Origin of the sequence: Fibrobacter sp. UWCM (assembly GCF_900129735.1) — a bacterium.
In the GTDB taxonomy this organism is placed as follows: Bacteria; Fibrobacterota; Fibrobacteria; order Fibrobacterales; family Fibrobacteraceae; genus Fibrobacter.
Genome location: NZ_FQWR01000009.1, coordinates 57,672 through 114,360, shown reverse-complemented (window position 1 = coordinate 114,360; position 56,689 = coordinate 57,672). Strand labels below are relative to the sequence as shown.

The following is a 56,689-nucleotide window of genomic DNA, read 5'->3' as shown; positions in this document are numbered from 1 at the left end:
TGAACCTGCTCGAACGCGGAGTCCGGACGCTCAAGCAGGTGGGGAGCCTTCCCAAGAGGCATTACATGAGGCGTCGCCCTTACGACCGCTTTAACGAACCGACCCTGGTTCCGTCCGAAGAAGAACGCCTGAGAACGAATGGTTCTTACCCGTCGGGGCATACCGTTCGCGCGTGGTCCATGGCGCTGCTACTTTGTGAAGTGAATCCGTCTGCTCAGGATGCCTTGTTGAAATACGCATACGAATGGGGCCAGAGCCGCGTGATTGCCGGGTTCCACTGGCAGAGCGACGTGGATGCCTCCAAGGTTCTTGTTTCGGGAGCCTATCCGAGCCTGCACACAAACGAAACCTTCATGGCCGACATGCGCAAGGCCCAGGCGGAATTCAAGAAACTTTCTGCCGCAAAGAACGGCAAGAAGGTGAAGTGACAGTACTGCGTGGCTTGCTGAAGATTTATTTTGTATAATTAAAGAATATGCGGATATTCTGGGTGATATTGTTCCTTGCCTTGAATGCCCTCGCGGAAACTGCCGTGGGGGATACCGCGAACGTTGTTGAAAACACAGATTCCGCGAACGTTGTTGCAAGTGCCGATACTGCGAGTGCTGTTGCGGACACTGCAGACCCCGATACGGCCGTTCTGGAACGCCACAGTGTTCCGCTCCCGCGCCTTTCCGCCTATACGGGTTACGGCCTGCTGGTGGGTCTCGCGTTTGGCCTCTACAACCCGACCGAGGAATGCGACTGCCTGGGCGTTTGGCAGGGTCAGTTCGAGTATTTCTACAACGACTGGATAAGTGCGGGTGGCGATGTGCGCTTCTTTGGCGGTGACCTGGATGCCGACAAGTCCGTGCTGTACCAGCGCTACCGTATCAATACGCGATTCCATTTCCCGCAGGGGCGCTGGAGCTGGTACGTGAGTCCGGTTGTCGGTTTTGAATCCACGGACCTCGAGGAAATTCGCGAGGAATGGCACCAGCGCGACATGGAAGGCTGGATTCCCGGCGTTTCCACGAAGAACGAACAGGAAGTGGAAGACTGCGAGAAGATGTTTTCGCTGGACGGTTTTTCCATCGGTGTAGACCTGGGCGGTGGCATCGAGTTCTGGAACACGCTTGGCGCTACGGCGAGCATCCTATACGAATACAATTTCGGCGGAGCCCAGCTGCTCACGATTGCTCCGGGTATAGCCTACAATCTCCAGGCAGTTTGGCCCTGGTCAAAAAAGCACCTCTCCGCCGCATGGGTCTCTATCGAAACTGGCTTCCAGCGCTTCTTCAACAGGTCCGTTGATTCCTGGGCTATGTCCGGTTACTTGGGTGCCGTTATCGGCTTTTAATTCTATATTTGGTTCGTCTAAAATTTTCTCAAAGGAAATAAAATGGCTAAGAAAGAATCCAAGAAAAAGGTTGTCCTCGCTTACAGCGGTGGACTCGATACCAGCATCATCATCCCCTGGCTCAAGGAAAACTACGATTGCGAAGTGATCGCTTTCGCCGCCGACCTCGGTCAGAACGACTTCCCGGACGCTAAGGCCCTTGAAGACAAGGCTTTGAAGACTGGCGCATCCAAGTGCTACGTTCTCGATCTCAAGAAGGAATTCCTCGAAGACTACGTTTGGCCGACCGTTCGCGCCGGTGCCAAGTACGAAGGAACCTACCTCCTGGGTACCTCTTTCGCCCGTCCGCTTATCGCCAAGTACCAGGTGAAGATTGCTGAAAAGGAAGGCGCCTACGCTGTTGCTCACGGTGCTACCGGTAAGGGTAACGACCAGGTCCGTTTCGAACTGACCTACGCCGCCTTGAACCCGAAGCTCGAAGTCATTGCTCCGTGGAAGGACCCGAAGTGGACGTTCCACAGCCGCGAAGACGCTATCGACTACGCTGCTGCTCACAAGATTCCGCTGAACGGCATCAGCAAGAAGAAGATTTATTCCGAAGACGGTAACCTGTGGCACCTCTCTCACGAAGGTGGCGTCCTGGAATTCCCGGAACAGGAACACAAGTACGAATTCCTCAAGCACACCAACACGTATGAAAAGGCCCCGAACAAGGCAGACCACGTGACGATTACTTTCGATAAGGGTAATCCGGTGGCTATCGACGGCAAGAAGATGGGCGCTGTCGAACTCCTCGAATACCTGAACAAGATTGGCGGCAAGAATGCTTGCGGTCTCCTGGACATCGTCGAAAACCGCCTCGTTGGCTTGAAGAGCCGCGGCGTGTACGAAACTCCGGGTGGCACGCTCCTGTACAAGGCTCACGAATGCCTTGAACAGCTCGTGCTCGACAAGGAAACTTTGTTCGAAGCCCAGAAGATGTCTATGACGTATGCGAACCTCGTGTACAATGGCCAGTGGTTCACTCCGCTCCGCCAGGCTATGGACGCCTTCTTCGCCGAAGTGAACAAGGTTGTTACCGGTGACGTGACCCTCAAGCTTTACAAGGGCAACATCATTCCGGCCGGCATCAAGAGCCCCTACAGCCTCTACGACATGGGCCTCGGCGGATTCACCGACGTCGATATGTACGACCAGAAGGACGCAACGGGCTTCATCCGCTGCTACGGTCTGCCGCTCAAGACGCGCGCCCTGTTGCTCGGCAACAAGACGAACGTGGACTTCGGCAAGCCGGTTGTGCTCCCGAAGAAGTAATGAGACCGCTCGCGCTAAACTAGGGTGTTAAATCGCTCCGGTTTGCGCTCGCTCCCACCTAAAGGTGGCCATGTACACTAAGCGCTAAAGCGCAAGTGTCCAAAGGTCGCCTACGGCTCACGGGAGACCGCTCGCAGAATTCATAAAAAATCCTCGGTTCAACCGAGGATTTTTTCATTCCATACCCGACACCAAATTATCAATCATCAATCATCAAAATTCCATCAGGTAGCCCACCCGCCAGCTGAAGTCGGGCGCGTCGTGGTCCTTGAACCGGTAAGCGGGGAAGGATATCTGAGTGAACACTCCGAACAAGTTAATGCGCAGGTCTGCGGTAATGTCGAGCAGTTCCTTATAGTTGTAGGGGTACAGGTACATCGCGTTATTTGCGCGGTTCACGGCGCGGTGCATCTCGTTGGGGGCTTCCGCAAATTCATACCCGCCGCCAACGCCCAAGAAGAGGTTGAATGGGAAATCTCGCAGGAACGTCCACCCGATGTTGCCGCGAATGCCGCACCAGAAGTCGTTTGCCCCCTTGTGGAACCCGAATCCGGCGACATGCAATGTGGCTGCCTTGTAGCGAACGGAGCCCTCGAGCATTACCGGAGTGAGCCTGCCTGCCGATACGCCCGCGCCAAAGTGCCAGGGGGTGGCTTCGCCGGCTTGCCCCGCGCTTGCGACACTCTGGTCCGCCGCACCCGCAGTTGCGGCGACGCAAAGAACGAGCCCTGCGGTGGCGATAAACCTCAAAAAAGCCTTCAGCATGCGCTAAATTATAGAAAGTACCTTCCCCAAAAAATACAAATATGCTATTTTTAAGGCGTCAAACCGGCCTTGCGGGAATACCACGGGCCATAACGAGGAAAAGATATGAAAATCAAATCGCTTCTTTTGGCCTGTGCCACTGCTTGCACTATTGCCGCCCCTGCAATGGCGGAAGGCGGCATGTTCGAAGGCGCCCTTCCCGAAAACTGGACTGCCGATGTGGTCGCCGCTGTCAAGTGGAACTACTACAACTTCTCTAACTGGCAGCAGGACGGAACATCCAACTACACCTGGCTCATCACTTACGATGCCGACGTGCAGGGCAAGTGGAAGGTCGCCAACTGGCGTAACCTGGTGAACCTCGCCTTGGGCAAGACTTGGACTGACGGTCTCGGTCAGCGCAAGTCCGCCGACAAGATATTCTGGGAATCCATGCTCGACTTCAATATGACCGAAGTCCTGAAGCCCTACATTGGCAACCGCTTCGAAACGCAGTTCCTTTCGGGCTACTCCTACAGTGAAGACGAAGAAGGCAACGAAATTAAGAAGGCCATCTCCTGCTTCATGGACCCGGCATACGAAACGCAGGTCGCCGGTCTTGCCTACGTCCCGAACGACATGTTCAGCCAGCGTATCGGTTTTGCTAACCGTATGACGATTTCTAACGGCTACGGCTTTGCAGATGACAAGGATACCGAAGACAAGGTTGAAAAGTTCAAGGACGAACCGGGTCTCGAATCCATCACGGAATTCAAGTACGCGTTATCTTCCATCGCTAGCTTCAAGACCCGCCTGTGGGCTTTCGTGAACTTCAAGGGTGTCGACGAAATCGACGGCAAGTGGGAAAACCTCCTCGCTGTGACGATCGTGCCGTACATCGAACTGCAGGTCGGCTACGATATGGCCTACGACAAGGATCTCGACGAAGACGCACAGTACAAGACGATGGTGCTCTTCGGCATCACTTGGCGCTGGTTTTAAGTAGTTAGGAGACCGCTCGTTCGACGTCTCTGGCGTAGAACCTCCAGTTTCTCACTCGCTCTCGCCTCCATCGCCGATTAATATCGGCGACTACGGCTCGCGAGAGACCGCTCGCTCTTTCAATTGCCCTCGGTTAATACCCGAGGTTTTTTTTGTAAATAAACTAATTTTATACGGACCAAAATGCCATAAAGCGTGAGTTTGGTCTGTAAGCCCCGCGATAAACTTCTCGTTTCCCTCAACAAACTTCTCGCCACTTGCGACAAACTTCTCGCCCCCCCGCATCCATCATCCATCATCAATCATCAATTCGCTCATCCACGCGTCGCGCTTCTTGCGCAGCTTCTCGAGCGACTTGTCGTCGGCCTCGCTTGCGTCGCGGGCGGCAATCAGGTCGCGGTACCCCTCGATAAGCGACTTCGCCTTCTTGCAGTGCGGGACCAGCTTTTCCAGTTCAGAGAGAATCGCCTCGTCGGAATACAGCCGCGATACGCCCTCGAGGCAGCACTTCACGAACTTCTCCATGTCGCCATCGGCGCGCGCCTTTTCCGCCTCTGCAAATTCCAACGGGCGGATGGCGTCCACCCAAGCGGATTCCGCAGCGTAAATCTCGTTGTCTTCGGCGATGGCGTTCTTGCCCCAGGCGTTTTTCATGTGCCTCTCGATAAACTTGAGGTAGGTTGCCGTATCGACATTGAACCCGCGGGCCTTCGCGAATTCGGCGAGGTTCTCGAGGTTTGTGCGTGTGGGGGTGTTGAGCAGGCATTCCTTGAGGACAGCCATCTGGTCGCGGTCGCTCAGGTTCCGGAAAGATTCCGCCTTGATGGAGTTTGCCTTGAGCCTCAGGTACACGACCCGGAGCAGGAGAATCATGATGATGATGACAAAAAGTAGCGACCAGTTCATGCCCGCAAATATAGAACAGTACCTCGCAAATTTGGAAAAACGGGGCGTTTGGACCTGGGGAGGTGGTCTAAACGCTATGTTTTAGGTCACAAAAATGCGAAAAATGCCCATATTTATGATATTTTTTAATTCCAGACGGGAATAAAAGCGCAATTTTGGTTTATATTTAGGTATGTATTGTTTACCTATTGTGCAAATAGGTGGAGATTGGATATTATGAAAAGAAAATTGGTAGCAGGATTGGCACTCTCCGCGGTGTCTTTTGGTTTGGTTAGCTTTACGCCGGTGCATGCCGACGTGGCTGGTGCCGCGAACCTCGACATTGTGGTGCGTGACTTCCCGGTGACGCATCCGGACTTCGAGAACTTTTCGGAAGAGTTCATCAGCACGGGTGACAATAACTATTGTGCGAACCATGGCGCTACGGGCGGTACGTGCGGTGAACTGATTTTTAATACGAGTGTGTCGAAGGGCGCTATTGGTTACGATGCCGCCTGGTACACGACTTATGCTCCGTTCCATGCGACCTGCGGTAACGGTCGTTCCAAGGCGGGTGACTGGATTGGCCAGGACGGTAGGCCCCACCTGCCGAACACGATGCTCCCGTCGTACCTCCAGCTGACGACCACGGCCGATACGCTTAAGTACGGTGAATGCAACAACAAGACTGCTCGCGGTTATACCCAGCGCGGTTACGAGAAGTACGTTGACGGCATGGTCAGCGGAACGAAGTGTAACGGCAACGTCTGGGCGAACGCCGTGTACTACACTCCGGGCATGGTCCAGCCGTTCCTGAAGTTTGCCCCTGCGGCTGCCGGTGCCGAAATCGACATGCTCGATGGCGTGGAAATTTTGAAGGCGAAGGATGCTTGTGACAACTTCTTCTTTGAACATTGGTATTCCGACAACAACGAATTCGCCAAGCGTTCCAACACGGTGCTAACGCTCCCGCCTGCGAACGTTGCCGGTTCTTCCAAGAACATCTACGCGATGGACTACAACTACGGTAACGGTGGTTACTTCCCGCTCGATATCGTGGATACCAACACCCAGACCCGTTTGGACATGGCGACAAAGGCTAACGGCGGATGCACCACGGACCAGTGCGACCAGTACGGTCCGCAGACGCTCTCCATCTTCTGCCCGCCTTACGACTACCAGTACGCCTCTACCCAGGCCGATATGATGAATTCGAAGACTGCCGGCCTCTGTGCCACGTGGCTCATGGCGGGTGGCCCGCGTAGCCCGATTGCTGCCTTGACCGCTGCCAACAGCGATGCGGTGCTTGGCCCTCGTCACCTCCGCAACTACGGCTTTACCATGATGGGTTACGCCAAGTTCAAGTACAACTCCAAGAACCAGGTGAACGCCGCTGGCCTTCCGGACCCGGAAATCTTTGAGTTTACTGGTGACGACGACATGTGGATCTTCGTGGACGGCGTGCTCGTGGTGGACCTTGGTGGTACTCACCTTGCCGCTCCGGGCCGCGTGGACATTTCCGTGCTTGCCGCTAACGGCCACGGCTGCCATGCCGACCCTGTGCTTGCGGCGAGCGGCTACATGGATCCTCCTCTTATGAACCAGACTGCTGCTGGCCAGAACTGCTTCTTGAACCCGGACGGCTCTTGGGCCGACAACACCTGGCACCACCTGCACTTCTTCTATGCTGACCGCCAGTCCGATGGTTCCAACATGTATATGCGCACCTCCCTTGCCGAAATTGCTCCGACCAAGTACGGCCAGCCGACTGTTACCGGTGCCGAAGTTACGGTTACCGACGGTGTCGCTACGACGAGCCTTATCTTGAATACCGAACTTTCTGACGAAACGCTCGCCATGATGGTTGCCGGCGGCCAGAGTGGGACCATTCCTGCACTCGTGGTTGTCCGCTGCACCAACTACAGCATCGAGGCTGCAACGTGTCTTGCTCACGATACACTTGGCATGTTTGTCGAAAGCGCTAACTTCACGATGGACAAGGGCGCCGATGGCGTTATCTATGACCTCCAGGGCAAGCTCAAGGACAAGGCCGGAAACGAATACTCTCTCCAGGCCGGTGACGAGATTGCTTTCAACTACCCGAACAACGACCCGCTGAGCGAAGCCAACAACTACTGGACGACCATGATGTACAACGGTACGTTCGCCATGTTCGGTACTCCGCTCTTTGTCTCGTCCAAGGCGGGCAAGACTGTGGAAACGTATCCGCCGGAGTGGGCTTCTGCAAAGTTGCTTGTGAACCCGACGACGGTTATCGAGATGAAGGATACTTCGCTCGTGCGTCCGGAATTCGACAACAAGGAACTTACCGACAAGGCCGGTGGCGATGACCTGCCGAAGAACTCTACGGCAGAACTCCTGATTACGCCGCTTCCGCCTGGATTCATTGACGGTGGCGACCAGAACGGCTGGCTCGAGGATCACTGGACCGAAATTACTGCGGCTCCGGTGGGTGCCGATGGCCATGCCAACGGTGGCGTGTCTAGCCCGGGTGCGACTGTGGTGAGCGATAAGGGCGGTGCCGCTTCGGGCCGTTGCTACGCCGATGCGAACGGCACGGAAAGCTGCTCCAGCATTTCGTTCCGTACGTCTCAGCCGTTCCAGGTGAACGTGCGCGTGTTCGACCACCTTGGCCACTTCATTAGCCAGTACACCGAAGGCGTTACCGACCCTGCCCTGTTCAAGGCTATGGTGAGTGCGCAGACTGTGCCGAACGCGACGTCCAATACTTGTACCGACGGTACCGACTATGCCAATGTAACTGGTGTGGGCGAAATGATGGTGACCATCAAGATGTACCCGGTTTCCCAGCAGGGTCGTAAGATTGGTACGGGTCCGTACATCTACCAGGTGTCCATTATTAAGGAACACTATGTGTACTGCGCCTACATGGGCGGTGGCGGCTTCCAGTACGTGGATGCTCCGTACCAGCGTGCTTCGTTCACGACTACGCGCGGGTACCGCCGTACGACGAAGTAAGGCGACAAGCAAGCTTAAACAAGGAACCCGGCTTTGCGCCGGGTTCTTTTTATGTTTGCGAGTGTTGTTTGCTGAAGTTCTTTGTTTATAGATACTTGGCTGCGGGCGTGGCTATGCAATCGTCATGCCTCCGTTGCATTGTGTTGCGCTCGTCATGCCGCAGTCGCGCATTACAGCTATGTGTTTCCGGCTAAAATAGGACTAAATCGTGGAATGCAGGTGCTTTAGTCCTATCTCGGGAAGGATTCTGATGGCTGATGTAGGACTATTTCATTGTAAAAAGGTGTTTTAGTCCTATCTCGCAATGCGTTAAAGGGACAAAAGCGCGTTTCGGACAAATGAACGACAGAGAAAATGAGGCTTTGATAGGACTAAATAGAAAAAATGCACGATTTAGTCCTATCCGCAGATTGATGCACTTGTTTTTCGTAGGACTAAACGCGCAAAAACATAGCGTTTAGTCCTATTTTCAGGCGGAATGGCGAATTAAACTTATAAGAGCAAATGCTTCTGCGTCGGTGATGCGCACTTGCAGTTTTGTTCCGGCGGGAATGTCGCCGGCGAGGGCTACCGGGCGGTAGGCCTCGTTCCGCGCGATGGAGGTGCCTGCGCGGTGCCCGGGTTTCTCTACCACCACGTCGCAGGTCTTGCCGACCCACAGGGCGTTGTTCTCGCGGGCGATTTTCTGGAACGCTTCCGCCAGGCGGGCGGAACGCTCGTGCTTGACGCTATCCGGAATGCGGAGGCCTGCATCTGCCTCCATTCGTGCGGCGGCCGTACCCGGCCGGGCGACAAAGCGGGTGATGTTGCATACCGTCGGGCGAGTTTCTTCGAGCAGTCGCAATGTTTCGCGAAAGTCGCTTTCCGTTTCGCCGGGAAAGCCTACAATCAGGTCGGTACTGAGGGTGGCGAGCGGGAACCGTTTATTGAACTCGCTTGCGAGTCGCCGGAACTCGCTTGCAGTGTGCCTCCGGTTCATCGCCTTCAGGATTCTGTCGCTCCCGCTCTGTACGGGAACGTGCATGAACTTGTAGACGCGATTGTCCTGGAAGCATTCGAGCAGGGCGCCTGCGTAACCGCATATGTGTCGCGGGTTTCCCATGCCGAGGCGTATCTTGTAATTGCCGGGAACATGCACGAGGATGCTCTGCGTGAGGGTGGCGAGATTCGTGCCGATATCGAACCCGTAGCAGGCGCAGTCCTGCCCGGTCAGCTGGATTTCGGTGCATCCGTCGGCCACAAGGCGCTTGACCTGCTCGACGATTTCCTCGGGGGCATAGCTTTTGAGCCGCCCCTTCACGAGGTGCGTGCTGCAGAACGCGCAGGCGTCGAGGCAACCTTCCTCGATATTCACGATGCCTACGAGCGGCGATTCGCGTAGAACGTTGGACTCTATCGCTGTGGCTTCGCCTTGCTCCAGAGAGGCGATTTCCTCTAAACTCGTAAATACTACTTTATCTGTAACCTTGACCGCTTCTTCGCGGAAGTCTTTCGGGGCGCATCCCGTAATGAACAGCGGTGTGCCAGGGAACCTTTCGCTTGCGGTGCGGAGCAGTTTCAAAGCACCCGCGTTCCCCTTCACCGTGCAGACATTCAAGTATATGGCGTCCGGCGCATCTTGTGCACTAGGCGCATCTAGAGTCCAGGGCGGACTTTGCGACCCGAGGCTCAGTGCATCTTGAGCCCCGAGCGCATCTTGTAATGTGCAAAAGCATCTCGCAGCATCTTGTGTCCCGAGTACATCTTGTGCGGATGGCGCGCATCCCGCTGCATCTTGTAAAGAGCGAACGCTTCCCGCAGCATCTTGCTCCGGCAGCCGGAATACAACCCGCGCGTTGTAGCGTGCGGCAAGCGCCCGCGCAATCTTTTCCCCGTCCCCGAAGTTCGCGGCACATCCCTGGCTCAGTACGGCAAATACCGGATTTTCGGCGCTCATTTCTCGAAACGCTCCAGCGTGATTCCCGGGTAGTAGTGCGTGAGTATGGTCGCGAAGTCCTGGCCTGCGGCGCTGCGGGCGCGCACGCCCATCTGGCACATTCCAACTCCGTGTCCGAACCCCTTGCCCTCGATTTTCCATTCCTGCTTGTGGTGCTTTACCCTGAAGAATGAGGAGGGCAGTATTGTCCCGTTCTTCTTGAACAGCCAGCGTACCTTGTCGCCCGCGACCGTGAATTTTCCCTTGTCCGTAGTGACTTCGAGCGTGAGGATTCTCCCGCTTGCAAGCGTGTCCTTTACGCCAATCGCCTTCACGTGCTTGAACTCGGGCACCTTCGCATTTGCTTCCTTGCCGTTCTTCTTGAAGAGTGCGGGGAGTTCCTTTTCGCTAAAGTTGCGTTCCCACTTGCTGTAACTCGATTCGTTGCACCACGGCGTTCCATCGGGCCGCAGGTCGGGCTTGCTCTTGAGGTAGGGGAGGTCGGGCCGGCCCCATGTGGCGAGCGTCTCGCTCATGCCCCCGCAGGTGGAATGGTAGTACGCGATGATGAACTCGCCGTTGTATGTCATGACGATTCCGGCGGAGGCTTTCACGGCGCTGTCGGTAAGCGGGGTTGCGCTCGCGAGCCCCTTGTAAACCTGGTCCTTGGTATCGGCGTACACGTCGAACCCCATGGATTCGCGGCTGCCGAAGTGCTTGTAGGCGTACGTGCGTGCGGCAATCGCCTGCGATTCAAGTGCGCTGAACCTGCTGCTGTCGAGCTTGCCGATTTCGTAGGGCACCACGCCGCGCAGGTATTCTTCCACGTCGACGGTATTCACTGCGGTCAAGAGCCCGCCCTTTGCCGTGAGGGTAAAACTGCCCGGGTAGCACGAGGAGGCAAGTTCCTTTTGCGAGGGGGCGAGCGCAATGCAGGCTCCGTCCGTATTGATTTGGTATTTGCTTTCGGGGTGCGGTTTCCCCGGCCCGGAGGCGATAACCTTATTCCCCTCTGCGGTGAACTTGTATGTAGCGTCGTGCGATTTCCAGAGGAGTTCCTTCACTCCGGTGAATACGCCCACCTGCAGGGGACGGTTCAGGTTCGCGGGAATCTTCTTCGCGACGATGCCTGCGGGTAAATTTGCGCCCGCGCTGTGCGCGTCGGAAACGTTTGTCGCTTCGATGGGCACGAAGTTTACGGGACCGTCGTAATCCGATTGCTCCAGCGCATCTTTAGGTGCGTCCTTGTGCATATTTTTTGCCGGCGCATCTTTAGGTGCATCTTTAGGTGCATCTTTAGTCGCATCTTTAGACGCATCTTTAGCATCTCCTGCAGGAGCAGGTTTTGCGGCCGGTTCGGCAATCGGCTTGAATGCTTTCGCCGGTTCCGGAGTGTTTTGCGCGTCTTTAGCCGGAGCGTTCTTTGGTTCGGGCAGTTCCGGCAAGTCAAAATCGCCGGCGAAAACTATCGCCGGGAATGCGAGCAGGCAAAGCCAGAAAATTTTAAGACGTGCGCTGGACATTGTTTAAAACACAACTGTAACACTCACTTCTAGATCCTTCGACTCCGCGACTTTGTTGCAGAGCCTGCCCTGAGTTTGTCGAAGGGCTCAGGATGACATTTTCGCCTGCGGCGAAAATGTCACTTCTTCTTCTTCTTCAGCTTCGCCTGGGTTTCTTTCGCCATCTTGCGGAGCTTGGACTGGTTCATCGTGCGGTCGGCGGTAGAAATCTTGTCGACGAACAGGTCGCCGTTCAGGTGGTCCGTCTCGTGCTGGATGCAGCGGGCGAAGAGCCCTTCGCAGTCATGGATTTCTTGAGGTTCGCCGTTGATGTCGAAGAAGCGCACGCACACCTTGTCGGGGCGAGTCACGTTGCAGAAGATATCCGGCAACGAGAGGCAGCCTTCCTCGTGGCAGGCGGGTTTCGCGTCTTCTTCAGGTTCCCATTCCGGGTTGAACATGATGTAGGGGCGCGGTTCCTCTTCGTCGGGGATAGCCGTGTCAATGACGACCAGGCGGATGTTCCTGCCAATCTGCGGAGCGGCAAGCCCGCAACCTGACGCGTCGTACATGGTCTCGAGCATGTCCTGCGCGAGCTGGCGGAGTTCCGGCGTAATCTCGGTAATCGGTTCGCTCTTCTTGCGGAGCACCGGGTCGCCGTAAGTCTTGATAGGGAGAAGAGCCATTACTTCTTTTCGTCCTTCTTTTCTTCGGCCTTCACTTCGGCGTTAATCACGCGGAGGATAGCCTGCTTGTCAAAGTCGATAAAAGTGGTGGAACCCGTGCGGACGGTAACGGTCGTGCCGGTCTCGTCGATGTTGGTGACGGTGCCGAGAATGCCGGCGGAGGTCATGACCCTGTCGCCCTTCTTGAGCGCCTTGCGCATTTCGTCCATCTTCTTCCTTTCCTTGCTCTGCGGGCGGATGAAGAACAGCCACATCACGCCGAAGATGAGCACCATCATTATGATGGGGCTGCCGAGGAGACCACCGGGCTGCTGTTCGGCCTGTTCAGCGGCTTCCTGGGCGAATGCGGCGATAGAGGAGAGGGTCACGATGAGTGCGGAAAGTTTCATGTTTTGCCTTGTTTTAAGGTGATTGTTTATTACAGATGTAAATATAGAAAATGTGCCAGAAGGCGCGCAGCGCCTCTACACCAGCTTCTTATCCAGCAGCGGGAATATGCGGTTGAGTTCGAGCAGGTCGAGGATATGCTCGAAGTCGCCGGAGATGCTCTCGATGGTCTCGAGCGTGGTGGCCTCGCTGTAGGCGGGCTCGGTCAAGAGCACGCCGCTTTGCAGTAGCGGGGCGAGCGTACGCATGGTAAGGCTCCCGAACATGGTCTTCTTCGCCTGCGCGATAAACAGGGACGCGCTGACGGTCGTGCGTGCACTCCGGATAGGAATGCCGTTTTCGCGCACCGCCTTCACGAACGTGGTAAGCACGAACTGGTCGGTAATGGGGAGTATCTCGGGCGATACCTGCTTGTTGATGGCGCGGAACCGGAGCGCCTCGTAGAGCATGGGTACAATCTGCAGGTTCGAGACGCGCACGGTGTCGCCCTCGATGCGGAGCAGTTCGAGCCCTTCGAGAATCTGCAAGAGCTTTTCGGTGTCGGAGTAGTCCACGTTGTCGAGAACGAGCATCTTCTGCTGCAGAGCCGCGAGCGTTATGTTGTCTGAACCCGATGTCTCGAGGTGGTTCTTGAACAGGAACAGGAGCGAGGGGAGCGCCTGCACAATCCGCATCTTCTTGCTGGTTTCTTCGGCGAGGTGGCAATGGCTTGCAAGGAACGTGAGCGTGGAGCGGAACCAGCCCGGCTTGTGCTCGAGTTCGCGCATCAGGTCTTTCTGCTCGATGAACAGCACCTCGCTGTTTTCGACGGCGCGGACGGTGAATTCCCTCGGGCTGCTTTCGAGAATGCTGAATTCCCCGATGAGGGAACCGGGCCCGAAGTTCTGGAAGCGGCTCCTGCGGAACTGCTTGGAGGTGCCCACCAGCATGCCCGACTTCACGATGACGAGGCTAGAGGCCTTGTCGCCTTCCAGGAACAGGTATTCGCCTTCTCTCACGAGCATCAGACGGCCCCCCGGAGGTTGGAATCGTAGCGGATGGCGGTAAGGTAGTATTCCACCTTCGCCTGGTCAATATGGTACTTGTTTTCTTCGCCGGTGGCAAAGCACCCGAGGTCCTCGAGCGTTATCCACTGCGATACGTCGATGGCAAGTCCCTTGCGGTTGAGGTAGGCAATCCATTCCGGCGCTTCCATCTGCACGTGTTCGTCGAGCGTGGTGAGGTGCACCAGGATGCGTTTTTGTGCGAGGTTCAGCCGGAGCGGAGCCCAGAGTGCGCCATCGTCCTGTGCCTGCAGGTAGTCGGAATAAATCTGCATGAGCGTGGCGTTGTGGACCTGCACGTAGAGGTCTTCGCCATCTTTCGCGAGGCCGATGAAACTCCGGCGGAGCAGCGCCTTGATATCGCCCTTGACCGTTGCCGCCGGAATGCGCGTGAGCCAGTTGAACTCGCGGATGAATTCCTCCAGCGGGTACTTGATGTTCGAATCCAGGTGGGCGCAGTATTCGGCGAGGCTCTTGAGCGTGTTCTCGACGGGCGTGCGCTTGGAATCGTGCTTGAACTCGCGGGTGCGGACGGAGAGGTTCTTGAGGATGGCGAGCAGCCAGACGGGGATGTTCTTGAGTTCGGACTCGAGGCATTCTTCCGAGAGTACGGTGATGACGGAATCCTCGGAGGCCTCGATGGTGTAGCGGAGCGGTTCGCGTTCGAAAAGCGCTGCGACGCCCACGATATCGCCCGGGTGCATCTTGAACTTGATGTCGCGGTTGCCCCCCGACTTGTCGACGGCAATGAGCTCGCCCTCGTCCAGGATTATGAGTTCCCGCGTGTCCGATTCGGGAGAATAAACAACAAAACCCGCCTTCACGCGGGAGCGCGTGGGCGGGATAACTTGTTGCCGGGAATTCCCGTACATCGGGAAACTACCCCAGAAGCCTGATTAGGCTTCGCGTTCTTCGATACGGGCAGCCTTGCCGCGGAGGTTGCGCATGTAGTAGATGCGAGACTGGCGGACCTTACCGGCGCGGTCGAGAACGATGGAATCGATGCGGGGGCTGTTGATCGGGAAAATACGTTCAACGGCCACGGAGCCGGACATCTTGCGGACCGTGAGGGTCTTGGAAATGCCGGAGTTCTTCTGCTGGATGACAACACCCTTGAACGGCTGGATACGTTCCTTGGTGCCTTCAATGACCTTGACGTTGACAGTGACGGTATCGCCGGCACGGAAGGCAGGCACGTCGGACTTAACGTTTTCGCTGTGGATTGCTTCGATGTTCAGGGACATAATTGTGTACCTCTTTTTATTTGTCGCCAAATTTAGTATTTAATTTCATTTTTTCAAAGATGTCGGGGCGTCTTTCTTGCGTTCTTTTTAAAGATTCTTGCCTCCGCCACTCAGAAATGTTCTTGTGATGGCCCGAAAGTAGCACTTCGGGCACCTTTTTTCCCTCAAATTCCTCCGGGCGGGTGTAGACCGGCCACCCCAGTACGCCCTGCGCGAAGGAGTCGGTATCGCCGCTCTCGCGGTTCCCGAGGGCGCCGTCGATGAGCCTCACGACCGCGTCGGTCACCAACATTGCGGGCAGTTCGCCGCCGCTGACCACGAAATCGCCTATGGAAATCTCCATATCGACCTCGGTCTGGCGGATGCGGTCGTCGATGCCCTTGTAGTGCCCGCACACGAGAACCAGGTGGGATTCGTGCGAGAGTTCCTCCGCAATCTTGTGCGTAAAGGGCACGCCGTCTGCCGTGAGGTAGATGACCTTCCCGCCGTCCTGCTTTACGCCGGTACTGCGGATGGCGGCGGCGAGCGGTTCGGGCCGGAGCACCATGCCCGGTTCGCCCCCGTAGGGCACGTCGTCCACCTGGCCGTAGTCGTTTATCGCGAAGTCGCGCAGGTAGACCGTGTTGAATTCCAGCAGGCCCTTCGCCTGTGCGCGCCCCATGATGGATTGCTTCATCGGGGCGAACATCTCGGGGAATATGGTAATGCAGTCGATAACCATCATGCCTCCCCGCGGCTCTCGAAACCCGCTTCCGCGGAATGGTCCTCGGGGCAGAGCGCCTTCAGGTAGGCTGCGTCGCACACGATGAACTCGCCGTCCTCGTCGATATCGAGCACGCAGTCGTCTATCCACGGGGCGAGGATGGACTTCGCGCTGAACTCGGACTTGAACGCGTCGTCGAACTTGATGTTGAAAGCGTTGACCGTCGGCAGTTCCTGGACCTCGAGCACTTCGCCAATGTCCTTGCCGTCTTCCGTATGGACGCGGAAGCCTTCCAGGTCGTCGATGTAGTACTCGCCCTCGGGTGCGGGGAGCCTCTCCGATTCCGGAATCATCACGTCGCCGTTCACGAAATGCGTAAGCGATTCGGGCGTATCGTAGCCCTCGAACTTCAGGAGCCAGATGTCGTTCGCCTGCTTGGAATCCTCGATACGCAGGTCCAGTTCCTCGCCGTTCGTCTTTTTGAGGCGCACGTCCTTGAGGCTCTTGTGGCGCGTAATGTCGTGGGTGAGGGGCATCGCCTTGATGTAACCCTTCACGCCATGCGTGCGCATGAGCTGGCAGACGGTGATATATTCCTGAGAGTCGGACATTGCTTATCGGGATATGGTTATTGGTCTTTAGTCATTAGTTGTTAGTTGAATAATCGCGGCTCTGCCGCCTGGCTAGAAGCCAATGACCATTGACTAATGACTAGTGACTAACTGGATAAAAAAAGTCCCGTGCGCAGGGCACAGGACTCTTTAGAAAAGCATGATTATGCTTCGGCGGCAGCGGCAGCTTCAGCAGCGGCGGCTTCCTTGGCGGCCTTTTCGGCTTCGATCTTGGCGAGGGCCTTGGGGCCGAGCTTCACGGCCTTCTTCTTTTCCGGACGCGGATTGGCTGTCTTGCCTTCGATGGAACGGCCGGCCTTGATTTCGTGGAACAGGTCGAGGATGCCGACCTGCTTCAGGAGGTTGCGGACGGTGTCGGACGGCTGGGCGCCGACGGAGAGCCACTTGAGGATCTTTTCCTGGTCGAAGCGGATTTCGGCCTTCTTGAGGTTCGGGTTGTAGAAACCGACCTGTTCGATAAAGCTATCGTCGCGAGCCTTGCGGTTGTCGATGACGATGGCACGGTAGATGGGGTTGTGACGCTTGCCGAAGCGGGCGAGACGGATAACAGTTGCCATTTTAACCTCTTTTTGGGGTTCCCGCAATGCGGGGTTATTGTTTTTGCCGGGGCAATATAGAAATAAAACTTTTGTGTGTAAAGGACGGAAATGTAAAAAATTCCGTTCTTTACATATAAACTAACTACTAAAAACGCAAAAATGGCGAAATTTCTTCAAAATCGCCAAAAAAGTGCCTTTTTAAGCCTCGCCCTTGAGAATGGCGCGGAGCTCGTTTGCGGCCTTCTCGAGGTCGTCGTTCACGATGGTATATTCGTATTTTCCCTGCGTTTTCGCGAATTCCATCTCCTTTTTCGCGTTGTGGAGGCGGGTCTGGATGACCTCTTCGCTGTCTGTTCCGCGGCCGCGGAGCCTGCGCTCGAGTTCTTCTTCGCTCGGGGGGAGGATGAGGATGCCCGTTGCCTCGGGGTAGACCTTGTCGAAGTTCACCTTGCCGAACACGTCGATGTCGAACAGGACTCGCTTGCCCTGTCTGAGCATGTCTTCCACGAAGAACTTGGGAGTACCGTAGTAGTTGCCGTGCACCAGGTTGTATTCCACCAGTGCGTCGTCCTTGATCATCTGCTCGAATTCTTCCTTCGTCTTGAAGAAGTAGTGCACGCCGTTGACTTCGCCCTCGCGGGGCTTGCGCGTCGTTGCCGAGATGGAATACACGATGTCAGGGAATTCGCCGATGACCTTGTCCTTGAGGGTGGTCTTGCCTGCGCCGCTTGCGGCACTCATCACGAAAAGCTTGTTTTTCATGCGCCCAAATGTAGTAAAAGGCGGCGAAATTGCCAAAGTGGCGGTGAAAATAGGGTGAAAATGCTCGTTTTCACCGCCAGAAATTATGTTGTCTGTATAAAAATTAGGGCCGTTTGCGGAATAGGGTGGCGGGATGGCGGTGAAATCAGAGAAAAAATGTCGTTTTCACCGCCGAATATGACGAAAAAGTATCTTTTGAAACTCAAATGTTGCAGACAACGTAACAAAGTGGCGGTGAAATGCGAAAAAAATTGTTAATTTCACCGCCAGAAATGAAAAAAATGCTTTTTTTCGCCACCGAAATCGAAACCCGCTCGCGTGAATCCTGGCTGAAATGTGATTTGCAACAAGCGAGGAAACGGGAATGTGATTTTTCGCAAACAAACGAAGGCCTGGAGTGTGATTTAACGCAATAACGCAGAATCGCCGCGAAAAAAAATGTTTTGGGGTTATTATATTTGTTTGCAAATGGTGTAAGGGTGTAGGAGATGGTATGAAATCACGTTTTTTTGTTGTCGCCTTGGCGTGCCTTGCAGGCGTGGCCTTTGCCGACCCGACTGTATCTATCTTTGTGAAGGACGCCTCCGAGTTCCAGGCGATACAGGCCGACTTGCAGCAGTTGAAGGCGGGCATCGGGAGCGATAATCCCGAGGTGGATTCCTTGATTACCCGTGCGAACCGCATCGCGAAAATGAACGACCGGTGTAGCATGGTTTCTATAAACGACGTGCTGGACGAGGAGTGCGGACATTTTTATGCCGTGGAACTCCCCGAATTTGAATCGCGCTACATGGAAGTGACCGGCGAGCTGCGCCTGGGCGTGGTGACCATGGCGAACGACCTGGAACAGCGCACGCAGCAGATTGACGCCTGTACCGACGCTTTTTCCCGCATTATCGCGAGCAAGGAGAACCTCCTGAAAATCGAGGGCGGCGTGGACCTGGAACCGCTCTCGCATGCGGGCGCTTTCGATGCATCTTACAACTTCAAGCTGCGCTACGACGAACGCCGCATGGACCAGCAGAAGCATTTTACCGAACTCTGGCTCTCGAAGTGCGGTGACATTGTGCTGCGCAAGTCGGGCGACGAGTTTGCACCGCTCTTTGTGCAGGCGCTCGACCACATGAACGACTCGCTTTTGCATACGAAGACGAACCTGAAGGTGGTGCTCGATACGAGCGACCTTTCGCTCTATTTGGACCTGAACAGGCCGGTGGCGGGCGCGTACTACCTGAGCGGCGCCGAACTCTTCAACGTGACGCAGATTCCTTCGGGCAAGGAGAACGCGCACCTGCTGGTGGACATGAAGGACAAGTCGGTGAACTTCCCGAAGGGGCGCGACGGCGAGATGGCCACCTACAAGGGCCGCGTGGAATTCGAGAAGGCAAGCAACGACCTCGTGGGCCGCTGGATTTGGGGCCGCGATTCTACGGCCATCAAGGCGATGCCCAAGATGAACACGAAGACGGTTGCATCTGAGGTGGTGACCGCCTCGGGAACGGTGTCCAATGCCGCTCCGGTAGCGGAAACGGCCCCGCAGGCGGGCGACAAGGTGGATAACGGCTTGCCCGAAGCAAAGAAGTCGAGCGGCGCACGCTGGGTGTTCCTCGGGATTTCGGCGGCGGCGCTCGTTGCGGGCACGACGCTTGCTGTGGTTTACAACAACAAGGCGAAAAGCGAAAGCGAAAAGATGCCGGCTTCGCGCGAAGAATTCAATCAGCGGCACGATGATATCGGGAAGTACCAGAAGTATCGCACCGCGGGTATCGGTATTGCCATTGTGGGCGGAATCGGGCTAGGCATAAGCCTTGCGTTCTAGGGAGGAAACAGAATGAATTCGAAATTGAATGAACGATCCGTGCGTCATACCGCAGTGCCAAGGGCACAAGTGTATCCATTTGTCATTCTTGCCCTCGCTTTCCTCTTTGCGGCCTGCAGCAACTACCAGGAAGAGTTCGACAACAACTTCGGGGCGCTTGAGTATGTGGACGATGTAGACTATTCTTCCCCGTCGGATGGCGATGATCCGTTGCCTTCGTCTTCGGATGTCGATAATCCGTCGTCGTCATCTTTTGTCCCGACATCGAGTTCGGAAGAAGTATCCAGCAGCTCCGCGAAGTTGAGTAGTTCGTCCGAATCCTCGTCTTCTTCAATAGTTCCGATGTCCAGCTACACCCCGCCTCCAGGAAGTTACGGCAAAATTGATTACAAAGGGCAAACATATAGGACAGTCAAAATCGGTGACCAGGAATGGATGGCGGAAAATATGAAAGCCGATGAGGATGGCAGCGTCTGTTATAAGGATTCCACCAAGTATTGTGATATGTACGGCCGCCTTTATTCGTGGGATGCTGCTATGAAAGTTTGCCCCGAAGGTTGGCGCTTGCCGGATACGACCGACTGGAGCATTTTGTTTGAGTCGGTGGGTGGAAAGGCAACTGCGGCTACACACCTCAAAGCAACGTCAGGCTGGACTCAAAATGGCGATGGCAATGGAGATGATGCTTTTGGATTTTCCGCATTTGCTGCGGGAGGCTCGGATACAGGATCTGACGTGAAGTATGCGGGCAAAGGGATTGATGCTGCTTTCTGGACGAGCGAAGTGAAAAACAGCTATGATGCGTGGGGCGTGGGAATGTATTGGGCTGACTCTCATCCAAAAATTGAAGTACACACCCTGGCGAGTAATCGTCGCTCAGTTCGCTGCGTGAAGGATGCGAAACCATTGAGCAGCAGTTCGGCAACATCCTCCTCGTCTTCCGATTATAGTTCAAGTGGTGAATTTACGGATCCTCGTTCTGACAATGGGGGCTCATCGCATATCTACCCGTATGTGAAGTATAACGGTCTTGTCTGGATGGACGAGGATTTGAGTTATCGAACAGATCAAATGGAAATGGGCAATTTCTCACATCCCCTGTATTCATGGAAATCCGCTCAAGAAGCCTGCCCGCCAGGTTGGCGCCTCCCGACAATAGATGAGTTTAATAACTCTAAGGGACTTGAAGAGAAGGTTGATTTGAGGAACAAATTGGGTGGCTATTTCCTTATGACAGAGGGACATAAGACTGGAAATGAGGGAATGTACTGGACGCAATCATCTAAGGATGATACGGTGTATGCTCTTCAATTCAGTAATAACAGAGAATCTGGCGCGGTTGTCGGTGTAGATAAGAAGATTCTGGAAGAAAATTCAGCGTCTGCCACTTTTGCAGTCCGTTGCGTGACAGAATCCCTTACAACAGAAAATCCGAGAAGTTCTTCTTCGTCAGTCTTTATCTCAAGAGAAACATACTTGCAGGATTCGGGACCCTATGCGACTGTTACGATAGGTGGCAAGAAATGGATGGCGCAAAACCTCAATTATTATGGCGGTACGTTGCAAAAACCTGAACATATTATGCGGTGCCGCAATAAAAACATCGACCAAGCCCCTTGTGATAGCAACGGTGTCTACTATGACTACAGGAGCGCTTTTGATATTGCCTCCATGGACGCAGTCAACAAGGACGAACAGTATCAAGCTTGGACTTTGCCGGATTCGACAGAGGCTGCGGCATTGCTAGAGGCTGTCGGAAATGCGGGTCGACTCTGGTCTGTAGAAATGTATGGTACGAACGAATCCGGTTTTTATGCCCTTCCTTCGGGATATTTTAGTACATCGGACGGAACGAATTATGAACATCAAAACAAAGACAATGTAACGTGTTTTTGGCTGTGGTCAGGAAATAAAGACTCCGAAACAGCAAAGGCGCTCTGTTTCTATCCCAAAGGTAATGCCGGACACCAATACAGCATAGAGTCGCGACCCAAGACTGATTTGTATCCCATTCGCCTTATATATTCGTCCTTGCGCGAATAAAAAAGGCTAATGCGCTTGAAGAATTGAAAAACCGGCCCCGTGGGGTCGGTTTTCTGTTAAGATAGTCTGTCGTTTGCGAGACTTACTTGTTCTTGTCTTCGATGTACAGCGGTCTCTGCTTGACTTCGTCGTAGATGCGCCCGATGTATTCGCCGAGAATCCCGATTGACATGAGCTGCACGCCTGCAAAGAACACGATGGCCGTCATGAGCGATGCCCAACCCGGTACTGTTGTCGCGGGGCTCAGGAACTTCTCGAGTATGGACCACACGAGAACGCCGAGACCCACGAGGGTCGCGAAGAACCCCATGTAGAAACTGACCTTGAGCGGCGCGGAACTGAATCCGGTAATGCCGTCGAAGGCGAGCCGCATCATCTTTTTGAGCGGGTACTTGGACGTGCCCGCGGTGCGTTCGGCGCGGTCGTACTTGACGCCAATCTTCTTGAAGCCTACCCAGCACACGAGCCCGCGCAAAAAGCGGCTGCGTTCCGGCAGGTTCTTGAGCTGGTCCACCACGCAGCGGTCCATGAGGCGGTAGTCGCCGGTATCGGGCGGGATATCGATGCTCGTGAGCTTGCCGATGAGGCGGTAGAAGCAAAACGCGGTAAAGCGCTTGAAGATGGTTTCACCCTTGCGCTTGTTCCTCTGCGCGTAAACGACCTGGTAGCCCTCGCGCCACTTGACCATCATCTCGTGGATGAGGCTCGGCGGGTCTTGCAGGTCGCCGTCGATAATCACTACCGCATCGCCGATGGCATGGTCGAGGCCCGCGCTGAAGGCGGCCTGATGCCCAAAGTTGCGGCTGAAGTTGATAATCTTGTTGTTCGGGTTGCTCGGAAGCAGGCCCTCGACAATTTCGCGGGTCCTGTCCTTGGAACCGTCGTTCACGAAAATGAGTTCGTGCTCGTATTCCTTGAGTTCTTCTTCCAGAACGCGGTAAGTTTCGGCAACAATTTCTTCTTCGTTAAAGACGGGAATGATTACGGATAAGAGCATGCGATTAATATAGAAAAGACGGGTGAAAAATGTGAGGTGTGAAATGTGAAGTGTGTAATGTGTGATGATTAATTACTCATATCACATTTCACATTACACATTAAGGTATTAGTACGGGGTGTACGAAGTCGACGTGGCTGCAGTCGATGCTGCCCTTCGCGGTGGTCTTGAGCGTGAGTTTCTGTATGCCTTCGGTGTTGGCGGTAAGCGTGTGGACAATGCCGCTCTGGAATACAGGGCTTGCGGCGAGCACCTGCCCGTCGCCGATGATTTGCACCGAGACTCCCTCGCTGCAGAGGCTTTCGTCGTCGAGCCCGAAAGACGTGCGGAATGCGCGGTACTTGCCCTCGAGGCCGATTGTCGTTTCGGAGTTGGCGTGCGTGCCGAACCCGTTTTCGAACTTGGTGCCGTTTATCGTCATGTCGTGATTTTCGATGCTCTTGTTCCAGCGGAGGTTGCCCCAGTCCTGGCGGTGTCCGGTTATTGAGCCCTGTTCGAGTGCGGAGGCCCCGCCGGCTGCGTTGAAGTAGTACTTGGAAATGTCGGCTAGTTTCGTGTTCTTCTGCGTGTCCATGACGACGACCCGGAATAGGTTGTAGCCCTGCTGCAGGCTATCGGCCGCATTCCAGATTTCGTAGAACCCTTCCTGGTACGGCGCGGCACCTATGATTTTCCCGTTGAGGGTTGCCGTGTAGTTCCAGTTCTTGCTTGCCTCGGAGGTTTCCTTGAGCAAGATTTTCAAACTGACGCCCAGGCTGTCGAGGACGGGCTCGAGGTCCTTCACGACGATGATTTTTTCCGGGTTGTAGTGCTTGCGCCCGTTGAACTTCGCGATTTGCACCCAGTAGTTGTTGGTAATCAGGATGTTCTTCACGCCCACGAGGTCCATTTCGCGTTCGAACACGTCACAGGTCGTGGCGATGCGGTGTTCTACCGCCTTCTTGTGGTAGGTCTGGCTGTCCCAGCAGTCGAGCCCGCGGATGTAGTAGACTTCGCCGTTGTACTTGTCAATGTACTTTTGCAGTTCGGCATCGCTCATTTGGCGCGCCCTGTCGTAGTGGATGGAAGATACTCCGTAACCCACGAAGTGCCAGGGCCTGCCGTAGATAAACAGACGGTCCGCTTCGGGCTGTTCCTTGAGCCAGCCGAGAATTTCGTGTTCTTCGGTGGTCAGGTGGTTGCGGTTGTACATGATGTTCTTGTTGAAGTCTTCCTTGTAGTGGAACGTCCATGCGCTAAGGATTATGGCGACGATGACCATGCCCGCAAATGCGAGCGGCTTTGCCTCTTTCTTGCTTGCGGATGCTGCGAAGTACTCGATGGCGTGCGCGATGGGGAGCGCTGCGACAAACGCCATGCTGGGCAGCATCACCAGGCTGTAGCGCTGGTTGATCTGGATGCTGAAGTCGCCCGAGACGTTCTCGAGAATCATGTAGGTCTGCACGTGGTAGAGCAAAAGGAACACGAGCGTCCACAGGTAGAACCTGCAGCCCTTTGTGGCGTCGTAGATGGCGCGGAACAGCAGGTAGACTCCGCCGATGGCGAACAGGTAGTTGAAGTAGGTGAGGAACGGGTTCTCGAGCTCGCCGTTTTCCTTGAGGGGGCGGGTCATCTCGATCCAGTTGCGCTTGAGGTCTTCGAGGAAGTGCCCGTGGGCTTCGAACTCGCCGCCCTGGAACCCGAATCCCTGGAAGTAGCTGATGGTGAGTAGCGCCGGTACCGAGAACAGCGAGAGCGTCACGAAGAACGTGGGCGCCTTGAAATCCTTCTTGTCGAGGATTTTCGGGAAGGCGAAGAATATGAAGGAAAGCAGGCAGAATGCGGTTTCCTGGCGGGTCTGCGCGAAGAATGCCAGCGTGATGGCGAGGAGAGCCCAGTGCATTACGGTGTTGCGGTCGTAGGCCCACTTGAATATGAACAGCGAGAGCGCGGAGAGGAATATGTAGAGCGGTTCCACCGACATGGCGCGGAACTGGAAGAGCACGGTGGGCTGCAGTGCCATGAGGAGGGCGGCGAGGAATGCGAGCAGGGGCTGCTTGGTCCAGGCGACAATCGCGAGGAACATCAGCAGGAACGCAAGCGGGAGCATCAGGAGTTCTGCGTTGAAAATCCAGTGCAGGTCGGTGCCGAACAGGGGCATGCCGAGGAAGTAGAGGAAGGCGAGACCCTTCGTCTTGAAACTGTTGGACTTGGCGATGCAGTTGAGGTGCGAACCGTCGAATATGCCCTGGTTGCACGTGCCCGATTCGTGATTGTGGTACATGTTCTGGGCGACCGACATGAACACGCTCTCGTCGCTCTGAACGCGGTGGCGTGCCTCTATCTGGGTGCCGGCGAATACCGCGATGCCGATTGCCGCCGCTATGGCGAGGAGGCTGAACGGCTTTTGGGGGAGGATTCCCTTGAACCATTCGCGGAAATCTTTGTTCAAGAACGCGAACAGGATGATGGCGACCGCCATTTGGAACAGGAACAGCGGGAGGGGGAGGTTCAGGTCGAGCTGGCGGATGATTTCCTTGTGGCCGCCGCTAGGGCGACCGAGAAACCAGATGATAGCCGGGATGATGAGGGCTATAACTAGGCCGATAAGACCTGCGGGGTGTAGTAAGTTCTTGAGTGTCAACAGAATAGAGTCTTTAATCTTCATTTTTGAAGCCGTAATGCGTGTTTTCTTTTTACCCGCAAAATATAACTTTTTATGTTATCGTGCTTTAACCGGGCTTTTCGACCTTGTGAAATTGCGCGAAAAAAACTAAATTTGGCGCGTAAATAATAACACCCTAAAGAGGTTTTACCGTGCAAGACTCCCTAGTTACAAAAGCAGCTGACAACGTCCGAATTCTCTCTGCCGCGATGGTGCAGAAGGCGAAGTCCGGGCATCCGGGTGGTGCGATGGGCGCCGCCGACGCCACGACGCTTTTGTTTGCGGAATTCTTGCGCTACGACCCGGACGATCCGGAATGGATGGGCCGTGACCGCTTCTTCATGGACCCGGGCCACATGAGCCCGCTCCTGTACTCCGAGCTCGTGCTCACCGGCCGCCTCAACCTCGACGACGTGAAGAACTTCCGCCAGCTCGGCAGCCGCACTCCCGGCCACCCCGAACTCGACGTGATGCTCGGCATCGAGAACTCCTCGGGCCCGCTCGGCATCGGCCACGGCATCGCACTTGGCGCCGCCATCGCCGAACGCTTCATGGTGGAACGCTTCGGTTCCATCCTCGAGCACAAGACTGTCTGCCTTGTTTCTGACGGCGGCCTTGAAGAAGAAATTGCCTACGGCGTGGGCCGCATCGCGGGCCACCTCAAGCTTTCGAACCTCATCTTCTTCTACGACGCGAACCAGGTGCAGCTCAGTTGCAAGACCGAAGACGTGATGAGCCACGACTTCGTCGGCCAGTACAAGGCATGGGGTTTCCGCGTTATCGAATGCGATGGTTCCAACATTGCCGAACTGCGCAAGGCTTTCAAGGAAGCCTGGGCCGAGAAGGAAAAGCCGACCCTCGTGTACGGCCACACCACGATGGCGAAGGGCGCCGTCGCCGAAGATGGCAAGAGCTACGAAGGTGAAGTTTCTACGCACGGGCAGCCGCTCAACGCTGCCGGTGCTTCCACAACCGCTACGGTCAAGAACCTCGGCGGTAACCCGGACGACCCGTTCCAGGTGTTCGACGACGTGAAGGCGGGCTTCGAGGCTCGTGCGAACGAACTCCGCAAGGTTGTCGCCGAATGGAAGAAGGCCAAGGCCGACTGGGACAAGGCGAATGCCGAGAAGTCCGCGACCCTCAATGAATGGCTCTCCGGCAAGGCTCCGGTGCTCAACCTTTCGAACCTCCCCATCAAGGAAGGTGTCGCTACCCGCGTTACGAGCGGTACGGTGCTCGGCTACCTCGCCGAGAACTTCCACAACATCATTTGCAGTTCCGCCGACCTTTCGAACTCCGACAACACGCAGGCGTTCCTCAACAAGACGGGCATCTTCCGCCCGAACGACTTCAAGGGCGCGTTCGTGCAGGTGGGCGTTGCAGAACTCACGATGGGCGCCATCATGAACGGTATCGCGTTGCAGAAGGGCCTGTTCCCGATTTGCGCCACGTTCTTCGTGTTCAGCGACTTCATGAAGCCCGCTATCCGCATGGCCGCCCTCATGGGCCTGCCTGTCAAGTACGTGTTCACGCACGACAGCTTCCGCGTTGGCGAAGACGGCCCGACGCACCAGCCCATCGAACACGAGACGCAGATCCGCCTGCTCGAAGACCTCACGAAGGAAAACGGCAAGGCCGAAATGCTCGTGCTCCGTCCGGCAGACGCATTCGAGACTCTCGCCGCCTGGGAAATGGCTTTCGAGAACAACGACAGCCCGACGGCGCTTATCCTTACCCGCCAGGTGGTGAACACGCTCCCTGGCGAAAACCGCTACGAAGCCGCGAAGGCTTGCCGCAAGGGCGCCTACATCGTGAGCGACAATACCGCAGCGGGAAAGAACCCGGACCTCACTCTCGTCGCGAACGGTTCCGATGTGCTCCTGGAACACCAGGCCGCCGAACTCCTCCGCGCCGAAGGCAAGGCCGTGCGCGTCGTCTCCATGATTAGCCCGGCCCTCTTCCTCAAGCAGGATAAGGCGTACCGCGACCAGGTGATTGTGCCGTGGACTCCGGTGTTTGCGCTTTCCAGCGGCCTCCCGGTTCTCTTCGACCGCGTGGTTGGCGGGTTCGGCAAGGCCTGCGGCCTGGAACGCTTCGGCGCTTCCGCTCCGGCTGGCGTGCTCGAGAAGGAATTCGGCTACGTGCCCGAGGCAGTTGCCGCGAAGGCCAAGGAATACCTCGCCGAGTTCAAGGCGAACGTTGAAGCCTTCAAGAAGGTGAACGCCTAATTTCAAGAACAAATATTAAAAGGGCCGCTCCTCTGCACGGGAGCGGCTTTTTGTTTCCTATATTTCCGATAAATGATTTGGGGTACTATGAAACGTTTTTCGTTGATTTGCATTTTGGCATTGATGTTCTTGTTTACGGCCTGCGGTGACGACAGCTCCTCGTCTGTAGGCGGTGGTGGTTCCGGCGGCAAGGGTAGCGAGTACGATGACGATGCGGGCACTCTCAAGGACCTGCGCGATGGCCAGACTTACGCCACGGTCACTATCGGCGGGCGGGTATGGATGGCAGAGAACCTGAATTACGAAACGGAAACTAGCGTGGTTTTCCCTGAATACAACGGGAAGTCTCACGAAAAGTACGGGCGGCTGTACGCCTGGGAAGATGCGATTGACGCATGCCCCCGCGATTGGCGCCTGCCGGGCGAAGATGACTGGAACGACCTGTTTGCTGTCGTGGGCGATTCCGCAACCGCGGGTACGAAACTCAAGGCTGCTCGCGATTGGGACAAGGACAAGAAGGACTATGTCGTCGGTACGGATGACTACGGGTTTGCTGCCTTGCCTGCGGCCGTTTCGCATGTCAACACGAACGGCGTGCGTAGCTTCAGCAACAACGGCGCCTTCTTCTGGACCGCTACGGAGAAAAACGACGCGAGGGCGCTCATGTTCGTGATGCACTACGAAAAAGAAGCCGTGGAATCGGGCGCATTCCCCAAGGATACGTGGCTCAGCGTCCGCTGCATCAAGGACTGAGCGAGAAAATAATTGCTTTTTCTCGCAAAATATCCTATATTCTAGCCATGATTTGCCCTTTTTGCAAGAACGACAACGACAAAGTGGTCGATAGTCGCGTGAGTGGAACCGCCATCCGCAGACGGCGTGAGTGCCTGGCCTGCGGCCGCAGGTTCACGACCCGCGAGTATATTGAACTCCAGCCGTTGACGGTCGTGAAGAGGAGTGGCGAAAAGCAGCCTTTTCAGCGCGAAAAGTTGATTCGCGGCATCATGAACTCGTGCAAGAAGCGCCCGATTACGCCCGAGGACATCGAAGAACTCGCGACCCGCGTGGAAAACGCCCTGCCGGTGAACGACAATTCCGAGGTGGGCTACGATACCATCGGAAACCTCGTGATGCAGGAACTCAAGAAACTTGACGCGGTCGCCTACGTGCGTTTCGCCTCCATCTATCGCGAGTTCAAGGAAGTGGGCGAGTTCGTGGACCAAATCAAGTCAATGGACAAGGCTTGACGCTGCGTGTACCATGCGTCATCTTTTAGAAATTGCAAATGAAAAACGTGCGTCGCTGTTCGAGGTGACGGACGCTTATCGCATTGTAAATGGAGCCGCCGACGGGTTTCCGGGGCTTACGCTCGACCGCTTCGGCGACCGCTTGCAGGTGCAGTTCTTTGGGCCGGAGATGCTCCCGCGTCGCCGCGAGTTCGTGGATGCGGTGGCCGCGATGTTCAACCCCGCGTGCATTGTGGTGAAGGAGAGGCTTTCCCGTTCGGGCAAGTCACTTGAGAACGCGCCCATGGAGGTGGCGTTCGGGACCCGCAATGCGGCCGTAGGTACGGTACGCGAAGGTAACGCGCGCTTCCATGTGGACTTGCTCGATACCGTCAATCCGGGGCTGTTCCTCGACATGAGGCACGTGCGCCTCGAGGTGGAAGACCGCTTCCGCGCGATGACCGGCACGGTTCCTGCTAGTGATAAACAGCCTGCGCAGTCCTCCGCAGAAATAAACGGCCCGCGGTTCCTGAACCTCTTCAGCTATACGTGCAGTTTCTCGGTGCACGCGCGCCTCGGGGGTGCCGCAGTCGCCACGAACGCCGACATCAGCGGGAAGATTCTCGACAAGGGCCGCGAAAACTACGCGCTGAACGGGCTCGACTTGCGCCCCGGTGAATTTTTCCGCGGGAATGCGCTCGAATATGTGCGCTGGGCCGCAAAGAAGGGCCTCAAGTTCGATGGTATCGTGCTCGACCCGCCGAGTTTCGCGCGCTTCAAGGGGTTCAACTTCAACGTGCGCGAACACCTGATGCCGCTCGTCTCGGAATGTGCGGCGCTCCTGAACGCAGGTGCCTTCTTCATGGTGAGTTCCAACTACAGCGAATTCGCGCTTGATTCCTTCGCGCGTGACGTGCTTGCCGCCGTCAAGTCGGTGTATAAAGAAGCCCGCACTGCATGGAAGCGCGGGCAAGATATTGATTTTGCGGGTAGCGGCGCTACGAAGGATTCTTGCCTCGTCGCGACACTCGTGGAATTGTAAAAAGATCCCCACCTTGGTGGCCATGCGCACTAAACAACAAGTTGTTAAGTGCTGTCCGCCCGCCTACGCGGGGATGACGTTACTGGTCCGAGCCTTCTTCGGCAGAATTCTCTTCCTTCTTCTTGAGCCAGGGCGGGGTCTTTTTCGCCTTCGGTTTTGCTTCAGGTTCGGGTTCCGGCGGGTACAGGAGCCCGAAACGGATGCCCGCGGTGCTGATGCGGAAGGTTTCTACGCGCAGTTTTTCCAAAAGCGACTTGAGCCAGAAAAGCCCGCAGATGATTACGTCGCTCCTGCCGTTCTCGAGTCCCGGGAGCATCGCGCGCAGTTCCTTCGAGAGGTTCGATATGCGTGTGGTGACCGCGTCGAGGTCGGCGATGCTCATCTCGAGCCCTTCGATTGCCTTGTAGTCGAACTTCGGCTTGTCGAGGTAGACCATCGCGAGTGCGGTTCCCGTGCCACCGATGAGGTAGACGGGTTTCTTGGTCATGCCCTTGAAGCTCACTTCCTTGAAGGTGTCCTTCACGAACTTCTTGTATTCCGGTCCAGGAATCGGGCCCATCGCCTTGAACATCTTGAGCGCGCCGACGGGTATCGAGAACGTTGTCTCGCCGTTGCTGAGCTCGGTGGAACCGCCGCCGATATCGATGGTGACGATGCCTTCGCCGTGCCATTCCTTCACGGAACGGTAGGTGAGCTTGCCTTCTTCTTCGCCGCTGATGATTCGCGGGCGCATCCAGAGCGCCTTTTCTGCCGCGTCGAGAACTTCGTCCGGGTTCGTTGCCTTGCGCATCGCTTCGGTCATGACGGCCGCCTTGAGGTCGGCGCCGAGCGCGTGCAGGTCCATGCGGAACTTGGTCAGCACTCTCGAGAGTTCCTCGATGCGGGCCGGCGTGATGGCGCCATGTTCGTAAATGTCTTCACCCAGGCGGCAGATTTCCACCTTCTGGAGTTTCGGCACCAAAATTTGGCGTGGTTTAACTTCTGCTTCGGCTGTTTCGGTTGGTGAACTTGCGGGAGCGTCTTCGAATGCGGCGATCAGCAATATGCAGCTGTGACTCCCGATATCTACGGTGGCCTGGAGTTTGTTATCCATTTTCTGCCTCGTTTTGGTCCTTCGATTCGGCGGAGTTTTGCTGACCGGTGCTGTCTTGCCCGGCATCTTCCGGCGCCTTGTTGAACTTGTCCATGCCCGCCTTGATTTTTTCGGCGATGCTGGCTGGGTGCAGCAGGAATTCTTTCGCGCTTGCGATGGCTTCTTCAATCACATATTCGGAATATCTGTCCTTCCAGCTTACCACGAGGTCGCCCGATTCGCTCCCGAGGGGTTTCTTTTCACGGATTTCCTGACCCATTTTGAGGGCGAGGAGGAGCCCGAGTTCAAAACCGCGCGGGTTTTCCTTTGTTTCGAGCAGCGCTTCGACGCGCTTGACACGTTCATCTAGGGGAATTTTCTGGAGTTCTTCGAGGTCTTTTTCCGAAATCATGTTTTTAAAGATAAAAAATGAAAAGGGCCCGCAGAGCGGGACCTTTCCAAAAGAGAGCTTTAAAGAAGAATAAAAATTACTTCTTGGCGGCCTTCTTAGCAGGAGCCTTCTTGGCAGCCGGCTTCTTGGCGGCAACCTTCTTGGCAGCCGGCTTCTTAGCAGCGACCTTCTTGGCGGCCGGCTTCTTGGCAGCGACAGCCTTCTTAGCCGGAGCAGCCTTCTTGGCCGGAGCCTTCTTGGCAGCAGCCTTCGGAGCAGCCTTCTTAGCAGCAGCCTTCTTGGCGGCAGCCTTCTTAGCCGGAGCAGCCTTCTTGGCAGGAGCCTTCTTAGCAACAGTTTTCTTTGTAGTAGCCATTGTATTCTTCCTTTTTTGAGGGTTAATTGTTTTGATGACATTAAAATAACTTTATTTTCACAAAAAGTCAACACCTTTTTAAAAATTTTTTCATTTTTTTTCAAAAAGATATTGACAAGATGGAAAAGTTGTCTTATAAGGGATGAAAATTACTTTGTATGTAAAATGACGCGAGCCCAATAACGACGCGGGTTACAGGCGATTGGCCTCTTTTTTGACCTGTGCGTTACGTAGTGATTGTAACTTGATGATACTCAAAGAATTACTTGTGATTTTCGTAACACTTGCAAAAAAAATCCCGTCATCGACGAGATTTTTTTTCTTTTCACCAAAAATTTTTCATTCGCGAGAGAAAATTTTTCATTCAATCAAGTTTTTTTTTTGCGCGGCGACATTTCTTTTTTCATCGCGCCGTGAAAATTTTCTCCTTGCGGTGTGTTACGCTTCGTTCTTCACGCTCTCCACGTATTTGCGGAAGCCCTCTACGCCCAGGGAATACATGTCGACGAACTTCGTCGCGAACGGAGGGAGCTTTTTCTGGTGCATTCCGAGCGCGTCGTGCATCACGAGCACGTGTCCGTCGGTGAATTTACCGCCGCCGATGCCGATAGTGACGCTTTTCACCTCGCCGGTAATCTTCTTGCCGAGTTCTTCGGGGATGTGCTCGAGCACCGTCTCGAAGCATCCGAGGCTATCCACGAACTTGGCGGCGTCTTCGATGGCGCGGGCCTCTTCTTCGGTCTTGCCCTTCTGCTTGAAGTTCTCGGCGGTCTGCGGGAGCAGCCCGAGGTGTGCGCAGACGGGAATATCCTTGCTGCGGAGGTATTCGATGACGCCAGCGGGGGTGCCCTCGAGCTTGACGCTTGCTGCACCTAAGTCCATGAAGCGCTTTGCGTTATCGTATGCGGTTTGCGGATCCTTGTCGCTTCTGTAGGGCATGTCGGCCACCACGTGCGTGTTGGGTGCGCCGCGGCAGACGGCGGCGACGAAGATGAGCATTTCGGTCATGCCGATTTCGCGGGTGCTCTTGTAGCCGAGCATGGTGTTCGCGAGGCTGTCGCCCACGAGAATCTGGTCGACTCCGGCGGCTTCTGCCATCTGGGCGAACGCGAAGTCGTAGGCGGTAATCATCGAAACTTTCTTGCCCGTGCCCTTCAAGGCGCGGATATTTTCCGCAGTAAGCATAGCATCTCCTATTTATGAACCGCGCTTATAAACCGCGCTTTCTGTGAACAGCACTTTCTATAAACTGCGCTTTTCACAGCGTGTAAAAGATAGAAATTATGTTGGAACTTGGCGCGAGGTCGTCGCAGGTGGGTGTGAGCGCAAACCGGAGTAATTTAATTCAGGAATCTAGCGCGAACGGTCGTATAACTTTCGTGTTTCATTTAGAAATTTGAGCGAGTTTATTTCGCGCATGAACCCGATGTGGCTGCGCAGGTAGGCGAGGAGAGCGTTCTCGACGAATTCCGGGTGCGCGATTGCCCTGCCGGTGCGGAGAGTCTCGAAACCGGCGAGCGTTTCGGGCCGAGCGCGGGGAGTTTCGACCCCGAGGCAGCTTTTGCAGACGAATGCGCCCGTTTCCGGATGGAAATCGGCCGGAGCGCCTTCGATTTGGTGGTCGCAGCGGCTGCAGGAACTCATGTCCAGGTGGTAGCCCCAGAGTTCGCAGATATCCAGGAGCCAGCGGGCGAAAACACCCGACTTGTTAGCGGACTGTTTAATGCCTGCTGGTAAGGAGGGCGCGGCATCTTGTTCCGGCGAATTGCCCGCGGGCGGTTTAACTTCAGGCGCATTGCTCGCGGGCGGTTTAACTTCGGAATCTGCGGGTAGTTTAACTTCAGAATTATCGTCCGCGGGCAGTTTAATGTCGGGTGCGTCGAGGGCCGCGAGCGCCTCTTCCAGCAGGGAGAATTCTCCTTCCAGCGGGACACCCGCGGGTGCGTACCGCAGTACGATTTCGGCCATCACCTGCGCCTTCGCGAGGGCGAGCAGGTTTTCGCGAAGGTGCACGTGCCAGTTGATGACGCTCGCTTCCTTCAGGAACTGCAGTTCCGTATTCGGGTTCTCGCGATACACTATCTCGCATAGGGCGAGCGGGTCGAGCGCCCCCCTGAACGGGCTGTCCTTGCGCTTGCCTCCCTTCACGATGAAGGAGACGGTGCCGGTTTCTTCCGTAAGCGCCTTCACGATCCAGCTGGAATCGCTGTAGGGGAAGCGGTGCAGGACTATCGCGCGGGTTTTAATCATAGAATGGCGGCTGCGCCGCGATTATTAAGCCTTCGGGAACGGAGGCCAGCCCATCTGCTGCCCGCCAACGACGTGCAGGTGGATGTGGAACACCGTCTGGCCCGCATCGGCCTTGCAGTTGAACACGAAACGGGCGCCGTCCTCTTCGAGGCCGAGGTCCTTCGCGATAAGCTGTGCGCGGTAAAGCATGTTACCCACGAGTTCGCAATCTTCCGGCTTCATGTCCATGATGGTCGCGATATGGCGCTTCGGCACCACAAGGAAGTGCACGGGGGCCTGCGGGGCGATGTCGTAGAATGCGAAAACGTCGTCGTCTTCGTAGATTTTCTTGGAAGGGATTTCACCCTTGATGATTTTGCAGAAAAGGCAGTTTTCACTCATAGTATTATAAATAGTAGTAAAAGTTTTAGGGGTTATCTTGTGGGATTTCGTCATTCTCCGCAGGAGAGCCGTTTATTTCTGGATTTATTTCTTTGTCAGGATTGGTTGCTTTTATGTTGCCGATATTCAATTGGGCGATTGCTTTCTCATTCAATATAGGCTGTTGGACCAAGTTCATGTATATGAGCAGGATGATTATTGCAAATATGTCGAAAGCGACCTTGAAGATAAAAAGGTATGGTATAATGGGAAAAAAGAATGCCATGAAAGCTACAAAGCCTGCAATTTCTTTGACTGTTTCTAATGTAATTATTTTAAAGATTATGAATATTATTAGGGAGCCTAGTAATAGGGGGGATACGGGTGTGCTTGTTGGTATTGATGAGGTGTCTGTTCTATGTGTGTCAAGAACTTCTTTTTGATGAGTGAGAATGTCTTTGAAGATGAAGCATGTCAAAAGCTGGCCGATGCCAAGGAGTAGTGAGCAAGCAACGGCAATCTTGGGTGAAAAACGGGTTCCTGTAAATTTGCGAAGATTTCTTAAAATGTGGTAAAGCCATTTACAATAAATTGATACCGCCGAAAAGAGCATGAAAAATATCAACAGAGATAGAATTGGGTATGCAAAAAAACATAGACCTACTAAAAAGTTTGAATTTAAATTGAATCCGATGATGAAAATGAAAAATATGAATATATCGGTCTTGAGCATTATTGAAATAGCTTTCTTTGACCTGTCAATCAGTTTTTCTCCACGCAGGACATTCTCTTGAAAATCTTTGTCGAGAAAATCTTGCGGTTGTGAGTCGCTATTGACTGGTGCGGTCTCTTTGCAAATTATGCTGGCCTCCGCTCTGTCGTTGTCGCTGTTTTGTTCTTGGGTGCCGTTGTCTGGTTCGGTGCTGGCCGCAGTGTCGTCGGGTGCGTCGGTAAGCTGAATGTCGGTTGGTGAGTCGGCTGTGAAGACGGCATCCGGCAGGGAATAGAGCGCGCTCGTGTTCGCGGTGATGGTGCGTATGATCTTGATGTAACTTGCGAAAAGGAGAATGAGGAACGCGATGAAGCATCCGATGGAGATGTGGCTGAGAGCGGGGCTTCTATTGCCTAGTATCAAGAAAAAGGAGGCGTAGATGGCGATGCCACCACCGAGTATGCCGGGGAGTGCCCACCGCGGAGGGGTTTCGCTTTCGAGATTGTTCCTGTCGAGCGTCTCCTTTTGTCGCGTGAGCAGTTCCTTGAGTATGAAAAAGTGTATAAAAGGGAATAAGGGGAGAATCAACGCGCTGGAGACGTCTTCCCACGGGACAAGCTTTGCTTCGGAAACCCGGTTCAGTTCTTTTTCTGCGTGGATTAGCCATCTGCTGCATTTATAGATGGCGATGCATAACGAAACTACGGCAAAGAGAGGCAGGATGATGAAGGGCAGATAAAAGGGGAATGCAATTGCCGCAACCAGCCATCTTGCGCAAAAATCCACGAACCCTCTTCTTAATTCAGGGTCAATGAAAAGGCTTGCAATCCATGCGATGGCAACGGAGGCTACAAGGCTTAGAAAGAAAAATTTCAGCCAGCACAGGGCTTTCCCCGCGCGCAAATCGCATTCCGTTTCGCACTTCTTGCAAATCATGCTGGCCTCTGCGGGTCAATGTAGAAAAAATCCCGGCGCAAAGGCCGGGATTTAAATAAGGTTGGTTTGCCTGTCAATCCGCTATGGCTTTATAGTCGGGGCCTGGCGCGCCACAGGGGCGAGCTGCCCGTGCTTGCGGAACAGGTGCTTCACGAGCGTTCCGAATCCACGCATCACGCGGTAGCGTTCGCGCGGGTTCTTGAGGGCCATGATTCCCTGACGCAGAATGTAGCTCGGACGCAGGTAGAACTCGCGGCGGGCCTTGTCGCAGAAGTCCACGAGGGCCTGGCTGCTGAGTTCGCCGCGCTGGATGGTGGTGCGGTGGAACCCGTCCTTGTCCAGCCACTGGTTATAATCCTTTGTCTGTAATGCGCCGCTTTCGAGGGCTTCCTTGTAGGCCTCGGTACCGGGGTACGCCATGATGGGGTAGAACTGCGCGGTGTTCGGGTTCAACTTCTTGGCGTAGTCGAGCGTCATGCGGAGAGTCTCCGGAGTGTCGCCCGGGTTACCCACCATGAAGCAGCCGTGCACCAGCAGGCCTGCCTTGCGGGCGTTTTTCGTGAACTCGATTGCCTTGTCGGTATTCTTCACGCCCTTGTGAATGTTCTCGAGAACCACAGGCGAAGCGCTTTCAAAACCCACGCACATCTCGCGGCCGCCCGCCTTCTTCATCAGCTTGAGCAAGTCGAGCGGAACATCGGCGCGGGCGTTGCAGCTCCACGTAATCTTGAGGCCGCGTTCCAGAATCAGGTTGCAGATTTCGCGCACGTGCTCGTGGCTTGCGGTGAACGTGTCGTCTTCGAAGAAGACTTCGCCCAGATCTTCGAAATTGTCCTTGATGTACTGCAGTTCGTCCACCACGTCCTTGGGCGTGCGGCGGCGGAACTTGTGGCCGTTGAGCGTCTGCGGAATCACGCAGTAGCTGCAGCGGTTCGGGCAACCGCGCCCGCTCAAAATCACAATCAGCGGGTTCAGGTTCGCGCCGTAGAAATATTTCTTGTAGCAGCTGTACAAGTGCTTGCGGTAAACTTTCGAGACCCACGGGAGTTCGTCCAGGTTCTCGATCTTCGGGCCCTCGGGCTGGAAGTCTGTGGTGCCGTCCTCCTTGCGGAAGGCGAGGCCCGCAATCTGGTTTACGGGAACACCGTCGCCGCGCAGGCTCCTTGCGAGGTTCCGGCAGGTGTAGTCCGCCTCGCCGATAATCACGAAGTCGAGCGCGGGTTCCATCTCCAGGCTCTCGAGCGGCTCGGCGGTGGCATGCGTACCCATGATGGCGACCTTCACGTTCGGGAGCGTATCCTTGATGGCACGCACCACCTTGAGGTCGTTCAGAATGCTCGGCGTGCTCGTGCTGCAAATGACAAGCGCGGGGTCAAACTTCTTGATGCCGTCCAGTGTCTTCGGCAGGTCGAGTTCCATGGCGGGGCTGTCGATGAGCTGGATTTCGTTACCGTCGGCTTCGACAGTGCCGGCGGCGTAGCTCAAAAACATGGGCCAGTAAAGAGTGCTCGATTTGGTCACGCACGGACTGCGCGACTCGCGACTGAACATCGGATGGAACGGAGGATTCAAAAAAGTAATACGCATAAGCAACTGCAAAATACATAATTCTCGACGATAAAACTACATTTATCGGTGATGAGAAAAGAAATTTTCGTGTTACTCCTGTGTTGCGGATTTCTCAATGCCTTCGCCGCACCTGCAAAGGCCCCGAAGAAGCCCGCGGCCAAGCCCGCATCGCAAGGCGGGGTGGAACTGGACACCGTCCGCACTACGCTTGATGACGGGACGCTGGCCCGCCTGTACACGGTGCAGAAGGGGACCGACATCCGCGAGGGGGTTTCCTACACGTATCACCCCAACGGCAACCTGGCGGTCGAGGCCCCGTACAAGAACGGCAAGCTCGATGGCGTGTTCAAGAGTTACTACGAAAGCGGCAAGGTCTGGCAGACCATCGGTTACAAGGAAGGAATCGAGGACGGGACCAGCACGGAATTTTACGAGAACGGAATCAAGAAATCCCGCGAGGTCTACAAGATGGGCGTGCTTGACGGCGCGAGCGAAGTGTGGAGCGAACGCGGACTGCTGGTGCGCACGCTGCCCTACGTGAACGGGCAAATCCACGGTGTCGCAAAAATCTACGACGACCTCGGTGCCATCAAGGAAGAGATGACGTTCGAGAAAGGGCTCCGCAACGGGCCGTACCGCCGCTTTACCAAGGGCGTCAAGACGCTCGAGGCGATTTTCGAAAACAACCGCTGCGTCAAGAACTGCGACTTCTAACTAGTGTGAAGTGTGGAGTGTGAGGTGTGGAGTGTGAAATGACGGATTTCACGCTTTCTACTTTTTCGGCTTGAGCGCGCACCAGGTCATGTAGCCGATAAACAATACGCCGAGCCCAACGAGTCCGATAGAAAGCTCGTGGCTGTACGCCTGAATCAGGTCCTTCTGCCCGTGGGCGATGTACCCGAGGACTGCGAGGATGATATTCCAGAAGAGGGCGCCGATGGCGGTGTAGAGCGAGAATGCCCAGAGCTTCATCTTGGAAAGGCCCGCCGGGATAGAAATCAGCTGGCGGATTGCCGGAATGAGCCTGCCGACGAGCGTGGAGACTGCGCCATGCTCGAGGAAGAACCTCTCGGCGTTTGTTACTTTGCCTGAATCGAGAAGCAGAAAGTGCCCCAGGCGGCTGTCTGCGAATTTGTACACAATCGGGCGCCCGAGGAGCTTCGCGAGGAAGTAGTTGACGAATGCACCCGCGAGTGCCCCGAGGGTAGCGAAGAGCACGATGAACACGATGTTCAGGCCCGATTCCGGTTGCATCGCCTTGTATGCGGCGGGCGGCACCACCAGTTCGGACGGGAAGGGGATGAACGAGGATTCCACCGCCATGAGGAGAGCGACGGTGCCGTAGTTCAGGTTCGCGTTGTACCAGTTGATGACCTGGTCGTAGATGCCGGTCTTCGGGGTGCCGTCGGCGGTCGCGCCTTCTTCGGAGGTGGCTTCTGCAACGGCTTCGACCTGGGCTGCCGGACTTGCCTGCACCGTGCTGGAATCAACTTGCGCGAACGTCGCGAGGCTCATGCCTGCGACAAGAAATGCGAGTAGGGCGAAATTTTTCAAGGCCTATCTTCTCTTCTTGGACTTTGCTTTCTTCTTGCTTGCGGCCCTCTTGGCCTTAGCCTTCTTGCTCTTCGGCGTCGGCTTTACCTCTTCCTCTTCTTCCTCTTCGGGTTCCTCGACCGCCGGTTCCTCTGCAGGAGGTTCGACGTATTCGGGGGCCTGGTATTCTATCTGGGAAGGAGCGCTGTTGTTTGCGCCCTTGAGTGCGGCCTTCGCTTCTTCGACGTACTTGCCGTTCGGGAAGCGCTTCAGGTAAATCTCGTAGTCCTTCATGCGGTTGCTGTTGCGGACAAGTTCAAAGATGCCTGCTTCGGCCTCGTCCCTGAATGCCCCGTTCGGGTTGTCGTTCAGGTAGGAGAGGTATGCCTTGAAGGTGTTCTGCGCCTGTATCTCGCGGAACTTGTGGTATTCGCTGAGGGTCCTAATCTTGGCTTCGACTTCGCCACGGCGCGGGGAGTCGGGGTAGTACTGCAGGAACATCTCGAGCATTTCGGGGTCGTTGCTTGCCATGACCTGGTCAAAGCGGGAATCTTCCTGGCGTACTTGGTATTCCTTCAGCTCGATCTTGCCGGTGTCGAGAGTCGCGTAGAGCTTTTCCTTCGTGGCGAGGTCCGCCGGGTGGCAGAAGGCGAGGAAGCTTTCCAGCACGTCGGAGAACTGGGTCTTGGTGTAGGCGTCGCTCATGTCGGGCAGTTCGCCGTTCTCGTCGAGGAAGAACCGGTAGTCGCGCTCGATGGCCATGCAGTCCCAGTCGCTGAGGGTGTCCTTGACTTCGCTGTTGTCGCGCAGCACCTGGTCGCGGTCGCGCAGGGTAAAGCGCATGCGGCGGTCGCGGCGGCTTTCACGCCCGAAGTCGAACGAAAGTTCGAGGCCCACGCGTACGGGCCACTTGTAAGAAACCTTGCTGAAGGTGATTCCCGAGAATCCGGAGGACGGGGTCGGGTTTTCCTTGTCGTACTTGTAGGGGTAGGTCGCCATCATGTCTTCGTAGGGCAAAAATTCCCTGCGCACGTTGATGCCGATTTTCATGTCCACGTCCTGGAAAATCTCGGTGATGCGGTATTCGAGAGCGCCAGAGACAAATGCCGTCGGGACCATCTCGGTGTGGTCCTTGGTGCTGGTGGAGTAGTTGTCCACGAAGGTAAAGAAGTGGAACCCGTAGCCGCCCAGCACGCGAAGGTCAAAGTCGCCGCCGAGGTTGAACGAGAAACCGCCCACCACGGACGGGGCGTATGCGCGGAACGAGAGCGTGCGGCCTTCGCCCGCTTCGGAAAGGTCGTGCTTTTCGTCTTCGATGCGCTTGCCGTCGTCGTCGACACCCCAGTAGGCGGGGTCGCTCGCAATTTCACGGAACTGGATGGAGTTGACTTCGGCACCGAGCCAGAAGGTAAACGGAATATCGGCCTTGAACAGCGGAGTAAAGAAGGGGTTGAACAGGAAGCCCACGCTCACGGGGATGGTGAGGAGTTCCTTGTCGATGGGCTCTTTCAACAGTTGCGGTTCTTCGGATTCAAAGTGAATAAAGGCGGGTTCGGCCTGCAGGTACATCTGGGCTCGCCAATTGGAGCGCTCGAAATCAGCCGCATAGACCGCCGTGGTCAAAAGCATGAATGAAATAAGTAGTTTACGCATCGCTCTAAATCTAGTTTTTTAAAAAGCAAAAACGGACGGCTGTCCGTTTAAAAAAGTGTTTTTTTGCCTTTTTTACGGCGAATTATGCGATTCTTGCTAGAAGGTGAGGAAAAGCCCCAGGCCAAATACGGCTATACCCGCACCGATGAGGCTCCCGCCTATGATGCTGTAGCGGTCGCCCGTGTCCACGAGGTCCTTGTTCTTCTGCTTTTTGCTGTTGTAGTTCTCGCCTTTCGCGGCGCTCGGCATCTTGAGTTCGGCCTTGATGTCGTCGGCGTCGTCGTAGTTCTGCTGGGCGAGGTAAAAAAGGAGTGCACCCGCGAGTACCGGGGCGACGGAAGAACCCATCAGCACTTGCCCGATAAAAGATTTGCGGCGTTGCTTTACCCATTCCTCCTGCTTCTTGATTTCTTCGAAGTCGGTGAGGTGCTCCATCGAGATGTCGAGATTGATTTCGGAGACGGGGGCAACGTAGAAACTCACGAGCGTATCGCGGTAGCCTTCCCGGCGGAGGCGCAGGTGGGTCATGCCCGGATTGGTGAGCGAGATGATTTTCGGTGTCGTGCCGATGGACTCGCTGTTGCGGGTAATTTCTTCCTGGCCCGGGAAAATCTCTGCGCCGACCGGGTTCGACACGATTTTTATTTCGGGAATCACCCGCTTCAGCTTGAGCGAGACTTTCACCGTATCGCCGGGGAGCGGGCGCACGAAGGTCTGTGCGCCCCACAGGTGCTTATCCACGTTCCAGTACGCGTTTATCTCAATCTTGCCCGTATCCGTAACGGCGAAGGTACAGGGAGACTTGCAAATCGCATCCTTTTCGGGGCGCGAGATGGTGGCGGATTCCGGGTCGGTTTCCACGTGGATGTAGCTGCGCTTGCGCTTCGAGGGTATGGGGAACCCGGCAGCCTTCTTGACGAGGTTCACGAGGGCGCCATCCTTGACGGCATCCTGCAGGAGCGAGTCGAGCGAGAGCGTCACCTGCTCTTTCGAAATGGTGGGGAGTTCCTCCTCGTAAAGCACCCGCGTGATTTCCACGTTCGCGGAATCTGGGTGTGATGCTCTTGAAATCTTCCCGAAGTAGATATCCTTCACGCCGTATGTCTTCCAGTAATCCTGCACGCAGGCGCGGTCGTTGCATTGCGGGGTGGCGCTGAACCCGCGCATTCCGAACCGCGGGTCGAGTTCGCGCATTATCTCGAAGGTCACTGCCGTAAGGAGGCTCGCCTTGCCGGAATCTACGCCGTCGGTTTCGAATTCGACGAATAGTTTGTCTGGAATGTAGTCGCCTGCGGCCGGCTCGGGGTTTGTGCCTGCGGGCCGTTCGCTACCTGTGTCGAGCCCGGCGGTGTCACCTTCGGGCGTATCGCCTGCGGTGTCGCCTGCGGCGGCCTCCTCATTTACAAACCCGGGGGCGTTCGGGTCTACCGGCTCGTATTCCTGCGCGGGATCTGCCTGGGTGGGTGCGCTTGGGGCCGCAAGGATGTTGTTCCCGAGGGAATCAAGAATGCTCTTGAACTGGCTCTTCGGGAACTTCAGCACGGTGAATTCGTTCTTGATATAGCCCCCGAGGCTCACGGTATCGTTTGCGATGCCGAGGAACTGCGCCTTCTGTTTTGTGCCCGAGACAAGCTCGACCATAACCGGCATGCCCTGCGGGTCTTCCGCAAATGCGTGCGATAAGAAACTTGCCGCTAGAAGGAGGAAAATCTTTTTCATGGTGCTGCTCATGGTTTACCCGCTAAAACGAAAGTATCAAGCCGAATCCGAGGAGTGCTACCCCCGCAATGAATGTCCCTACGGTGACTTTTTTTGCCGATTCCGCGTCATCCCGGTATTCCCCGTAGCGCTCCAGGTTGCGCGCATATTCGTCGCCTTCCCGTATGACGCTCTTCTCGATAAGGTCTTTCTTGTCGTTCGCCTTGCCGATGTTGTATTCGGTGACAAGCGCCGCGATTCCGCTTGCGACAAGCGGGGCCGCCGATGCGATGGCGAGCTTGAAGCCTATGTTCCTGCGCGTGCGGTGCGAAAGCGCCTTCTGCTGGCGTTCAAGATACACGTCGTCGTAACTGGGCGAAAGCGAAACGATGAGGTACGATGTATCCTTGTCAGAAACAGTCACGTTGATGGTCGTGTCCCTGTAGCCGGGCTTGAATATGGTCACCAGCACGTTGCCCTCGCCAGCGGGAACCTCGATGTAGCCGGGGAGGCTTACGTCCGGGTTCGCGGCAAAGTTCTTGCGGGTGGAATTCACATAGGCATCTGCGTACGAGGGGTTCGTCGAGATGTGCAGATACCTGTGCGCCTCCTGTGCAAGGGCGAGGGAGGCGAGAGCGAGCGCGAATATCAGGGGAAACTTCGAAATCATCTTTCCCCCGAAAGTTCGGTGAATGGACCGTCTATGTAGAGCGTGTCGAGGAATCCCTGCTTTGCCCTGGTTTCCCAGAACACCTTGGGGTTCATGTTGCGGGCGTTGTCCTCGACAGAAATCCGGATGGTACACCCGACAAAGCACCTGCTCCTGAACTTGATGAACGGCTCGTCGTAATTGAATTCGACGGAATCGGAATCTACGGAAACGTGGATGCGGTTGGGGTTAATTCCCGTGCCGTCATCGAGAACGTAGAAGGCGATGCTGTCGTTGAAGCCAATGGCGTTGCTGAGCGGGGCCACCTGCGGCTGCACATGGTCCTGCATGTGGATTGTATCCACGATGGTCAATGCGCCGGCGGACGTGTTCACGATAACGTCGTCGGACAGGAATTCCTTCCTGTTGCCGTCGTCGACATGGATGCGGATACCGGTCTGTGCCGCGACCTTCGTGGTGAAAGTCGTCGGGTTGGTCTTTGAATTGAGCTGGGCGAGCGTGTCGCCGGTACTGCTTGTTACAAGGAGCCTCGTGTGTATCGACATGTTGCGCAGATTGTCGTACACGACAGGGATGCTGATGACCGCAGAATCGGTATGCATGAATAGCGTGGAGAAATAGAAGATGTCGGTGGAGTCGCGTTCCTCGAAGCCGTCATCGGTAGAAAGGATTGCCTTTACGCCCCAGTATATGGAAACGGACGTGTCGCGCTCGGGGTGGGCCATGATGTAGTTCGTGAGGGAATCGCCCAGGAACGTGCCGTTGAGAGTGGCGCCTTCGTTGCAGTCCACCTTGCCGATGGCGTTACGCCACACGTTTTCCCTGTCGTAAGCCGCGTGCACGTAGCACGTGGATTTTTCCCAGGGGTCGGCGCCTGCAAGGGTCCAGCGGAGTTCCACGCTGCTGTTCGGGCCGGGATACACGCGGTTGAAACCGTTGACCGGGGCGATGATCTCGACAGAGACGGGGGTGTTCACGTAGATGTTCACTGTATCGCGCAGCGTGTCGTTCAGCAGGTCTACCGTCTCGAGTATCCCGCGCTTTAACCCGGGTGTCGAGAACTTGTGGCGCAGGGGCGAGATGTTGTAGTTCTCTCCGTCGATAATCCAGTTGTGGTTCAGGTAGAGTTCCTCGTCGGCATCCGTGGAAATAAACTGCCCGTCCAGGCTGTATGTCGCCCAGAATTTCACGGACTGGTTCGTGTCGAGATAGACGTTCGTTGCGGGCGAGCCGAAGTTGTAGGGCTGCCCAGCAAAGCGGTCGGGCAGCACAAAGATGTGCTGGTCGAGTGTAGGCTGGTCGCTGTCTTCGACCAGGTGCGAATCTCCGCAGGCAAAGAATGCGACCGCGGTTGCGAGCATGGAAATCACGGAGGCTAGGCGTTTCATGGCGAGCCTCCCGTAGAGTTGTTCCGGATGAGTGTCCAGCGCTTCCACTGCGTAATCCCGTTCGTGTAGCGGATCCCGCTCATGATTGTGTTTTCGCCCTCGTTGAATTCAATTTTCAGGAACGTCTGCGAGTAGAGCGGAACGTCGTTTGCGTACTGCGCGATTTTGCGGTTGCCGAAGTGGAAGTAGAACGTGTCGGGCTTGAATCCGTAGCGGTTGTTGTCCAGGATGTAGAGGCGGACGGAATCGCTCGTGATTAGGGTCGGGTTGGGGTTCGACCTGAACCAGGAATCAGCCCCCTCGATGACGTAGTTGCGCACGGTCTTGTTCTTGCTCGCGTCGATGGCGACAATATCGAGCAGGCGCCTGTTCCATGTGCGTGCGGTCGAGGGGAGGATTACCGTGAACGTGTCGCCCGAAACCGCTGTCTCGGTAAGGAGAGTGGATTCCAGGAACGCGGAAACGGTCAGCTGGGAGGAGGGCGTACCGGAATCCAGCACGAGGAACTTGAGCGTGTCGCTGTAGTCGAGCGTGTCAATTTTCGTGAATGCTGAGCCCGCGGCAAGCACGGCAATGTGCGGGCGCACGGTATCGCGCAGGGTAATCGTGTCCAGGTCAAGCACTTCGCCCGCCTGGAGCGTAACATCGAACGTATCGCCGGCAAAGTCGGGATATTCGGGAATGGAAACCTCGATGCTGTATCTGCCCGCACTTAAGGGCGATACGGCGAATGGCCCCGTGGTAAGGTTGTTGTTCGGGAAGTCTTTCGTGAGGACAACCCGATCGAAGGTGTCGCGTACGGTGACGTTCACGCTGAAATCGAATTGACCCGAGCCGCTTGTCGCGGCACTCGTGGTGACCGCGCCCGTAAGGCCCGCCTCGCCGATGCCACCGCGGGTAAAGAAATCCCCGTGGATTTTTTCGCGCGAAGCAAACCCGAACTCGTTTATCGCCTGTACGCTCCACTGCAGGTGTTCGAGCGGCGGGAGGTCGCCCCAGTAGGTAAAGCCCTGCTCCGGAACTACGGTATCGACAATGCCCTCGATGGTAAAGTGGTAGTAGAGGGCCGCGATGGAATCCGGGTCGTAGGCATCCCACGCGAACGAGACACCGCCTGATGTCGGGAGCCCCTGCGAGTGCAGCGCGGGGATGAACTTGTTCTCGTCGAGTACCGGGGGGTTCGAAATGAGCAGGGAGAGCGTGTCCGAGAGCGTGTCGCCCAGGTAGGTCTCGAGGAAGAACGCAATCTTGTGCAGGCCCGGCTCCTCGATGCTCTTGCGGAAACTGAAATCGTACGAGAGAGTCTCGCCGTCCATGGTCCAGAGGTAGCGCTTTATCTTGATGGACTTGGAGGGGAGTATGTTCGCGATGAAAATGAGCGTGTCGGCGGGAGTGAGCGTGTCGGACTTCGCCCGCGTGCTGCTGGAATCGAACGAGAACGCCATCTCGGCGGAAACCTCGATGAATGTGGACTGGTCTTCGTCATAGAGGTAGTCGTCGCCGTTGCTGCATGCCGAGAACTGGCCCGCGAGTGCGAACGCGAGCGTGAACGCGAAAATGGTACGGAAGGCGCGCATCATAGGCTGCCCCCGAGTGTGTCGAGCATGTAGAACCTGTAGACCGGGAGCGTATCCGCATCGCCGAAGGAATCCTTCACCATAATCTGGAACGTGTGCTCGCCCTCGCCGAATCCGGACTGCATAATCTCTTCGAGACGGCCTACGGGGTACTCCACACCGTCAATGACGAGCGTGTGCTCGAGCTTGTTCTCGTCGAAGGAATCGAAGTCGTAGGATTTCCACTTGAACCGGAAGGATGTGTGCACGTTGCCGTAGAGCGTGTCTCCGTCAGCCGGGATGGTCTTGGTGTAGAGCGTGGGGGCCATGTTCACGCTGACCTTGAAATCCTTGCGGATGGTGTTCCCGACCCCGTCCGCGACCTCAAGCGCGTTCGGGATGTCGTGTATCTTGGGCGAACTCGGGATTGTGTACGTGAGGCTGTCGCCGATGACGGTCGTGGAATCCCCGATGCAGTACAGCCAGCGGAACGTGAGGCTGTTCTTGAACTGCCTCGGATAGACGGAAGCCTTGATGACGGCCGAGTCGTTCGGGCGAATCTTCAGAAGCGTGGAATCCTGGTTGCCTTCCTGGAACAGGAACACGTCGACGCGTTCCACGTACTGGCTCTCGTTAGGCGCGTCGGGGAGGTCAAGGCAACCCAGGAGCGCAAGCGCAACGACCACAAAAACCGCCCCGCACGCGATGCGGAAACCCTTGCGCATACCCGCGGGTGTCATCCGCAGGCTGTGAGTCTCTTTTTTCTCCACTGGGGGTAAATGTAATTAAAAGCGGACGAATGTTTTGTACAAATAACTATATTCCCACACATGAGCAAAGAAAATCTAGAGTACAAGAACTCGATGGAGCGCCTGGAGGCCATCCTTACGCGTATCGACAACTCCGAGATGGAGATTGACGAGCTGGCGGGGAGTGTCCAGGAGGCGACGGCCCTGCTGAAGAAGTGCCGCCAGATTCTCCTCGAGACGGAGAAGAATGTCCAGGAAGCCCTGGAGAGCCTGGACGGGGAGGCCGATGCCTAACCAGCAGGCGGCTCCCGCGGGTGTACCCGCCATCGAGGCGAGCGGGCTTACGGTTCGGTTCCCGGTGCGGGGTGGCGTGTTCGGAAAGGTGAAGGACTACTTCACCGCGGTCGATGGCGTCTCGTTCACGCTGGAACAGGGCAAGACCCTGAGCGTGGTGGGCGAATCGGGCTGCGGGAAGTCGACCCTCGTGAAGTCCCTGGTGGGGCTCGTGCCGCTTGCGTCGGGCAGCGTGAAAATTTTCGGGAGGGGCGTGCAGTGCGGGAAGATTGCTCCCGAGGGGGGCGAGAAGCCTGCGCGCGTGTGCGATGTGGTGCAGATGGTGTTTCAGGACCCGTTCAGCAGCCTGAACCCGCGACAGACGGTAGAGGAAATCCTGACAGCCCCGCTGGTGGCCCGCAAGGTTGCTTTCGAGAAGGCGCGGCAACGTGCAGTCGAGCTGCTAGAGCGCGTGTCCATTCCGCACGGCGCGATGGAGAAATTCCCGCACGAGTTTTCGGGAGGCCAGCGGCAGAGGCTCTGCATTGCGCGTAGCCTGATGGTTGAACCGAAGGTCCTGCTTTGCGACGAGGTTACGAGCGCGCTGGACGTGTCGGTGCAGGCGCAGATTCTACACCTGCTCGACGACCTGAGGCGCGATCTCGGGCTGAGCATACTTTTCATTAGCCACGACATGCAGGTGGTGCGCGCGATTTCGGACGACGTGCTTGTTATGTACTTCGGCAAGGTGGTGGAGCGCGGGCCCGCAGACTCCGTGCTTACGGACCCTCAGCACGAATACACGAAAAAACTACTTTCGTGTGTACCTACTATACGCAAATAGGGTGGGGCGTTTTAATGTCCGCGCTTGCACTTGACGCCGATGGTCTTGACTAGGCGTTCCTGGTTGGTGTCGAACTTGTCGTAGGCGAATTCCTCGACGTAGACGGCCTTGCAGTCAAAGAACTTCTCGCTGTAGACGAGCTTCATGTTCGACGAGTAGTGGTCGATAGTCATGCGGAAACTTTTCAGGTATTCGTTCTTGATGCAGGTCGTGACCAAAAAGTCTTCGAATTCGTCGAAAGAAATTTCCACGATGGTGTAGACGTCGCTCGTGTTTTCCTTGAGGAACTTGACCTTGCGGCAGCGTGCCGAAAGGTTGTTCGCGAGCTCGTTAAATTCCTCCGCCTTGTCGGGGAGAATGTTGTCAAATGTAATCTTTATAGCGAAAAGGTACGCCTTGGCTAGTTCGGGAAGATCTTGTCTGTCTTTCATAATGTACCTCGCAATCTGCTGTTAATTTAATCAAAAAACAGCGCGAAGTCAATAGGGCGTTTTTGCGAAACGGGCGATTTACACCTTCACGTGGAAGTAGTCGATTTCGGGGTGGCTGATGTAGAGGCCGCTCACGGAGGCCTGCGGGTACATGGCGCCGTTCTCAGTGAGGCTGATGCCTACGCTGTTAAAATCGATGAGTTTCGCGACGTTGAAGATTTCCTTGATGTTCGGGAGCACGGGGTAGCCGACGGCCGGGCGGATGCCCTTCCAGCCCTTGGTGCGCGCGAGTTCCTGGCTCAGGTATTCGGCGCCCGCTTCGGCGAGGCGGTCGGCGACAGTCTGCATCAAGAGAACGTCGTAGTCGCTGCCGCCCTGTTCGGCCTTGAGCTTTTCGAGGCGTTTGACGAAGGCGTCGCTCACGGTGACGGCGAAGGCACCTACGATGTCGCGGAAAACGTCTTTACCGGCGGGAGCGGCGAAGATGCTAGCGGTGTTCGCGTTGGCAGGCGCAACGTAGTCGCAGAGGGCAAGGCAGGTGCCTTCCGGGTTCTGCTGGCGTGCCGTAGCGACTTCGACAAAGTCGGAGTCGGTGCCGGTACGGCCCGTGTTGAACCTGATGGAATTTTCCGTACCGGCTGCAGGGTAGAACGCCTGCACGGCACGCAGCGCATACTCGGGCTTTGTGAGCGACTTGATAAGTTCTTCGGCGTCGGCCTTGAGTTTCTTTGCTTCTTCCTGGTCCGGCTTGATTTTCCAGGTAAAGAAGAAGTATTCCCAGGTGATAAGCGGGATGACTTTTTCGAGCGCGATGGGCGGGAGTTTGCTTTCGCCCATGAACGGAGGCTCCACCGGCTGGTACTTGCTCCAGTCGCAAAGGTAGCGGCGTTCGAGCGGAGTCTTCTTTGCTGCGGCCATGGCGCTTGCGGCTTCGGTCTGGATGCCGTTTTGCTTGTCGCGAATGCGCTGCTGTTCTTCGCGGTTTTCGCGGATGGTTTGTTCGCTAGTTGCTGGATCCAAAAGTTTCTGGGCGAGGCCCGGGTTGCTTGCGGCGTCGCGCACGTGGAATACGGGGCCGTCATAGCACGGAGCAATCTTTACGGCGGTGTGCGTGGGCGAAGTCGTGGCACCGCCGACGATAATCGGAATGCGCTGGCCTGCGTCCTGCATGGCCTTTGCAACGGTACACATTTCTTCGAGCGAGGGCGTAATCAGTCCGGAGAGGCTCAAGATGTCGGCCTTGTTTTCGATGACCGCCTTCACGATGACATCTTCGGGAACCATCACGCCGAGGTCCACCATTTCGTAGCCGTTACAGGCCATAATCACGGAGACGATATTCTTGCCGATATCGTGCACGTCGCCCTTGACGGTTGCAATCACGATTTTCCCGCGGCTAGAAGCGTTCGCGTCCTTGCCCGCCTCGATGTAGGGTTGCAAGATTTCTACCGCCTTCTTCATGGTGCGTGCGGTCTTTACCACCTGCGGCAAGAACATCTTGCCTTCACCGAAGCGGCGACCGACTTCGTTCATGCCGTCCATGAGCGGGCCGGAAATAATTCCCACCGGGCTATCGCCTCGGTTGATGAGTTCCATCAGGTCGGGCTGGAGCGTTGTAGAAGTTCCCTTGAGGAGTGCTTCTTGCAGGCGTTCTTCGGGAGTGGTTTTTGCCTGCTCGGAGTCGGCGCCGTTGTTGCCTGCGTCAGAACTGCTTGCGCCGGTGCTCATGGCGAAAATCGCCTTCGGGTCGTATTTGGTTCCTGCTTCCTTGGCTGCGTTCTGGGCCGCGGTCATGCGGCTTGCAATTTCGATGAGCGCTTCGCTGGCATCCGGTTCCGTGTTGTAGATGACTTCGGTAATGGCCATGCGGAGTTCCAGCGGAATCGTCTTGTATTCGATAATCGCGCTGGGGTTCATGATGGCCATGCCCATGCCGTTTGGAATCGCGTAATGCAAGAAGGTGGTATGCATCGCTTCGCGCAGGTAGTTGTTGCCGCGGAAGGCGAACGAGAGGTTCGAAAGACCGCCCGAAATGCGCACGCCGGGAAGGTTGTCCATAATCCAGCGGACAGCGCGGATAAAGTCGATGGCGTAGGCGTTGTGTTCCGCCATGCCGGTAGCGACCGTCAGCACATTCGGGTCAAAGATGATGTCCGATGGCGCGAAATCCAGTTGCTTCACCAGAATGTCGTAGGCGCGGGCGGCGATATTCACGCGGCGCTCGTAGTTGGTGGCCTGACCTTCTTCGTCGAAGAGCATCACGATGACGGCGGCACCCAGGCGCTTGATGGTGAGCGCATGCTCGATAAACGCCTGTTCGCCCATCTTGAGGGAGATGGAGTTCACGATGCTCTTGCCCTGGATGCACTTGAGGCCCGCCTCGATGACTTCAAATCGGGAAGAGTCCACCATGATAGGCACGCGGCTCACGGCCGGGTCCGATGCAATCAGGTTCAGGAAGGTCTGCATTTCGGCGGTGGCGTCCAGCAGACCATCGTCCATGTTCACGTCAATCACGTCGGCACCGTCTTCTACTTGTTTGCGTGCAATGTCGAGCGCCTCGTCGTAATTCTTCTCGTTAATCAGTCGCAGGAACTTCTTGGAACCCGCCACGTTGCAGCGTTCGCCCACCTTCACGAAGTCTTCGGCGTTGCAACTGTCGGCACCGTTGCTGGGGCGCACCTGTTCCTTGAACAGCGGCTCCAGACCCGCGAGTCGGAGTAGCGGGCTCGTGGCGTACTTGGGCGCGGGCTTTCTGCGTTCATAATCGGCTGGCAGTGCGTCCAGCATCTTGCGCATGGCGGCGATGTGTTCCGGTGTGGTACCGCAGCAGCCGCCAATCATGTTCACCAGCTTGTCGTCCAGGTAAACGCCCATCAGGCGCACCATGTCTTCGGGGGTGTCGTCGTAACCGCCGAACTGGTTCGGGAGCCCCGCATTCGGGTGACAGCTAATGTAGCAGGGCGCGACTTTGCCCATACGGCGCAGGTAAGGCACCATGCCGTCGGCACCGAGACCGCAGTTGAGGCCGATGGAGAGTGGGTGCATGTGCATCACGCTCACGGCGAACGCTTCCACCGTCTGACCCGAAAGTGTACGGCCCGAGGCGTCGCTCACTGTCATGGAGAACATGACTTCGACCGGCTTGAGGTCCGCAGCTAAGGTCCCTGATAAGGTTGGTGAGCCCGCCGAACCAGCCGAAGGGCCGGCGTCGGCAGCGCGTTTTTCCATCACTTTCGTAAAAGCACTTGCGGCAGCTTTCGCATTCAGTGTGTCAAAAATCGTTTCAATCAGAATCGCGTCTACGCCTTCATCCACCAGCACCTGAATCTGTTCCAGGTAGGCGTCTTCGAGTTCGTTGAAAGTAATGCTACGGCTCGCGGGGTCGTTCACGTCTTCGCTCATCGAGAGCATCTTGCTCGTGGGGCCCACGTCGCCCAGGATGTACACCTGACGGCCGTACTTTTCCATGGCCTCTGCCGCGGCTTGCTTCGCAATCTTCACGGCGGCGCGGTTCATTTCGGCGATGCGGTGCTCCTGGTGGTATTCGTGCTGGCTCACGCGCTGGCTCGAGAACGTATTCGTCGTCAAGCAGTCCACGCCCGCGTCCACGTAGCGGCGCTGGATATCGAGAATGATTTCCGGCTTCTCGATGGAGAGCATGTCATTGTTCGCGCCCTTGATTCCGTAAGTCTGAATCACGGAACCCATGCCGCCGTCCAGCAGCAACATCTTGTTTTCGAAAGCTTCACGTAGCGTCATATAAGTCTATCCACGACCCGAGGTTTATGCATATATTCGTTTTTATGCATAAATAATAGCAAATATTCCCGCGATAAACCTCTTGATGCCAGCAATAAACCCCTTGCAGCCGGCAATAAACCCCTTGCAGCCTGCAATAAACATCCCGCAGCCCGCAACTCTAATAACCAATAACTAATGACTAATAACCAACAACCAATGACCAATGACTAATAACTAATAACCAACAACCACTCACTTAAACACTGCGGTATAGCTCGCGCCTTCTTCGTTCACGACGAATCTCGGGTTTGCGGTCTCGCCATCGCTCCATCCGGTAAACACGGAGCCGCTGACCGGGACTGCGGTGATGACCATCCCGATGCCCGCGAAGAACTTACCCGCATAAGCCGGCGTGGGGGCGGGCCTGCCTTCCACGGTGATGTATCCGCTCCCGGTGACGTTCAGGTTCATGGTCACCATGCTCGTCATCCCGAATTCGAAGTAGTAGTCCTGAACAACGCTTGCGTCGCGCTCTTCGGACCATTCCTTGAGGCAACTGCCCGTCTTGCTGAAGCCCTTGCCGCAGGAGTTCTTGTAGTACATCTCGTCCTGCTTGAACTTTTTCAGGTCGCGGTTTATTTCGGCCGTGTCGATGGTCGCTGTCATTGCGTCAACCACGCGGGTCACGTTGGCCCCGTTCAGGTTGTTCTGCAACATCATGGCAGACCTGTTCAGGAACACGCGCTGGAATTCCGGGTTCTTGATAAGTTGTATGTACAGGTTCGCGAAGCAGCCTTCGTCCTTGCAGGGCTTGTTTCCGCCGCCCTTCTTTATCCACGGGAAAATGTCGGTGCTCTGGCTGAATTCGCCGCCGTTCACACCCCACATCCAATCAAATCCGTGGTCGAGGTCGTACACCATGAATTTCCACGGTTGCTCGGGGCTCTTCCAGGCGCGCACGTTGTTGTTCGGCCAGTCGCCGTTGTGGATGTAGATTTCAGCCGCCATGTAGTCGGCGAAGTTGCCCACGTCCATGAGGGTCTTTACCATCTCGTAGTTCTTGTTGTTTTCGCCACTGAAGTCGTTCTGCGCCACGAAACTCAGGAGAGTCTTGTATTCGTCGACAGATCCGTTGCTTGCGGTGACGTCGTGGCCGAGGTGCTTTACCATCGTGACCGAGTTCGCGTCGATTCCGTAGTTAGTTTCTACGTAATGCTTGTTGAAACGCTCGCGCATGTCGTGGATGCCGTAGTACTTTCCGTTGTAGAACACCACCACCTGGCGGCTACGCTGGTAGTCGACGCCGCTCCCTTCGAGAATTGCGCCGCCCATTGCATCGCCGATGTAGTCGCTCACGAATCGGTTGCCGTTGTTGCGCAGGTTGAACCCGCGGAACTTGCTGTTGATGTCCTTGCGGGTCTCGAACAGCGGGTAGTCGATTTTCCCGTCCTGGTACTGCTCGCGCATCACAATTGCGACGGACTTCTTGTCCTTGAGCCTGCTGTAGCCGCCCATGATGGAAATGCCTGCGTCGACTTCCCATGCGGGTGCAGTGGACTTGCTACCGTCGGGGAAGTATTCCACGTGCACGGGGAATTCCTTTTCTTCAAAGAGGCCCGCGGGTGCGCTTTTCGGAGTTTCGGCATTGGTCTTGATGTAGCTTTCCTTGAAGAACGCGGAATCGACGCTGACCGCGACGACCGGCATGCGGGCCGTTTCGCCGATGAAGAACGTCTTGGTAATCACGTCGGTCGTGAGCGCTCCGGGCTGGAATGCGGCACAACGGAAGACTGTGTTTTTCGAAATGGTAATCGGTGCGGTGAATTCGGGCGAGGCTTCGGTGGGCTTGGAGCCGTTCTGCGTGCAGCGAACGGTGGTGCCTTCCGGTACGGCGGGCGGGTCGAGCGTGATTTCGCTTGCGTAGAAGCCTGCGCTCTTGGTGCCGAAGTCAAACGTGGGGGCGAGTGTCGCGTATGCACCCGCATCGTCGTTGAGCGCTTCGGGAGTTGCGACGGCAAAATACTTGAGGCTTCCGTCCGAAACCTTGCCGTAGCTGATGCCGGCGGGGAGTGCGGGGTAGGTGAGGCTGTCGTGAATGGCGTTGTGGTTGTCGATGATGTAGAGCGTGCCGCCCTTTTTGTCGAGTTTCCAGTTGGTGTGCGTGCGGGCGTGCAGTACGTGGCCTTCGTCATCGACGCCGTCCACCATGCCCTCGATGGTGGAGATGTCCTTCTTGTCGAGGAATACGGTGCGGTATGCGCCCGCGGGGATGGTCTCGCCGCGGAACACCCATTTTTGCGGGTTCGTGAGGTTCTCGACCAGCGAGTAGCCCTTGAGGTTCACGTCCTTGTCGCCTGAGTTGAAAATTTCTACCCACGCGGGGTCATCGCCCTCGTGATCGAGCCACGAGAGGTTGAGCGAAGAAACTTCGGTAAGCCTGAGCGTCGGTGCTTCGGAGGTATGCAGTTCCTCTTTCGGGACGGGTATGGGCTCGTCTTCGCCTTTGGGTGAGGAAGGGTCGTCGGAGCAGGCCTGGAACGTGAGGCCCAACCCGAATGCGAGTGTCGCGGGGAAAATCTTGCGCGAAAGGATATAATCAAACATCGTGTACACCATACCGTATTTTAAGTATACAACCAAACCCGTAGTAAATTTAAAATCAAAAAAAGCAAAGGGATTAAACCTTCACTTTTTTTTACATCCGATGTGCGCTTTTATACGCTAAAATAGTGTGAAATGCCCGAAATGCCGAGTTTTGGGCGATTTAATCCCCAATTTTACACCGCGCGGGCATTCTCGTGCCAGATTTACTTGCCTGCGCCGGCGATGGCCCCGAGGGCCTCTTCCATGTACTTGCCGAGGAGCTTCGAGATGGCCTCTGCCACAAGGCGGGGCTCGCGACTGCTCACGGATTGCCTTTCGTCAAAACGCTTTTCCCAGAGAGGGGCGTCGCTGTCGGGTTTCTGGAGCGTAAGCTTGAGGGAAAGGCGTGCATACTGGCTGCTGCCTTCGTCGATTTCCTCGATGGCGTCGATGTGGCCCAGGAGTTCAAAATCGGGCTTGCCCGAGGCGCGGGTATCCACCGATGCGAAAAGCCCGCTTTTCACGATGTATTCTGCGGCGACCTGCGCCACCATTTGCTCGGGGCGAGATGCCCACAGGTCCAGGTCGTAGAACATGAAGTCGTAAGCGGATTCGCGGTAGACGATGTTGTTCCTCTGGTAGGCCTGGTCGATGGTGAACTTGCGCACCTGCAGGCGGCCGCTCGCTTCACCTGCATTTGGCATGTCGATGTTTTCGACGGCGAGCGTGAAGTAGCGGGTGGGTTCGCTCGTGCTTCCGCCAAAGCATGCGGTAAGCGTCATGGCTGCAAGGAACGCGATTGTCATCCCCGCGAAGGCGGGCGGACAGCACTTAACAACTTGTTGTTTAGTGCGCATGGCCACCAAGGTGGGGATCTTTTTTAATGCAAACGTAAACTTCTTCATGCTCTCTCCTTATTTGCGGCGGGTCTTCGCGGGTTCGCGGATGAGCGCGGAGGGGTTGTTCTTGATTTTCTGGCTGAACTCTTCGAGGTTCTCGAGTACGGCGTTCAGTTCCACGATGGCGTCCCCCACCTGGTCCTGGTTCTTGTAGACCATGCCGTCGAGCCGCTTCGAGAGCTGGCTGATGGATTCCATCGCCTTCGTCAAATTCTCGTTCATCGCCTTCGTGTCGATGGCGTCGAGTTTCTGCTTCAGAATGTCGAGGTCTTCGCCCGCCTTCGCGGCAATCTTCGCTTCTTCGATTTCACCCATCACGCGGTGCATCGATTCGGCGGACTTGGAAATGTTCTCGATGGGCTTTGCCATGCCCTGCGTGACGCGGCTCAGGTTCGCCGTCATGGCTTCGAAATTCTTGATGGCCTTGCTCAGGTTCTCCGCATTCTCGGCCGAGAGCAGCGTGTTGACGTTCACGAGTACGGAATCCACGTGCGCGACGATGTTGCCCGCCTGGCTCGTGATGTGGTCGAAGTGCGAGACTTCCGCCGGTACGAGCCCTCCTTCGGGCACGTTCGGTTCCGAGAACGATCCGCCCGAGAGCACCACCTGCTTTTCGCCGGTGAGGTTCATGCCCGCCGTCATGCCCGCGCGGGTGCCAATCTTGATAGGCGTGCCATGCGTCACCTTGAAGTTGACCACGACCTCGTTCAGGTTCTCTTCGTTGATGGTGATGCGCGTGACGCTACCCACGTCGATACCGTTCAGCTTGACCTTCGCGTCTACAAAGAGCCCGTTCACCGAGGTGTCGAAAATGGTGTAGTAGTTGTCGTACTGTTCGCTCAGGTAGCGCTTGAGCACGTAGCCGAGGAATACGCAGATGAGTATTCCGCACAGCAGCATGAACGCGCCAAGTTTAATTCTTTCGGATCGGGTGGTTTCCATCGTTTCTCCGAATCAATCTATAAAATTAAAGTGGTAGAGTCCCTCGGAGTATTCCTCCTTGGGGCACTGCCGGTTGAAAAAGTGGCGTAACGTGGGGTCGTCGGACTCCATGCCTTCCTGCAGCGTGGCGTCCTTGAGCACGTAGCCGTCCTTGAGGTACACAAATCTGTCGCAGATAATCTTGATGCTCTCGAGTTCGTGGCTCACGATGACCATCGATACCTTGAGCGTGTCGCGCAGTTCGAGCAGAAGTTCGTCGAGGGAGCGGGCCGTTACCGGGTCGAGGCCCGTGGAAGGTTCGTCGCAAAAGAGCAGTTCCGGCTTGAGCGCGATGGCGCGGGCGAGGGCTGCGCGCTTTTTCATG

Annotated in this window: 50 protein-coding genes and 1 pseudogene (2 of these 51 only partly in view); 15 read left to right on the top strand and 36 right to left on the bottom strand. The window is 55.9% G+C overall.

Going from position 1 to position 56,689, the window contains the following annotated elements:
- The 3 genes in view from BUB22_RS08005 to BUB22_RS07995 are tightly spaced (at most 47 nt apart) and all read left to right on the top strand, a layout consistent with a single transcriptional unit that may run on beyond the window.
- Positions 1-428 carry the 3' portion of an acid phosphatase gene (locus BUB22_RS08005; protein ID WP_073114671.1) on the top strand. The gene continues 322 nt to the left of window position 1, outside the view, so 428 of the gene's 750 nt are visible here — the last part of the coding sequence; its start codon lies off the left edge, out of view; its stop codon occupies positions 426-428.
- Between the two features lie 47 nt (positions 429-475).
- Positions 476-1,339, top strand: a complete 864-nt coding sequence (locus BUB22_RS08000) for a hypothetical protein (protein WP_139258854.1) — start codon at positions 476-478, stop codon at positions 1,337-1,339.
- Positions 1,340-1,381: 42 nt separating this feature from the next.
- On the top strand, positions 1,382-2,653 hold the full coding sequence (locus tag BUB22_RS07995; RefSeq protein ID WP_073053455.1) for an argininosuccinate synthase: 1,272 nt from the start codon (positions 1,382-1,384) through the stop codon (positions 2,651-2,653).
- A 213-nt stretch (positions 2,654-2,866) separates the two neighbouring features.
- On the opposite strand, the gene BUB22_RS07990 is transcribed toward BUB22_RS07995, so the two are convergent.
- Positions 2,867-3,418, bottom strand: coding sequence for a hypothetical protein (locus BUB22_RS07990; RefSeq protein WP_073114669.1), 552 nt, complete (start codon positions 3,416-3,418; stop codon positions 2,867-2,869).
- Positions 3,419-3,523: 105 nt separating this feature from the next.
- Between BUB22_RS07990 and BUB22_RS07985 the strand changes: the two genes are divergently transcribed.
- Positions 3,524-4,399: a DUF3078 domain-containing protein gene (locus BUB22_RS07985; RefSeq protein ID WP_073114668.1), complete on the top strand. Its 876-nt coding sequence runs from the start codon at positions 3,524-3,526 to the stop codon at positions 4,397-4,399.
- 288 nt (positions 4,400-4,687) lie between these two features.
- Here the strand turns inward: BUB22_RS07985 and BUB22_RS07975 are convergent, their stop codons facing one another.
- Complete coding sequence (locus BUB22_RS07975) at positions 4,688-5,305, bottom strand: hypothetical protein (protein WP_073114666.1); 618 nt, start codon at positions 5,303-5,305, stop codon at positions 4,688-4,690.
- Positions 5,306-5,521: 216 nt separating this feature from the next.
- On the opposite strand from BUB22_RS07975, the gene BUB22_RS07970 reads away from it, so the two are divergent.
- A complete protein-coding gene (locus BUB22_RS07970) occupies positions 5,522-8,284 on the top strand; it encodes a fibro-slime domain-containing protein (protein ID WP_073114665.1) in 2,763 nt (920 codons plus the stop codon).
- 469 nt (positions 8,285-8,753) lie between these two features.
- Here BUB22_RS07970 and BUB22_RS07965 read toward each other — a convergent pair whose 3' ends face one another.
- From BUB22_RS07965 to gmk, 11 genes and pseudogenes are all read right to left on the bottom strand, one after another.
- A complete protein-coding gene (locus BUB22_RS07965; protein WP_073114664.1) occupies positions 8,754-10,220 on the bottom strand; it encodes a MiaB/RimO family radical SAM methylthiotransferase in 1,467 nt (488 codons plus the stop codon).
- Positions 10,217-11,722 (bottom strand): SpoIID/LytB domain-containing protein, encoded by a 1,506-nt coding sequence (locus BUB22_RS07960; protein WP_139258852.1) that lies wholly within the window; start codon positions 11,720-11,722, stop codon positions 10,217-10,219. The genes BUB22_RS07965 and BUB22_RS07960 overlap by 4 nt, the downstream gene beginning before the upstream one ends.
- Positions 11,723-11,841: 119 nt before the next feature.
- A complete protein-coding gene (gene def, locus BUB22_RS07955; RefSeq protein WP_073114663.1) occupies positions 11,842-12,387 on the bottom strand; it encodes a peptide deformylase in 546 nt (181 codons plus the stop codon).
- A complete protein-coding gene (yajC, locus tag BUB22_RS07950) occupies positions 12,387-12,776 on the bottom strand; it encodes a preprotein translocase subunit YajC (protein WP_073114662.1) in 390 nt (129 codons plus the stop codon). Before yajC ends, def begins: the two co-directional genes overlap by 1 nt.
- Before the next feature lie 75 nt (positions 12,777-12,851).
- Positions 12,852-13,778, bottom strand: coding sequence for a cyclic nucleotide-binding domain-containing protein (locus BUB22_RS07945; protein ID WP_073114661.1), 927 nt, complete (start codon positions 13,776-13,778; stop codon positions 12,852-12,854).
- Entirely contained in the window at positions 13,778-14,689 is a 912-nt protein-coding gene (locus BUB22_RS07940) for a Crp/Fnr family transcriptional regulator (RefSeq protein ID WP_073114660.1), read from the bottom strand. Before BUB22_RS07940 ends, BUB22_RS07945 begins: the two co-directional genes overlap by 1 nt.
- 24 nt (positions 14,690-14,713) lie before the next feature.
- A complete protein-coding gene (gene rplS / locus BUB22_RS07935; RefSeq protein WP_073114659.1) occupies positions 14,714-15,061 on the bottom strand; it encodes a 50S ribosomal protein L19 in 348 nt (115 codons plus the stop codon).
- A 16-nt stretch (positions 15,062-15,077) separates the two neighbouring features.
- Entirely contained in the window at positions 15,078-15,782 is a 705-nt protein-coding gene (trmD, locus tag BUB22_RS07930; protein ID WP_073114689.1) for a tRNA (guanosine(37)-N1)-methyltransferase TrmD, read from the bottom strand.
- Positions 15,782-16,375 (bottom strand): ribosome maturation factor RimM, encoded by a 594-nt coding sequence (rimM, locus tag BUB22_RS07925; protein WP_073114658.1) that lies wholly within the window; start codon positions 16,373-16,375, stop codon positions 15,782-15,784. The genes trmD and rimM overlap by 1 nt, the downstream gene beginning before the upstream one ends.
- A 299-nt stretch (positions 16,376-16,674) precedes the next feature.
- A pseudogene (gene rpsP, locus BUB22_RS17235) lies at positions 16,675-16,953 on the bottom strand (30S ribosomal protein S16); the annotation flags it as partial.
- Between the two features lie 180 nt (positions 16,954-17,133).
- Positions 17,134-17,697, bottom strand: a complete 564-nt coding sequence (gmk, locus tag BUB22_RS07915; protein WP_073114688.1) for a guanylate kinase — start codon at positions 17,695-17,697, stop codon at positions 17,134-17,136.
- Between the two features lie 239 nt (positions 17,698-17,936).
- Here gmk and BUB22_RS16700 point away from each other — a divergent pair, with 239 nt between their 5' ends.
- The 3 genes from BUB22_RS16700 to BUB22_RS07905 all read left to right on the top strand — a co-directional run bounded on the left by BUB22_RS16700 (position 17,937) and on the right by BUB22_RS07905 (position 21,559).
- The gene (locus BUB22_RS16700; RefSeq protein ID WP_175547264.1) at positions 17,937-18,113 is read left to right on the top strand and encodes a hypothetical protein; all 177 of its coding nucleotides are present in this window, start codon (positions 17,937-17,939) and stop codon (positions 18,111-18,113) included.
- Positions 18,114-18,190: 77 nt separating this feature from the next.
- The gene (locus BUB22_RS07910) at positions 18,191-19,516 is read left to right on the top strand and encodes a hypothetical protein (protein WP_139258850.1); all 1,326 of its coding nucleotides are present in this window, start codon (positions 18,191-18,193) and stop codon (positions 19,514-19,516) included.
- 12 nt (positions 19,517-19,528) lie between these two features.
- Positions 19,529-21,559, top strand: coding sequence for an FISUMP domain-containing protein (locus BUB22_RS07905; RefSeq protein WP_073114655.1), 2,031 nt, complete (start codon positions 19,529-19,531; stop codon positions 21,557-21,559).
- An 82-nt stretch (positions 21,560-21,641) separates the two neighbouring features.
- Here the strand turns inward: BUB22_RS07905 and BUB22_RS07900 are convergent, their stop codons facing one another.
- Complete coding sequence (locus BUB22_RS07900; RefSeq protein ID WP_073114654.1) at positions 21,642-22,556, bottom strand: glycosyltransferase family 2 protein; 915 nt, start codon at positions 22,554-22,556, stop codon at positions 21,642-21,644.
- Positions 22,557-22,656: 100 nt separating this feature from the next.
- Positions 22,657-25,203, bottom strand: a complete 2,547-nt coding sequence (locus tag BUB22_RS07895) for an NPCBM/NEW2 domain-containing protein (protein ID WP_073114653.1) — start codon at positions 25,201-25,203, stop codon at positions 22,657-22,659.
- Between the two features lie 149 nt (positions 25,204-25,352).
- Between BUB22_RS07895 and BUB22_RS07890 the strand changes: the two genes are divergently transcribed.
- The 4 genes from BUB22_RS07890 (at position 25,353) to BUB22_RS07875 (ending at position 29,696) form a co-directional block, all read left to right on the top strand.
- Positions 25,353-27,428, top strand: coding sequence for a transketolase family protein (locus tag BUB22_RS07890; RefSeq protein WP_073114652.1), 2,076 nt, complete (start codon positions 25,353-25,355; stop codon positions 27,426-27,428).
- A gap of 123 nt (positions 27,429-27,551) precedes the next feature.
- Positions 27,552-28,181, top strand: a complete 630-nt coding sequence (locus BUB22_RS07885) for a fibrobacter succinogenes major paralogous domain-containing protein (RefSeq protein ID WP_073114651.1) — start codon at positions 27,552-27,554, stop codon at positions 28,179-28,181.
- A gap of 47 nt (positions 28,182-28,228) precedes the next feature.
- Positions 28,229-28,675 carry a transcriptional regulator NrdR gene (gene nrdR, locus BUB22_RS07880; protein ID WP_073114650.1) on the top strand — a complete coding sequence of 149 codons (447 nt, stop codon included), beginning with the start codon at positions 28,229-28,231 and terminating at the stop codon, positions 28,673-28,675.
- Positions 28,676-28,688: 13 nt separating this feature from the next.
- Positions 28,689-29,696, top strand: a complete 1,008-nt coding sequence (locus BUB22_RS07875; RefSeq protein ID WP_073114649.1) for a class I SAM-dependent rRNA methyltransferase — start codon at positions 28,689-28,691, stop codon at positions 29,694-29,696.
- 79 nt (positions 29,697-29,775) lie between these two features.
- On the opposite strand, the gene BUB22_RS07870 is transcribed toward BUB22_RS07875, so the two are convergent.
- From BUB22_RS07870 to BUB22_RS07835, 8 genes are all read right to left on the bottom strand, one after another.
- Positions 29,776-30,789, bottom strand: a complete 1,014-nt coding sequence (locus BUB22_RS07870; protein WP_073114648.1) for a Ppx/GppA phosphatase family protein — start codon at positions 30,787-30,789, stop codon at positions 29,776-29,778.
- Complete coding sequence (locus BUB22_RS07865; protein ID WP_073114647.1) at positions 30,782-31,180, bottom strand: hypothetical protein; 399 nt, start codon at positions 31,178-31,180, stop codon at positions 30,782-30,784. Before BUB22_RS07865 ends, BUB22_RS07870 begins: the two co-directional genes overlap by 8 nt.
- A 76-nt stretch (positions 31,181-31,256) precedes the next feature.
- Positions 31,257-31,535, bottom strand: a complete 279-nt coding sequence (locus tag BUB22_RS07860; protein ID WP_073114646.1) for a hypothetical protein — start codon at positions 31,533-31,535, stop codon at positions 31,257-31,259.
- A gap of 438 nt (positions 31,536-31,973) precedes the next feature.
- Entirely contained in the window at positions 31,974-32,720 is a 747-nt protein-coding gene (gene panB, locus BUB22_RS07855; protein WP_073114645.1) for a 3-methyl-2-oxobutanoate hydroxymethyltransferase, read from the bottom strand.
- A gap of 168 nt (positions 32,721-32,888) precedes the next feature.
- Positions 32,889-33,785 (bottom strand): DNA repair protein RecO, encoded by an 897-nt coding sequence (gene recO, locus BUB22_RS17095; RefSeq protein WP_254794681.1) that lies wholly within the window; start codon positions 33,783-33,785, stop codon positions 32,889-32,891.
- Between the two features lie 24 nt (positions 33,786-33,809).
- Positions 33,810-34,166 (bottom strand): histidine triad nucleotide-binding protein, encoded by a 357-nt coding sequence (locus tag BUB22_RS07845; RefSeq protein ID WP_073114644.1) that lies wholly within the window; start codon positions 34,164-34,166, stop codon positions 33,810-33,812.
- A gap of 25 nt (positions 34,167-34,191) precedes the next feature.
- Entirely contained in the window at positions 34,192-35,793 is a 1,602-nt protein-coding gene (locus BUB22_RS07840) for a hypothetical protein (RefSeq protein WP_073114643.1), read from the bottom strand.
- Between the two features lie 81 nt (positions 35,794-35,874).
- A complete protein-coding gene (locus tag BUB22_RS07835; protein WP_073114642.1) occupies positions 35,875-37,380 on the bottom strand; it encodes a B12-binding domain-containing radical SAM protein in 1,506 nt (501 codons plus the stop codon).
- Between the two features lie 51 nt (positions 37,381-37,431).
- Here BUB22_RS07835 and BUB22_RS07830 point away from each other — a divergent pair, with 51 nt between their 5' ends.
- Positions 37,432-38,076, top strand: a complete 645-nt coding sequence (locus tag BUB22_RS07830; RefSeq protein WP_083535458.1) for a toxin-antitoxin system YwqK family antitoxin — start codon at positions 37,432-37,434, stop codon at positions 38,074-38,076.
- A gap of 57 nt (positions 38,077-38,133) precedes the next feature.
- Here the strand turns inward: BUB22_RS07830 and BUB22_RS07825 are convergent, their stop codons facing one another.
- From BUB22_RS07825 to BUB22_RS07795, 7 genes are all read right to left on the bottom strand, one after another.
- A complete protein-coding gene (locus BUB22_RS07825) occupies positions 38,134-38,877 on the bottom strand; it encodes a DedA family protein (protein WP_083535455.1) in 744 nt (247 codons plus the stop codon).
- Positions 38,878-38,919: 42 nt separating this feature from the next.
- A complete protein-coding gene (locus BUB22_RS07820; protein ID WP_073114640.1) occupies positions 38,920-40,548 on the bottom strand; it encodes an outer membrane protein assembly factor BamD in 1,629 nt (542 codons plus the stop codon).
- A gap of 96 nt (positions 40,549-40,644) precedes the next feature.
- A complete protein-coding gene (locus tag BUB22_RS07815) occupies positions 40,645-42,267 on the bottom strand; it encodes a peptidase associated/transthyretin-like domain-containing protein (protein WP_073114639.1) in 1,623 nt (540 codons plus the stop codon).
- Between the two features lie 22 nt (positions 42,268-42,289).
- On the bottom strand, positions 42,290-42,916 hold the full coding sequence (locus BUB22_RS07810) for a hypothetical protein (protein ID WP_073114638.1): 627 nt from the start codon (positions 42,914-42,916) through the stop codon (positions 42,290-42,292).
- Complete coding sequence (locus BUB22_RS07805; protein ID WP_073114637.1) at positions 42,913-44,304, bottom strand: hypothetical protein; 1,392 nt, start codon at positions 44,302-44,304, stop codon at positions 42,913-42,915. Before BUB22_RS07805 ends, BUB22_RS07810 begins: the two co-directional genes overlap by 4 nt.
- On the bottom strand, positions 44,301-45,884 hold the full coding sequence (locus tag BUB22_RS07800; RefSeq protein ID WP_073114636.1) for a carboxypeptidase regulatory-like domain-containing protein: 1,584 nt from the start codon (positions 45,882-45,884) through the stop codon (positions 44,301-44,303). The genes BUB22_RS07805 and BUB22_RS07800 overlap by 4 nt, the downstream gene beginning before the upstream one ends.
- A complete protein-coding gene (locus BUB22_RS07795; RefSeq protein ID WP_175547263.1) occupies positions 45,881-46,630 on the bottom strand; it encodes a hypothetical protein in 750 nt (249 codons plus the stop codon). Before BUB22_RS07795 ends, BUB22_RS07800 begins: the two co-directional genes overlap by 4 nt.
- A gap of 60 nt (positions 46,631-46,690) precedes the next feature.
- Here BUB22_RS07795 and xseB point away from each other — a divergent pair, with 60 nt between their 5' ends.
- Positions 46,691-46,903, top strand: a complete 213-nt coding sequence (xseB, locus tag BUB22_RS07790) for an exodeoxyribonuclease VII small subunit (RefSeq protein ID WP_072808406.1) — start codon at positions 46,691-46,693, stop codon at positions 46,901-46,903.
- Positions 46,896-47,726 (top strand): ATP-binding cassette domain-containing protein, encoded by an 831-nt coding sequence (locus tag BUB22_RS07785; protein WP_073114634.1) that lies wholly within the window; start codon positions 46,896-46,898, stop codon positions 47,724-47,726. Before xseB ends, BUB22_RS07785 begins: the two co-directional genes overlap by 8 nt.
- 11 nt (positions 47,727-47,737) lie before the next feature.
- Here BUB22_RS07785 and BUB22_RS07780 read toward each other — a convergent pair whose 3' ends face one another.
- From BUB22_RS07780 to BUB22_RS07755, 6 genes are all read right to left on the bottom strand, one after another.
- Positions 47,738-48,157, bottom strand: a complete 420-nt coding sequence (locus BUB22_RS07780; RefSeq protein WP_072808402.1) for a hypothetical protein — start codon at positions 48,155-48,157, stop codon at positions 47,738-47,740.
- 78 nt (positions 48,158-48,235) lie between these two features.
- A complete protein-coding gene (metH, locus tag BUB22_RS07775) occupies positions 48,236-51,919 on the bottom strand; it encodes a methionine synthase (protein ID WP_073114633.1) in 3,684 nt (1,227 codons plus the stop codon).
- Positions 51,920-52,153: 234 nt separating this feature from the next.
- Complete coding sequence (locus BUB22_RS07770; RefSeq protein WP_254794679.1) at positions 52,154-54,505, bottom strand: CotH kinase family protein; 2,352 nt, start codon at positions 54,503-54,505, stop codon at positions 52,154-52,156.
- A 203-nt stretch (positions 54,506-54,708) separates the two neighbouring features.
- Positions 54,709-55,389, bottom strand: a complete 681-nt coding sequence (locus tag BUB22_RS07765) for an ABC-type transport auxiliary lipoprotein family protein (RefSeq protein WP_254794678.1) — start codon at positions 55,387-55,389, stop codon at positions 54,709-54,711.
- Between the two features lie 9 nt (positions 55,390-55,398).
- Positions 55,399-56,325, bottom strand: coding sequence for an MlaD family protein (locus tag BUB22_RS07760; protein WP_073114630.1), 927 nt, complete (start codon positions 56,323-56,325; stop codon positions 55,399-55,401).
- 12 nt (positions 56,326-56,337) lie between these two features.
- On the bottom strand, positions 56,338-56,689 hold the 3' portion of the coding sequence (locus BUB22_RS07755; protein WP_073114629.1) for an ABC transporter ATP-binding protein. The gene runs 431 nt beyond the window's last position; 352 of the gene's 783 nt are visible here — the last part of the coding sequence; the start codon falls outside the window, past its right edge; the stop codon is at positions 56,338-56,340.

What these genes read in the sequence shown, in the direction of transcription:
- BUB22_RS08000 (WP_139258854.1), top strand. Translation starts at nt 476, where the DNA reads ATGCGGATATTCTGGGTGATATTGTTCCTTGCCTTGAATGCCCTCGCG.
- BUB22_RS07995 (WP_073053455.1), top strand. Translation starts at nt 1,382, where the DNA reads ATGGCTAAGAAAGAATCCAAGAAAAAGGTTGTCCTCGCTTACAGCGGT.
- BUB22_RS07990 (WP_073114669.1), bottom strand. Translation starts at nt 3,418, where the DNA reads ATGCTGAAGGCTTTTTTGAGGTTTATCGCCACCGCAGGGCTCGTTCTT.
- BUB22_RS07985 (WP_073114668.1), top strand. Translation starts at nt 3,524, where the DNA reads ATGAAAATCAAATCGCTTCTTTTGGCCTGTGCCACTGCTTGCACTATT.
- BUB22_RS07975 (WP_073114666.1), bottom strand. Translation starts at nt 5,305, where the DNA reads ATGAACTGGTCGCTACTTTTTGTCATCATCATCATGATTCTCCTGCTC.
- BUB22_RS07970 (WP_073114665.1), top strand. Translation starts at nt 5,522, where the DNA reads ATGAAAAGAAAATTGGTAGCAGGATTGGCACTCTCCGCGGTGTCTTTT.
- BUB22_RS07965 (WP_073114664.1), bottom strand. Translation starts at nt 10,220, where the DNA reads ATGAGCGCCGAAAATCCGGTATTTGCCGTACTGAGCCAGGGATGTGCC.
- BUB22_RS07960 (WP_139258852.1), bottom strand. Translation starts at nt 11,722, where the DNA reads ATGTCCAGCGCACGTCTTAAAATTTTCTGGCTTTGCCTGCTCGCATTC.
- def (WP_073114663.1), bottom strand. Translation starts at nt 12,387, where the DNA reads ATGGCTCTTCTCCCTATCAAGACTTACGGCGACCCGGTGCTCCGCAAG.
- yajC (WP_073114662.1), bottom strand. Translation starts at nt 12,776, where the DNA reads ATGAAACTTTCCGCACTCATCGTGACCCTCTCCTCTATCGCCGCATTC.
- BUB22_RS07945 (WP_073114661.1), bottom strand. Translation starts at nt 13,778, where the DNA reads ATGCTCGTGAGAGAAGGCGAATACCTGTTCCTGGAAGGCGACAAGGCC.
- BUB22_RS07940 (WP_073114660.1), bottom strand. Translation starts at nt 14,689, where the DNA reads ATGTACGGGAATTCCCGGCAACAAGTTATCCCGCCCACGCGCTCCCGC.
- rplS (WP_073114659.1), bottom strand. Translation starts at nt 15,061, where the DNA reads ATGTCCCTGAACATCGAAGCAATCCACAGCGAAAACGTTAAGTCCGAC.
- trmD (WP_073114689.1), bottom strand. Translation starts at nt 15,782, where the DNA reads ATGGTTATCGACTGCATTACCATATTCCCCGAGATGTTCGCCCCGATG.
- rimM (WP_073114658.1), bottom strand. Translation starts at nt 16,375, where the DNA reads ATGTCCGACTCTCAGGAATATATCACCGTCTGCCAGCTCATGCGCACG.
- gmk (WP_073114688.1), bottom strand. Translation starts at nt 17,697, where the DNA reads ATGAAAAACAAGCTTTTCGTGATGAGTGCCGCAAGCGGCGCAGGCAAG.
- BUB22_RS16700 (WP_175547264.1), top strand. Translation starts at nt 17,937, where the DNA reads ATGCGAAAAAAATTGTTAATTTCACCGCCAGAAATGAAAAAAATGCTT.
- BUB22_RS07910 (WP_139258850.1), top strand. Translation starts at nt 18,191, where the DNA reads ATGAAATCACGTTTTTTTGTTGTCGCCTTGGCGTGCCTTGCAGGCGTG.
- BUB22_RS07905 (WP_073114655.1), top strand. Translation starts at nt 19,529, where the DNA reads ATGAATTCGAAATTGAATGAACGATCCGTGCGTCATACCGCAGTGCCA.
- BUB22_RS07900 (WP_073114654.1), bottom strand. Translation starts at nt 22,556, where the DNA reads ATGCTCTTATCCGTAATCATTCCCGTCTTTAACGAAGAAGAAATTGTT.
- BUB22_RS07895 (WP_073114653.1), bottom strand. Translation starts at nt 25,203, where the DNA reads ATGAAGATTAAAGACTCTATTCTGTTGACACTCAAGAACTTACTACAC.
- BUB22_RS07885 (WP_073114651.1), top strand. Translation starts at nt 27,552, where the DNA reads ATGTTCTTGTTTACGGCCTGCGGTGACGACAGCTCCTCGTCTGTAGGC.
- nrdR (WP_073114650.1), top strand. Translation starts at nt 28,229, where the DNA reads ATGATTTGCCCTTTTTGCAAGAACGACAACGACAAAGTGGTCGATAGT.
- BUB22_RS07875 (WP_073114649.1), top strand. Translation starts at nt 28,689, where the DNA reads ATGCGTCATCTTTTAGAAATTGCAAATGAAAAACGTGCGTCGCTGTTC.
- BUB22_RS07870 (WP_073114648.1), bottom strand. Translation starts at nt 30,789, where the DNA reads ATGGATAACAAACTCCAGGCCACCGTAGATATCGGGAGTCACAGCTGC.
- BUB22_RS07865 (WP_073114647.1), bottom strand. Translation starts at nt 31,180, where the DNA reads ATGATTTCGGAAAAAGACCTCGAAGAACTCCAGAAAATTCCCCTAGAT.
- BUB22_RS07860 (WP_073114646.1), bottom strand. Translation starts at nt 31,535, where the DNA reads ATGGCTACTACAAAGAAAACTGTTGCTAAGAAGGCTCCTGCCAAGAAG.
- panB (WP_073114645.1), bottom strand. Translation starts at nt 32,720, where the DNA reads ATGCTTACTGCGGAAAATATCCGCGCCTTGAAGGGCACGGGCAAGAAA.
- recO (WP_254794681.1), bottom strand. Translation starts at nt 33,785, where the DNA reads ATGATTAAAACCCGCGCGATAGTCCTGCACCGCTTCCCCTACAGCGAT.
- BUB22_RS07845 (WP_073114644.1), bottom strand. Translation starts at nt 34,166, where the DNA reads ATGAGTGAAAACTGCCTTTTCTGCAAAATCATCAAGGGTGAAATCCCT.
- BUB22_RS07840 (WP_073114643.1), bottom strand. Translation starts at nt 35,793, where the DNA reads ATGATTTGCAAGAAGTGCGAAACGGAATGCGATTTGCGCGCGGGGAAA.
- BUB22_RS07835 (WP_073114642.1), bottom strand. Translation starts at nt 37,380, where the DNA reads ATGCGTATTACTTTTTTGAATCCTCCGTTCCATCCGATGTTCAGTCGC.
- BUB22_RS07830 (WP_083535458.1), top strand. Translation starts at nt 37,432, where the DNA reads ATGAGAAAAGAAATTTTCGTGTTACTCCTGTGTTGCGGATTTCTCAAT.
- BUB22_RS07825 (WP_083535455.1), bottom strand. Translation starts at nt 38,877, where the DNA reads ATGAGCCTCGCGACGTTCGCGCAAGTTGATTCCAGCACGGTGCAGGCA.
- BUB22_RS07820 (WP_073114640.1), bottom strand. Translation starts at nt 40,548, where the DNA reads ATGCGTAAACTACTTATTTCATTCATGCTTTTGACCACGGCGGTCTAT.
- BUB22_RS07815 (WP_073114639.1), bottom strand. Translation starts at nt 42,267, where the DNA reads ATGAAAAAGATTTTCCTCCTTCTAGCGGCAAGTTTCTTATCGCACGCA.
- BUB22_RS07810 (WP_073114638.1), bottom strand. Translation starts at nt 42,916, where the DNA reads ATGATTTCGAAGTTTCCCCTGATATTCGCGCTCGCTCTCGCCTCCCTC.
- BUB22_RS07805 (WP_073114637.1), bottom strand. Translation starts at nt 44,304, where the DNA reads ATGAAACGCCTAGCCTCCGTGATTTCCATGCTCGCAACCGCGGTCGCA.
- BUB22_RS07800 (WP_073114636.1), bottom strand. Translation starts at nt 45,884, where the DNA reads ATGATGCGCGCCTTCCGTACCATTTTCGCGTTCACGCTCGCGTTCGCA.
- xseB (WP_072808406.1), top strand. Translation starts at nt 46,691, where the DNA reads ATGAGCAAAGAAAATCTAGAGTACAAGAACTCGATGGAGCGCCTGGAG.
- BUB22_RS07785 (WP_073114634.1), top strand. Translation starts at nt 46,896, where the DNA reads ATGCCTAACCAGCAGGCGGCTCCCGCGGGTGTACCCGCCATCGAGGCG.
- BUB22_RS07780 (WP_072808402.1), bottom strand. Translation starts at nt 48,157, where the DNA reads ATGAAAGACAGACAAGATCTTCCCGAACTAGCCAAGGCGTACCTTTTC.
- metH (WP_073114633.1), bottom strand. Translation starts at nt 51,919, where the DNA reads ATGACGCTACGTGAAGCTTTCGAAAACAAGATGTTGCTGCTGGACGGC.
- BUB22_RS07770 (WP_254794679.1), bottom strand. Translation starts at nt 54,505, where the DNA reads ATGTTTGATTATATCCTTTCGCGCAAGATTTTCCCCGCGACACTCGCA.
- BUB22_RS07765 (WP_254794678.1), bottom strand. Translation starts at nt 55,389, where the DNA reads ATGAAGAAGTTTACGTTTGCATTAAAAAAGATCCCCACCTTGGTGGCC.
- BUB22_RS07760 (WP_073114630.1), bottom strand. Translation starts at nt 56,325, where the DNA reads ATGGAAACCACCCGATCCGAAAGAATTAAACTTGGCGCGTTCATGCTG.